This is a genomic window from Mesorhizobium sp. M8A.F.Ca.ET.202.01.1.1 (assembly GCF_004791595.1).
GTDB lineage: Bacteria > Pseudomonadota > Alphaproteobacteria > Rhizobiales > Rhizobiaceae > Mesorhizobium.
The window spans coordinates 1-55,590 of the sequence record NZ_SRUN01000020.1; the positions used below are offsets into that span (position 1 = coordinate 1).

At 64.1% G+C, this 55,590-nt stretch carries 52 protein-coding genes and 3 pseudogenes (1 of these 55 only partly in view); 23 read left to right on the forward strand and 32 right to left on the reverse strand.

The annotated features are described in order from the left end of the window. Positions 1-108, forward strand: a pseudogene (locus tag EN845_RS36270) (IS110 family transposase); the annotation flags it as partial. Positions 109-203: 95 nt separating this feature from the next. Here the strand turns inward: EN845_RS36270 and EN845_RS30790 are convergent. From EN845_RS30790 to EN845_RS30810, 4 genes and pseudogenes are all read right to left on the reverse strand, one after another. Continuing rightward, positions 204-643 (reverse strand): annotated as a pseudogene (locus EN845_RS30790) (cupin domain-containing protein). A gap of 350 nt (positions 644-993) precedes the next feature. Then, positions 994-1,539 carry a DUF4142 domain-containing protein gene (locus tag EN845_RS30800; RefSeq protein ID WP_127873448.1) on the reverse strand — a complete coding sequence of 182 codons (546 nt, stop codon included), beginning with the start codon at positions 1,537-1,539 and terminating at the stop codon, positions 994-996. A gap of 103 nt (positions 1,540-1,642) precedes the next feature. Further along, the gene (locus tag EN845_RS30805; protein WP_245511843.1) at positions 1,643-2,596 is read right to left on the reverse strand and encodes a YihY/virulence factor BrkB family protein; all 954 of its coding nucleotides are present in this window, start codon (positions 2,594-2,596) and stop codon (positions 1,643-1,645) included. A 148-nt stretch (positions 2,597-2,744) separates the two neighbouring features. Beyond that, complete coding sequence (locus EN845_RS30810; protein ID WP_127873450.1) at positions 2,745-3,488, reverse strand: DUF899 family protein; 744 nt, start codon at positions 3,486-3,488, stop codon at positions 2,745-2,747. A gap of 156 nt (positions 3,489-3,644) precedes the next feature. Here EN845_RS30810 and EN845_RS30815 point away from each other — a divergent pair, with 156 nt between their 5' ends. Beyond that, positions 3,645-3,983 carry a hypothetical protein gene (locus EN845_RS30815; protein ID WP_127873451.1) on the forward strand — a complete coding sequence of 113 codons (339 nt, stop codon included), beginning with the start codon at positions 3,645-3,647 and terminating at the stop codon, positions 3,981-3,983. Positions 3,984-3,999: 16 nt separating this feature from the next. Here EN845_RS30815 and EN845_RS30820 read toward each other — a convergent pair whose 3' ends face one another. The 5 genes from EN845_RS30820 to EN845_RS30840 form a co-directional block, all read right to left on the reverse strand. After that, the gene (locus EN845_RS30820) at positions 4,000-4,824 is read right to left on the reverse strand and encodes a carbohydrate ABC transporter permease (RefSeq protein WP_127873452.1); all 825 of its coding nucleotides are present in this window, start codon (positions 4,822-4,824) and stop codon (positions 4,000-4,002) included. 1 nt (position 4,825) lies between these two features. Continuing rightward, on the reverse strand, positions 4,826-5,740 hold the full coding sequence (locus EN845_RS30825; protein WP_127873491.1) for a sugar ABC transporter permease: 915 nt from the start codon (positions 5,738-5,740) through the stop codon (positions 4,826-4,828). 47 nt (positions 5,741-5,787) lie between these two features. Further along, on the reverse strand, positions 5,788-7,056 hold the full coding sequence (locus EN845_RS30830; protein WP_127873453.1) for an ABC transporter substrate-binding protein: 1,269 nt from the start codon (positions 7,054-7,056) through the stop codon (positions 5,788-5,790). Between the two features lie 153 nt (positions 7,057-7,209). Continuing rightward, entirely contained in the window at positions 7,210-7,698 is a 489-nt protein-coding gene (locus tag EN845_RS30835) for a GNAT family N-acetyltransferase (protein ID WP_127873454.1), read from the reverse strand. Between the two features lie 5 nt (positions 7,699-7,703). Next, positions 7,704-8,642 (reverse strand): lytic transglycosylase domain-containing protein, encoded by a 939-nt coding sequence (locus tag EN845_RS30840; RefSeq protein ID WP_127873455.1) that lies wholly within the window; start codon positions 8,640-8,642, stop codon positions 7,704-7,706. 182 nt (positions 8,643-8,824) lie between these two features. On the opposite strand from EN845_RS30840, the gene EN845_RS30845 reads away from it, so the two are divergent. Next, the gene (locus tag EN845_RS30845; protein WP_127873456.1) at positions 8,825-9,394 is read left to right on the forward strand and encodes a methylated-DNA--[protein]-cysteine S-methyltransferase; all 570 of its coding nucleotides are present in this window, start codon (positions 8,825-8,827) and stop codon (positions 9,392-9,394) included. A gap of 159 nt (positions 9,395-9,553) precedes the next feature. Here EN845_RS30845 and EN845_RS30850 read toward each other — a convergent pair whose 3' ends face one another. Then, positions 9,554-9,880 (reverse strand): hypothetical protein, encoded by a 327-nt coding sequence (locus EN845_RS30850; protein WP_127279108.1) that lies wholly within the window; start codon positions 9,878-9,880, stop codon positions 9,554-9,556. 275 nt (positions 9,881-10,155) lie between these two features. On the opposite strand from EN845_RS30850, the gene EN845_RS30855 reads away from it, so the two are divergent. Together EN845_RS30855 and EN845_RS30860 are read left to right on the forward strand one after the other, a co-directional pair. Beyond that, positions 10,156-10,368: a cold-shock protein gene (locus EN845_RS30855; protein WP_015316174.1), complete on the forward strand. Its 213-nt coding sequence runs from the start codon at positions 10,156-10,158 to the stop codon at positions 10,366-10,368. Between the two features lie 272 nt (positions 10,369-10,640). Continuing rightward, positions 10,641-10,841 (forward strand): hypothetical protein, encoded by a 201-nt coding sequence (locus EN845_RS30860; protein ID WP_127873492.1) that lies wholly within the window; start codon positions 10,641-10,643, stop codon positions 10,839-10,841. Positions 10,842-11,133: 292 nt separating this feature from the next. Here EN845_RS30860 and EN845_RS30870 read toward each other — a convergent pair whose 3' ends face one another. The 3 genes from EN845_RS30870 to EN845_RS30880 all read right to left on the reverse strand — a co-directional run bounded on the left by EN845_RS30870 (position 11,134) and on the right by EN845_RS30880 (position 13,573). Beyond that, positions 11,134-11,742: a glutathione S-transferase family protein gene (locus EN845_RS30870; RefSeq protein WP_127873457.1), complete on the reverse strand. Its 609-nt coding sequence runs from the start codon at positions 11,740-11,742 to the stop codon at positions 11,134-11,136. A gap of 83 nt (positions 11,743-11,825) precedes the next feature. Continuing rightward, positions 11,826-12,680, reverse strand: a complete 855-nt coding sequence (locus EN845_RS30875; protein ID WP_127873458.1) for an EAL domain-containing protein — start codon at positions 12,678-12,680, stop codon at positions 11,826-11,828. Beyond that, entirely contained in the window at positions 12,677-13,573 is an 897-nt protein-coding gene (locus EN845_RS30880) for an EAL domain-containing protein (RefSeq protein WP_127873459.1), read from the reverse strand. Before EN845_RS30880 ends, EN845_RS30875 begins: the two co-directional genes overlap by 4 nt. Before the next feature lie 216 nt (positions 13,574-13,789). Here EN845_RS30880 and EN845_RS30885 point away from each other — a divergent pair, with 216 nt between their 5' ends. Continuing rightward, the gene (locus EN845_RS30885; RefSeq protein ID WP_127279114.1) at positions 13,790-14,992 is read left to right on the forward strand and encodes a pyridoxal phosphate-dependent aminotransferase; all 1,203 of its coding nucleotides are present in this window, start codon (positions 13,790-13,792) and stop codon (positions 14,990-14,992) included. Positions 14,993-15,067: 75 nt separating this feature from the next. Here the strand turns inward: EN845_RS30885 and EN845_RS30890 are convergent, their stop codons facing one another. Next, positions 15,068-15,463 (reverse strand): cupin domain-containing protein, encoded by a 396-nt coding sequence (locus EN845_RS30890; RefSeq protein WP_127279112.1) that lies wholly within the window; start codon positions 15,461-15,463, stop codon positions 15,068-15,070. A 396-nt stretch (positions 15,464-15,859) separates the two neighbouring features. Here EN845_RS30890 and EN845_RS30895 point away from each other — a divergent pair, with 396 nt between their 5' ends. Both EN845_RS30895 and EN845_RS30900 read left to right on the forward strand, forming a co-directional pair. Continuing rightward, the gene (locus EN845_RS30895; protein WP_127873460.1) at positions 15,860-17,911 is read left to right on the forward strand and encodes an elongation factor G; all 2,052 of its coding nucleotides are present in this window, start codon (positions 15,860-15,862) and stop codon (positions 17,909-17,911) included. A gap of 726 nt (positions 17,912-18,637) precedes the next feature. Continuing rightward, a pseudogene (locus EN845_RS30900) lies at positions 18,638-19,134 on the forward strand (isoprenylcysteine carboxylmethyltransferase family protein). 21 nt (positions 19,135-19,155) lie between these two features. Here EN845_RS30900 and EN845_RS30905 read toward each other — a convergent pair. Continuing rightward, on the reverse strand, positions 19,156-20,052 hold the full coding sequence (locus EN845_RS30905; RefSeq protein WP_127873461.1) for a LysR family transcriptional regulator: 897 nt from the start codon (positions 20,050-20,052) through the stop codon (positions 19,156-19,158). A gap of 91 nt (positions 20,053-20,143) precedes the next feature. Then, positions 20,144-21,118 (reverse strand): thioredoxin-disulfide reductase, encoded by a 975-nt coding sequence (gene trxB / locus EN845_RS30910; protein WP_127873462.1) that lies wholly within the window; start codon positions 21,116-21,118, stop codon positions 20,144-20,146. A gap of 262 nt (positions 21,119-21,380) precedes the next feature. On the opposite strand from trxB, the gene EN845_RS30915 reads away from it, so the two are divergent. Together EN845_RS30915 and EN845_RS30920 are read left to right on the forward strand one after the other, a co-directional pair. Continuing rightward, on the forward strand, positions 21,381-21,860 hold the full coding sequence (locus EN845_RS30915) for an Lrp/AsnC family transcriptional regulator (RefSeq protein WP_127873463.1): 480 nt from the start codon (positions 21,381-21,383) through the stop codon (positions 21,858-21,860). A gap of 246 nt (positions 21,861-22,106) precedes the next feature. Continuing rightward, positions 22,107-22,901 (forward strand): glycosyltransferase family 2 protein, encoded by a 795-nt coding sequence (locus EN845_RS30920; protein ID WP_127873464.1) that lies wholly within the window; start codon positions 22,107-22,109, stop codon positions 22,899-22,901. On the opposite strand, the gene gmhB is transcribed toward EN845_RS30920, so the two are convergent. The 4 genes from gmhB to EN845_RS30940 form a co-directional block, all read right to left on the reverse strand. Next, the gene (gene gmhB, locus EN845_RS30925) at positions 22,898-23,560 is read right to left on the reverse strand and encodes a D-glycero-beta-D-manno-heptose 1,7-bisphosphate 7-phosphatase (RefSeq protein WP_127873465.1); all 663 of its coding nucleotides are present in this window, start codon (positions 23,558-23,560) and stop codon (positions 22,898-22,900) included. The two genes, EN845_RS30920 and gmhB, sit on opposite strands and share 4 nt — an antisense overlap. Next, positions 23,553-24,125, reverse strand: coding sequence for an SIS domain-containing protein (locus EN845_RS30930; protein WP_127873466.1), 573 nt, complete (start codon positions 24,123-24,125; stop codon positions 23,553-23,555). Before EN845_RS30930 ends, gmhB begins: the two co-directional genes overlap by 8 nt. Positions 24,126-24,133: 8 nt before the next feature. Next, entirely contained in the window at positions 24,134-25,627 is a 1,494-nt protein-coding gene (gene rfaE1 / locus EN845_RS30935) for a D-glycero-beta-D-manno-heptose-7-phosphate kinase (protein WP_127873467.1), read from the reverse strand. A 135-nt stretch (positions 25,628-25,762) separates the two neighbouring features. Continuing rightward, a complete protein-coding gene (locus tag EN845_RS30940; protein WP_127873468.1) occupies positions 25,763-26,395 on the reverse strand; it encodes a LysE family translocator in 633 nt (210 codons plus the stop codon). A 449-nt stretch (positions 26,396-26,844) separates the two neighbouring features. Between EN845_RS30940 and rfaD the strand changes: the two genes are divergently transcribed. The 3 genes from rfaD to waaC are packed head-to-tail and all read left to right on the forward strand — an operon-like array spanning position 26,845 to position 29,752. Further along, entirely contained in the window at positions 26,845-27,795 is a 951-nt protein-coding gene (rfaD, locus tag EN845_RS30950) for an ADP-glyceromanno-heptose 6-epimerase (protein WP_127873469.1), read from the forward strand. After that, positions 27,768-28,775, forward strand: coding sequence for a lipopolysaccharide heptosyltransferase II (gene waaF, locus EN845_RS30955; RefSeq protein ID WP_127873470.1), 1,008 nt, complete (start codon positions 27,768-27,770; stop codon positions 28,773-28,775). The genes rfaD and waaF overlap by 28 nt, the downstream gene beginning before the upstream one ends. Then, positions 28,772-29,752 carry a lipopolysaccharide heptosyltransferase I gene (gene waaC, locus EN845_RS30960; protein WP_127873471.1) on the forward strand — a complete coding sequence of 327 codons (981 nt, stop codon included), beginning with the start codon at positions 28,772-28,774 and terminating at the stop codon, positions 29,750-29,752. Before waaF ends, waaC begins: the two co-directional genes overlap by 4 nt. A gap of 56 nt (positions 29,753-29,808) precedes the next feature. Here the strand turns inward: waaC and greA are convergent, their stop codons facing one another. Together greA and EN845_RS30970 are read right to left on the reverse strand one after the other, a co-directional pair. Then, a complete protein-coding gene (gene greA / locus EN845_RS30965) occupies positions 29,809-30,282 on the reverse strand; it encodes a transcription elongation factor GreA (protein ID WP_127873472.1) in 474 nt (157 codons plus the stop codon). A 267-nt stretch (positions 30,283-30,549) separates the two neighbouring features. Continuing rightward, a complete protein-coding gene (locus tag EN845_RS30970; protein ID WP_127873473.1) occupies positions 30,550-31,086 on the reverse strand; it encodes a tetratricopeptide repeat protein in 537 nt (178 codons plus the stop codon). Between the two features lie 142 nt (positions 31,087-31,228). Here EN845_RS30970 and EN845_RS30975 point away from each other — a divergent pair, with 142 nt between their 5' ends. From EN845_RS30975 to EN845_RS30990, 4 genes are all read left to right on the forward strand, one after another. Further along, positions 31,229-31,654: a DUF3775 domain-containing protein gene (locus EN845_RS30975; RefSeq protein ID WP_127873474.1), complete on the forward strand. Its 426-nt coding sequence runs from the start codon at positions 31,229-31,231 to the stop codon at positions 31,652-31,654. A 199-nt stretch (positions 31,655-31,853) separates the two neighbouring features. Continuing rightward, positions 31,854-32,879, forward strand: coding sequence for an extensin family protein (locus EN845_RS30980; protein WP_167531542.1), 1,026 nt, complete (start codon positions 31,854-31,856; stop codon positions 32,877-32,879). A gap of 106 nt (positions 32,880-32,985) precedes the next feature. Then, on the forward strand, positions 32,986-33,789 hold the full coding sequence (locus EN845_RS30985) for an extensin family protein (protein ID WP_127873476.1): 804 nt from the start codon (positions 32,986-32,988) through the stop codon (positions 33,787-33,789). A 303-nt stretch (positions 33,790-34,092) separates the two neighbouring features. Further along, positions 34,093-34,800 carry an LssY C-terminal domain-containing protein gene (locus EN845_RS30990; RefSeq protein ID WP_127873477.1) on the forward strand — a complete coding sequence of 236 codons (708 nt, stop codon included), beginning with the start codon at positions 34,093-34,095 and terminating at the stop codon, positions 34,798-34,800. Positions 34,801-34,807: 7 nt separating this feature from the next. Here the strand turns inward: EN845_RS30990 and EN845_RS30995 are convergent, their stop codons facing one another. After that, on the reverse strand, positions 34,808-35,830 hold the full coding sequence (locus EN845_RS30995; protein ID WP_127873478.1) for an NAD(P)-dependent alcohol dehydrogenase: 1,023 nt from the start codon (positions 35,828-35,830) through the stop codon (positions 34,808-34,810). A 114-nt stretch (positions 35,831-35,944) separates the two neighbouring features. Between EN845_RS30995 and EN845_RS31000 the strand changes: the two genes are divergently transcribed. Next, entirely contained in the window at positions 35,945-36,859 is a 915-nt protein-coding gene (locus EN845_RS31000; protein ID WP_127873479.1) for a LysR family transcriptional regulator, read from the forward strand. A 79-nt stretch (positions 36,860-36,938) separates the two neighbouring features. Then, entirely contained in the window at positions 36,939-38,249 is a 1,311-nt protein-coding gene (locus tag EN845_RS31005; protein WP_127873480.1) for a hemolysin family protein, read from the forward strand. Positions 38,250-38,414: 165 nt separating this feature from the next. Here the strand turns inward: EN845_RS31005 and EN845_RS31010 are convergent, their stop codons facing one another. The 4 genes from EN845_RS31010 to EN845_RS31025 all read right to left on the reverse strand — a co-directional run bounded on the left by EN845_RS31010 (position 38,415) and on the right by EN845_RS31025 (position 43,671). Then, positions 38,415-39,734 (reverse strand): HlyD family type I secretion periplasmic adaptor subunit, encoded by a 1,320-nt coding sequence (locus tag EN845_RS31010; RefSeq protein WP_127873481.1) that lies wholly within the window; start codon positions 39,732-39,734, stop codon positions 38,415-38,417. 1 nt (position 39,735) lies between these two features. After that, positions 39,736-41,472 carry a type I secretion system permease/ATPase gene (locus EN845_RS31015; RefSeq protein ID WP_127873482.1) on the reverse strand — a complete coding sequence of 579 codons (1,737 nt, stop codon included), beginning with the start codon at positions 41,470-41,472 and terminating at the stop codon, positions 39,736-39,738. A 34-nt stretch (positions 41,473-41,506) separates the two neighbouring features. Then, the gene (locus EN845_RS31020; RefSeq protein ID WP_127873483.1) at positions 41,507-42,988 is read right to left on the reverse strand and encodes a family 16 glycosylhydrolase; all 1,482 of its coding nucleotides are present in this window, start codon (positions 42,986-42,988) and stop codon (positions 41,507-41,509) included. Positions 42,989-43,380: 392 nt separating this feature from the next. Next, positions 43,381-43,671 carry a hypothetical protein gene (locus EN845_RS31025; protein ID WP_127279450.1) on the reverse strand — a complete coding sequence of 97 codons (291 nt, stop codon included), beginning with the start codon at positions 43,669-43,671 and terminating at the stop codon, positions 43,381-43,383. Between the two features lie 367 nt (positions 43,672-44,038). Here EN845_RS31025 and EN845_RS31030 point away from each other — a divergent pair, with 367 nt between their 5' ends. Then, on the forward strand, positions 44,039-48,352 hold the full coding sequence (locus EN845_RS31030; RefSeq protein ID WP_135897782.1) for an autotransporter outer membrane beta-barrel domain-containing protein: 4,314 nt from the start codon (positions 44,039-44,041) through the stop codon (positions 48,350-48,352). A 70-nt stretch (positions 48,353-48,422) separates the two neighbouring features. On the opposite strand, the gene EN845_RS31035 is transcribed toward EN845_RS31030, so the two are convergent. Then, positions 48,423-49,349, reverse strand: a complete 927-nt coding sequence (locus EN845_RS31035) for a DMT family transporter (RefSeq protein ID WP_127280568.1) — start codon at positions 49,347-49,349, stop codon at positions 48,423-48,425. A gap of 176 nt (positions 49,350-49,525) precedes the next feature. Here EN845_RS31035 and EN845_RS31040 point away from each other — a divergent pair, with 176 nt between their 5' ends. Next, positions 49,526-49,930, forward strand: coding sequence for a YciI family protein (locus tag EN845_RS31040; RefSeq protein WP_127280567.1), 405 nt, complete (start codon positions 49,526-49,528; stop codon positions 49,928-49,930). Then, entirely contained in the window at positions 49,927-51,198 is a 1,272-nt protein-coding gene (locus EN845_RS31045; RefSeq protein WP_127873485.1) for an RNA polymerase sigma factor, read from the forward strand. The genes EN845_RS31040 and EN845_RS31045 overlap by 4 nt, the downstream gene beginning before the upstream one ends. On the opposite strand, the gene EN845_RS31050 is transcribed toward EN845_RS31045, so the two are convergent. From EN845_RS31050 to EN845_RS31065, 4 genes are all read right to left on the reverse strand, one after another. Continuing rightward, positions 51,164-52,726, reverse strand: a complete 1,563-nt coding sequence (locus EN845_RS31050; protein ID WP_127873486.1) for a DHA2 family efflux MFS transporter permease subunit — start codon at positions 52,724-52,726, stop codon at positions 51,164-51,166. The genes EN845_RS31045 and EN845_RS31050 overlap by 35 nt on opposite strands. 7 nt (positions 52,727-52,733) lie before the next feature. Beyond that, positions 52,734-53,837 carry an HlyD family secretion protein gene (locus tag EN845_RS31055; RefSeq protein ID WP_127873487.1) on the reverse strand — a complete coding sequence of 368 codons (1,104 nt, stop codon included), beginning with the start codon at positions 53,835-53,837 and terminating at the stop codon, positions 52,734-52,736. Further along, complete coding sequence (locus tag EN845_RS31060) at positions 53,834-54,388, reverse strand: helix-turn-helix domain-containing protein (protein ID WP_127873488.1); 555 nt, start codon at positions 54,386-54,388, stop codon at positions 53,834-53,836. The genes EN845_RS31055 and EN845_RS31060 overlap by 4 nt, the downstream gene beginning before the upstream one ends. A gap of 198 nt (positions 54,389-54,586) precedes the next feature. Further along, positions 54,587-55,192: an NADPH-dependent FMN reductase gene (locus tag EN845_RS31065; protein WP_127873489.1), complete on the reverse strand. Its 606-nt coding sequence runs from the start codon at positions 55,190-55,192 to the stop codon at positions 54,587-54,589. 90 nt (positions 55,193-55,282) lie between these two features. On the opposite strand from EN845_RS31065, the gene EN845_RS31070 reads away from it, so the two are divergent. Further along, positions 55,283-55,590 carry the 5' portion of a helix-turn-helix domain-containing protein gene (locus tag EN845_RS31070; RefSeq protein WP_127281183.1) on the forward strand. It continues 61 nt past the right edge of the window, so only the first 308 of its 369 coding nucleotides appear in the window; the start codon lies at positions 55,283-55,285; the stop codon falls past the right edge of the window.

Sequence of the window (55,590 nt, forward strand, 5' to 3'; positions counted from 1 at the left end):
AACGGTAAGCAACCAAAGGTCGCCATCGTCGCCGTGGCCCGAAAGATTATGACCATCCTCAGCGCCATGCTTCGACACAACCAACCCTGGTATCCAGACAAAGCCTGAAAACACAGTTGCTCATCCGTCTTGCCGCTTCGCGGCAATCCACCTTCTCCCACAAGGGGAGAAGGAAGGCCCGCGTCGCGCGCCGCCCCCGGGGTTCACCCCTGCCCCGGATACGGCGTTCCATCATTGTGCAAAAACCGCCCATCGGAACTCGGGCTCATCATGTCGATGTCGGAGCAGGTGATGACGTCGTCCGGATTGCGCGAGCCGACCTCGAGGTAAACAGCCGTCGTCGCCGAGCGGTTGATCATATGGTGGCCGTTGCCGCTGTTCTTGGCGAAGGTAGCACTGTCGCCGGCCCTGAGCAGCGTCTCGCCGCCATCCTCGACCAGCACCAGTTCGCCCTCCAGCACGTAGACGAGCTCGTCCTCATGGCTGTGCCAGTGGCGCTGGCTCGACCAGCCGCCGGGCGGCAGCGTGAGCCAGCCGGCATCGCCGAGGCGGCGGCGCGTGCGGGTCGCGCAAGGAGCATGAAGGGCGCGAGGTAGCCGGAGCCTTTGCGGACGGGCACGGATGCGAGATCGATCTTGGGCATAGTGGCTCCCGAGGGTCATGCCGGCAGTGTAGTTCATGGCGGGCGGAGGCAAAGGGCCAGGTTGGGTGTGGGGTTTGCCGCGGGGTAGAGCGCCTGACACCCCCACCTTCGTCATCCTAGGGCGAAGCAGCCGCGGAGCGGCGTCGCGGAGACCCTAGGATCCATGCCGCGACATCAATCGAGGACGCAGCGGAACAGAATTCCGCACTGTAGCGACGCTTTGAAGTCCCGGCATGGATCCTCGGGTCTGCGCCGCGTCGCTGCGCTCCTTGCTCCGCCCGTGGATGACGAAATGAAGGGGGCTCCACCAGCCGGAAGGATGGCCTGCACTCGAACAACTCGCCCAGCCCCTAATGCACCGCCGCCACATCCTTCAAATGCATCTCGTGCATCTTCAGCACCTCCAGCGTTTTCTTGGCGAATTCCTTCAAAGCCGGGTCGTCGCCGGAGCGGGCGTAGGTGGAAAACATCGCCACCGCCTGCTTGTGCGCCTCGGTCTGCAAGGTGATGTATCTGGCCTGGAAGGCCTCGCCATCCAGCGCCTTGAGCTGGTCGAGCATTGCCTGATCCTTCGGCAGCAACGGCGGCCCTTCGGGCTTGATGGATGCCGTGGTCTGGCTCTTTTCCAGCGCCGCCTTGAAATCCTGGCCGGCCTTGGTGTGGTCCTTGACCATCAACGCGGCGAAATCGGCCACATCAGCCGCAACGCCCTTTTTCTGCGCCAGCTTGCTGCTTTCGATCTCGAAGCGATTGGCGCTTGCCAGCGTCCTGGTGAAGGTGTCGGTGTCGACCTTGTCCTCCGACACCGCCGGCAAGGTGCTGACCGCCTGCTGGGAAAAGGCTGAAGGCGCGCCGGCCAGAAGGGCCAGCATGGCAATGGCAAGACGCGGTTTCATCGAAACGCTCCGTGAAGGGTGTCCTCGCAGACCCAACGCGGCAGATGCGGTGAGGTTGCCAGCCGCGTCCCTTCTCCTCGCGCGAGGAGCAGCGGCTCTCTCCCTACGGGCGACGAGGCCCCAGCAGAAAGGCCGTCATCACTGCGCTCACGCACGCCACCGCCAACAACGCCACGGCGCCCGAAGAGCTGGGCCTTCGGCGAATTGAAACAAGGTTTTGTGGAGCGGGAGCAGTTTGAACCCACCCGTCCAGGTCGGACCTGCTTCCATGTCGAACGGAATAGGCGCGGGTCAACTCGGCGCCGAGCAGAAAGATTTCCGATGAATAGTAGACCCAGAGCAGGATGACGAGCAGCCCTCCGGCCGCACCATAGGATGATGCGATCGCACTTGTGCCGATATACCAACCGATAAGCGACTTCCCCAATGTGAACAGAGCGGCGGTCACGACAGCACCGATCGCAACATCCCGCCATTCCAAGGCACGGTCCGGCAGGACCTTGTAGATCGCCGCAAACATCACCGAGATCAGGGAAAAGGAAATCAACGTGTTGATCGCGCTCAGAACAAATTCGCCGAACGGCAAATGAGCGCTGATCAAATTGCCCAGGGCTGAGATCGCCGCACTCGCCACCAAGGACACCAGCAACATAAAGCCGAGGGCGGCGACCAGGCCGAGACTCGCCGCACGCGCCCGCAAGAGACGCGACAGCGAACTCCCTTTCGCTTCAACCTTCCATATTGCATTCAGGGCCTGCTGCATCTCGCCAAACACCGCGGAGGCGGTGACGAGCAAAGTGGCCACGCCGATGATGGCCGCCAGGGTCCCCGATGATTTGCTGGATGCCCCTTCGAGTGCTGTCTGAAGGAGCGCCGCACTTTCTGCACCCATCAGCCCCGATATCTGGGCCGACAAAGCCAACTGTGCCGCGTCATGGCCAAATGCGATGCCAGCTATGGCGACGACAATTATCAGAACCGGGGCCAGCGACGTGGCGGCATAAAAGGCCATCGCCGCGCCATGACTAAGCGCATTGTCGTCGACAAAGCCAACCACGCTTTCTCGCACCAGGTCCCATACGTTTTTAAGTGTGGGTCGCACTTCGAATCCGTGAAAGGGGTCGCAAACCGTCTCCTATCAATGCAGCGGGTCTTCCGATGTTCCGGCCGACTTGAGCGAGAGTTTCAGCAAGAGCGCGCCTGCCTCAGTGACAGCACGCCTCGCCATATTGCAGCTGCTCGTTCCAGTCCGGCCGGCCTTCCGGGGTGAAATCCATCAGATTCCACAGGATCTCGCAGGTGCCGATGGCGCGCGGGTCCTGGCCGGGTTCGGTTGGCGCAAAGCCGAGTTCCGACGACCAGAAATGCCTGATGCCGTCACCATCCCTATGAAACACCGACAGCAGCGGGATCTGCGCACCGTCGGCCGACTCGGCGTTGTAGTCACGCTTGAAGCTGTTGTTGGCCGAAGACACCAGCCGCATGTTGCGCCAGCCGCGATCGCTGCCCAGCGTGACCAGGTTTTCCAGCGCCGTCATGGCCACGACGGCGAAGTTGAAGCCGGCCGCTTCGAGATGGCCGACCGCGCCGTCGAACTGGTCGAGCAGCGCGGTGCAGGACGGGCACGGCTGGTCGGGCCGCGCGAGCTTCGCCGTGCCGCCGCTGGTCGCCACGTCGCGCGTCTCCTGCGGGTGGCGCGGAAACATCATCTGGTAGAGGATCAGCGTGTCCTTGCCGGGCGCGAACAGCTCCGACAGTCTTATCTTCGCGGTCTTGCCGGCGATATCCAGCGCTTCGAACACATAGTCCTTCGGCACCAGCCCGCCCGGCGGCAGGATGCGCCGCGCCTCGGCCACGGCTTCCATGGCGCGGCGCAGCTCGATTTCCTTCTTCAGCAGCTTTTCGCGCGCGGTCCGGTATCTGGCGGATTCATTGGGAAAGGTGATCATCATCGGCTCCTTGGTTCCGCGCGCGGCGTCCCGGCGCGGTTGCTCTGCTCCCTAAGGACGTTTGGCCGTAACCGGTTCCGACATTCCTGCATCGGAACCGCTCCGGCTTTGCGACATTCCCTCCATCGGCTACAGCTTCCAGCACGGGGGGACGAAATGAGCGAGACCGACGAGATCGACCTGCGCTGTCCGCAAGTGGTGGCCGACAACGCCGCCAAGGGTTTGCGGCTACGCAAGCAGTTCGGGCGCGGCGGCACCGAGATCGGCGTCGCGCGGGCCACCGAACTGAAGAACCGCGAGAAGCTGGCGCCGTCCACCATCCGCCGCATGGTCAGCTACTTTGCCCGCCACGAGGTCGACAAGCGCGGCAAGAATTACGGCAATGAGGACAACCCCTCCGCCGGATACATCGCCTGGCTGCTGTGGGGCGGCGACGAGGGCCGCGCCTGGGCGCTGGAGCTCAAGCAGAAGATCGGCAACGCGCCGGATATCTGAGCGCAAGGTCCGCGCTTCACCCTTTCACCCCGCCGGCGGTGAGGCCGGAGACGATCTTGCGCTGGAAGATCAGCACCAGCACCACCAGCGGCACCGTGACGATCACCGAGGCCGCCATGATGTTGCCCCACGGGATTTCGAACTGCGAATTGCCCGAGAGCAGCGCGATCGCCACCGGCACGGTCCGCCGCGCATCGTTGGAGGTGAAGGTCAGGGCAAACAGGAACTCGTTCCACGCGCCGATGAAGGCCAGCAGTCCGGTGGTCGCCAGCGCCGGCCACATCAGCGGCAGGAAGATGCGGGTGATGATGATCCATGGCGTCGCGCCATCGAGGATCGCCGCCTCCTCGACCTCGACCGGCAGGTCGCGGACGAAAGCGGTGAGCACCCAGACGGTGAACGGCAAGGTGAAGATCATGTAGGAGAAGATCAGCGCGAAGAGCGAATTGTAGAGGCCGAACATCCGCACCAGTTCGAACAGCCCGGCCAGCACCGCCACTTGCGGAAACATCGAGACCGACAGGATGGCGAACAGCAATGCCGAGCGGCCGCGAAAACGGACACGCGCCAGTGCGTAGGCCGCGGTGACGCCGAGGAACAGCGAGAGCGCCACCACCGCGCCCGAAACGACCAGCGAATTCAGGAGATTGCGCATGAAGGCACCCTCGGCCAGCACGTTGCGATAATTGTCGAGGCTGGGTGCCTTCGGCCACGGATCGGCCTGGAACAGCTCGGTCCCCGATTTCAGGCTGGTGACAATGGCATAGTAGAACGGGAACACCGCGATGAGCACGATTGCCCCGACCAGCAGATAAAAGGCCGTGCGCTTCAGGACCCACATCTCAGCGTCCTCCTTCCAGGCTTATCCGGCCGATGCGGATGGTGAGGATGGTGAGCAAGGCGAGGATGAGGAAGAGCAGGGTCGAGGCGGCCGAGCCATAGGCGAACTTGTCGAACTCGAACAGGTTCTCGCGGGCGAATACCGACATCGACTTGGTGTGCGCATTGTTGGGCGTCAGCACATAGATCAGGTCGAAGATGCGAAGCGCATCGAGCGCCCGGAAGATCACCGCCACCATCACCGCCGGGCGGATCAGCGGCAAGGTCACCCGCCAGAAGATCTGCCAGGGATTGGCGCCGTCGAGCCTGGCGACCTCGATGATCTCGCGCGGCAGCATCTGCAGCGCGGCCAGGATCAGCAGCGCCATGAAGGGCGTCGTCTTCCAGATGTCGACGATCAGCACCGCCGCCATCGCGGTGTCGGCACTGGCTGTCCAGGCGATCTTGGTGTCGATCAGCCCCAGGTTGATCAGCACGACATTGATGATGCCGAACTGGTCGTTCAGCATCCACTGCCACATCTTGGCCGAGACGATGGTCGGGATCGCCCAGGGGATGAGGATCGCCGCCCTGACGATGCCGCGGCCGGGAAATTCGGCGTTGAGCACCAGGGCGACGACCATGCCGAGGATCGTCTCGCAGGTCACCGAAACCACCGCGAACCGCACTGTGTTCCACACGGCGCCCCACCAGACCGGGTCGAGAAGCAGCCCGTCGTGGATGACCCTGCCGCTCGGCATGCGCAGAACCGAGACATAGTTGGCGAGGCCGACCCATTGGCGGGCGTCGAGATCGGACAGCGAGGCATCGGTGAAGCTGAAATAGACCGTGCGGGCAAGCGGCCAGCCGGCAGCGGCGGCGAGCACCAGAAGCATCGGCGCCAGGAACAGCCACGCCGAGCGCACGCGCTGGCGCATCAGCCGCGAGCCCTGGCGCCGGTCGGCGGCATCAGACTGTCGCGCGCTCACCAGCCCTTGCCTTTCAGCCGGGTCAGCGTCGCCTCGAGGTCAGCCAGATTGTCGGCGGCGCTGCCCTCGCCGGACAAGGTCTTGTGGACGGCGTTCCAGAATTGGCTCGACGCCTCGTTGTACTTATTCCTGGTCACCGCCGAGGGCCGTGGCCCGGCATTGAGGAAGACATCCTTCCAGTGCGGTATGATCGGCTGCTGGCTGGCGATGTCGGCATCGTCATAGAGCGCCTGGATGGTCGGCAGGTTGGCGGTCTTCAGCGTGCGGTATTTCTGCATTGCCGGCGAGGCAATGAACTTGACCAGTTCGATCGCCGCATCCGGGTGCCTGGAATATTTCGAGACCGCGAGGTTCCAGCCGCCGAGCGTCGCCGCCGGGCGGGCGCCCTCGCCCGTGCCCGCCGGCAGCGGCGCGACGTCGAACCTGCCCTTGATCGGCGACCCCTGGCTGTTGCCCAGCGCATAGGCATAGGGCCAGTTGCGCATGAAGACCGCATTGCCCGTCTGCCAGACGCCACGCGATTCTTCTTCCTGGTAGGCGAGCACGCCCGGCGGCGCGATGGTGCCGATCCAGCCCTTGGCCATGTCGAGCGCGGCCGCCGCCTGGGCGTTGTTGATGGAAATCGCGCCATCCGGCTCGACGATATGGCCGCCGCCGTTCGACACGACCCATTCGAACGCGTCGCAGGTCAGCCCCTCATAGGCGTTGCCCTGGAAGACGAAGCCCCAGATATCCCTGTTGCCCGAGGCACGCTCCTTGTCCATCACCAGCCTGGCGGTGTCGCCCAGCTCCTTCCAGGTGGCCGGCACCTTGGCGCCGTATTTGTCGAGCAGATCCTTGCGGTAATAGAGCGCCGGTGCATCGGTGAAGATCGGCAGCGCCACCAGCCTGCCATCGACGGTCTGCGACTGGATGATCGACGGGAAATGCGTGGCCACGACATCCCTGGTCGCCTCGGTCAGGTCGACGAACTGGTTGGCGAGCTGCGGCGCCCAGATGACATCGGTCTGGTAGACGTCGACGTCGCTGTTGCCGGCGGCGAGCCACAGCCTGTACTGGCCGAACTGGTCGGTCCCGGACGACGGCATGGCGACGATGGTGACCTTGTCGCCGCTTACTTTCTCATAGTGGTCGAGGATCTCGCGCAGCACCTTGAGGCCGTTGCCGGTGTCGCCCGACACGATCGACAGCTCGACGGCCCGCGCCGGACCCGCAGCGAGCACGGCAGCGACGCTCAACGCCAGCAATGCGTGGAAAACCTTCATCGGTGGATCTCCTTGGCAGCCGGCGGCGCATAACACCGGCAGCCGGTCAGACCCCACCGTTCATTGAATGCGGAGCAGCGCTTTGGGTTCCGAACAGGCCATCACCGGTGGTCGAACAGGCCATGACGGTGACGGGTGGGTTAACGCCCCCGGTCAGCCTTCCCAGGCGACCGGCCGCATCCCCAGCCGCTCGTAGAGCCGCACGGCGGCCGCGTTCTCGAGCGTATTGGTCTTGAGATCGACACGGGCGGCACCCCGGTCGCGAAAAATGGCGAAGGCGTGCCACATCAGGGCCTCGCCGACACCCTTGCCGCGTGCCTCCGGATGAACGGCCAGGTCCTTGACGAATGCCGAGCTCCAGCACAGTGCGGCCGCGGCCAGCCGGCCCTTGGCATCGATGACGAGGAAACACAGCGCCGGGTCGAATTCGGGATCTTCGGATATGCGTGGCCACCATTCGTCGAAGGGGCCGTCTGTGCCATCGTCGAACACTTCGCCCAGCAGCGCATGCAGCGGCAGCGCGTCACCGCGCTCGAAGCTGCGCATGACAAAACCGTCAGGCCAGTGCGGCGCAACCAGCGTCTCGTCGAGGATCTTGCGCAGCCGGATGTCGTTTGGAGCCGGCGGACGCGGTTCGGGCATCGCGCTCAGGCGTCGGGCTGAAGACGTCCGCGCTTGCGGTCGACACCGAGGCCGGTCGCCTCCAGCAGGCCCTTGCGCTTGGCGTCGAAATAGAAGCCGGTCTGGTAGAGCCAGTCGGCCTTCTTGGCGTTGCCGTTCGACACCAGCCAGGCGCCGCGCAGATATTTGACCGCGTATTTGAGATTGGTCTCGGCGTCGAACAGGCCCTTGGCCGGCCCGTCATAGCCCATGCCGCGCGCCGTCGCGTGCTTGATCTGCATCAGTCCCCAATGGCCGTTATTGTAGGCCTTGGGATTGTAGGTGCTTTCGCGGTTGACGACATGGCGCACCAGATCCACCGGCACCTGGTAGAAGGCGGCGTATTTGACGATCAGGCGGTCGACGTCGCCGCGCACGCCGGTGGCGTGCGGCTCTTCCGCCGGCTCGACTGGCGCCGACGGAAACTGCACCAGGGCAGCCGGGTTCTGCGGCACGACATAGGCCACCTGCTGCACGCCGGGCATTTTCTGGCCGCCCTTGGCAACCGCCGGCACGATGAGCCCCGCGGTCGTGTAGGTCGCGGCGGCCTCGACCGGCTGACCGGCCTTGGACGGCGGCGGCGCCTGCCAGGCATTGGCGGTCATCACGGCGGGGACTGCCGGCGTTGTAGGCGTTGCCCCGGCAAAGGCGGCGGTCGCCGCGGCCGGCTGGGCGGCGGGATCGAGTGCCGGGGTGGCCAGGCCGGGGGTCAACTCGGCCGTCTGAACCGGCGTGATTCCAGAGGATTGAGGCAGCACCGAAACCGTGTCCGGCAGCGGCACGGTGAAGCCGGCATCGCTGCCTGCCATGGTCGCGGTTTCGGTCAGGGACGGCGCGGCCTTCATCTGCGAGGTCGAGGTGCAGCCGCTCATGCCGGCTGCCGCGACGATCACACCGATGGCGATAAGGGTTTGTTTTGCTGGCAAGCCGCGCTCGGAGTCCGGTTTGTCGGGTCGTTAAGATTTCCCTTACACCAGCGATTCTTGGGTAGCAATCGGGGCCATCTGGTGGTTTTCGGGTGGCGGGATGCAGGCAGCGGTGCCATATTGTTCCTGATATGTACCAGCAGGAATCCCGGATTCCGCCGCTTTGCGGAAAGGAGCACAGCATGGAAACGACCTCTTCGATCACAGCTGGCCACGCAGTGTTAGAAACAGTGATCGGTTTCATGGGCATCGCCTGGAGCGAAAAGGGCCTGATCCGGCTCTGCCTGCCCGAACGCAGCCGCGAAGCGGTGGAGCGGCGGCTGATGCGCTACGCCGGCGTTTCCGTCTCCACGGCCCAGCCGTCATGGGTGGTCGAGCTGATTGCCTCGATCAAGGCCTATGCCGCGGGCGAGGACGTCGATTTCACCGGCTTTCCCGTCGATCTCGACGGCATCGACGATTTCCGCCTCGCCATCTACGACGCCGCACGAAAACTCGGCTATGGCGAAACCACCACCTATGGCGAACTCGCCAAGCGCGCCGGCCATGCCGGCCTGCCGCGTGAAACCGGTGCCGCCCTTGGCGCCAATCCGGTGCCGCTGGTCATCCCGTGCCACCGCATCCTGGCCGCCGGCGGCAAGATCGGCGGCTTCTCGGCGCCCGGCGGCTCCGTCACCAAGGAAAAGATGCTGGCCATGGAAGGCGTGCGCGTCGGCCCGCCGCCGCCGGCGCAGGTGTCCTTCGGGTTTTGAGAGCAGTAAGCTGCTCCCGGGTGTGTTGAGATTCAGGTCAGGCCAAGCCGAAAACTGTGGCTTCCGAGAACCGGAGCGGAGCGTACTTGAAGTACGTGAGCACCGGAAGCGGAGGAAGCCACGGTTTGCAGGCCGGCATCACCTGAATATCGGCACACCCTAGTGGCGGCGTATGAAGCGATGCCTGAAACGCTCATTGTCCGGCCGCTTGCAGATATAGACCGGGCAGGACTTGGTGTCGGCGCTGGGCACATAGGCCCGCGTCCTCACCTCGCCCATGGTGCAGAACTGCTGGCTCTGCACGTAGCGGTCGTAGAGCGGCAGCCCCGGCACCCGTTTCGACTGATAGCGCAGGATGACCGCACCTTGGCGCGCGATCGTCGACTGAACCTTGCCGCAGCTCATGCGCGTCGGGTCGTAGCGCGAGATCGCCTGCGCCTGGGCGGCCACCAGCGTGAGGCAGGCGGCAAGCAGGATGGTTTTCATGGTCCTCTCCCCTCGATCCGCCGCCCGGGGACGGCGCGATCGTGCGTCACGGTTTCACCAGATTGGGGCGGCCGTTGGGCGGCCCCCGATCACGGCTTTTTCACGCAGTCTTGTTTTTTGTGCGAAAGCAGCCTATATCAGCCCCATTGATATTTCGGCCGATCGATCCGGGCCTCGCGATCTTCGCGTTTGCTGACGTCTATCTCCAAAATCTCGATGCACACCGGCTGGATTTCGGTCCGGTCATACCAAAGCAAATGTGAAGGACTATTTTTATGGCAACTGGAACGGTCAAGTGGTTCAACGCCACCAAGGGTTTCGGCTTCATCCAGCCTGACAGCGGCGGCGCGGACGTTTTCGTCCACATCTCGGCTGTCGAGCGCGCTGGCCTGTCGACCCTGGTCGAAGGCCAGAAGATCAACTTCGAGATCGAGCAGGACCGCCGCACTGGCAAGTCGTCCGCTGGTTCTCTGAGCAAGGCAGCCTGATTTTGAAAATGGCGCGCGCCGGACGAGAGTTCGGGGCGCGCGGCAAGTCACGGATGTACTGACGGTCGCGCGAGAAGCGCGCCGGAGTGGAAAGACCCGACAAGCTGGAACAGCAGATAGCTGCCAGCCCGGACCGGACGCTCCCGATCAGGCTACCGAAATGGGAAGGCGGGATTTATCCCGCCTTTTTATTTGCCTGGATTTTGGCCATCTAAGCCCGGCCTATGTCCCACCGGTGGCACCATATGGCCAACAATGGTACCATCCAGGTCATGACCAAGCTTGAACAAATCGAAAAATCCATCACCGAGTTGAGCCCGGAAGAACTGAAGGCGTTTGCCGCCTGGTTCGAGGCACTGCAGGCAGACATCTGGGATCGGCAGATTGAAGCCGATGTCAAGGCAGGCAGACTGGACAAATTGGTGGCCGAGGCTCGCGCTGAGATTGCCGCCGGTAAATTGCGCGACCTGTGAGACACCGCGCCACGGCAAGTTTTTGGACGAGGTATCGGTCCTTGCCGAAATCGGCTCGCCGTTTAGCCGACAAGAGCTTTACATTGTTGAGGGAAAACCCACGTCATCCCTCCCTCCATTTCAAGAAAGTCGGTGAGCTTTGGTCGGCGAGAATAGATAGCAACTATCGTGCCTTGGCTCTGGAAAGTGCTGACGGCTATAACTGGATATGGATCGGCAGCCACGCAGAATACGACCGCCTTACAAATAGCACACAGACCCCAACGCACAATTCGGAACGACCGAGACAGACCTACCCCACCCACTCGATCGGCACATGCCCCGGATCCGCCTCCACGCGGCCGAGCCAGGCCACCACCTCGGGATAGGCGTCGAGCTGGAAGCCGCCTTGCTCCGCCGTGTGCGTGTAGGCATAAAGCGCGATGTCGGCGATGCTGAAGGCGCCACCGGCGAAGAAAGCGTTGTTTTCGAGATATGTGTTCATGACGCCGAGCGCCTTGTTGCCGCGCTCCAGCGTCGTCGCCAGCCGCTCGGGCGTCGCGTCCGCGGCCCGTTCGGGAAAAGTCAGCAGCGCCTTGCGCACGGCTATGTAAGGCTCGTGGCTGTACTGCTCGAAGAACAGCCACTGATAGGCGAGCCCGCGCTCGTATCTGTCCGTCGGCAGCAAGCGCGTGCCTTCCGCGAGATAGAGCAGGATGGCGTTGGATTCGGCCAGCCGCCGGCCATCGTCCAGTTCCAGCAGCGGCACCATGGCGTTCGGATTCTTGGCGACGAAATCGGCTTTGCGCGTGTCGCCGGTATGCGAACTCACCTCGACGGTGGTGAAAGCGAGGCCGAGCTTGGCCATCAGCAGCCTGGGCTTGTAGCAATTGCCGCTGTCGATCATGCTGTAAAGTATCATTGCCGGTCCCCGGAGCGCTGCTTCTGCGGGCGGATTATCGCAGCGGCGGCATCCTCAACCAATGATTTGTTTTGGCGCGACCATCAGCGCCGCTTATGCAGCGGCACGACCTTGTTGTCGAAGCCCAGCAGCACATCGACCGCAAGCGGCTCTTCGTTGAAAATGGTGCCGGCAAGCGCCGGACGCCCGAGAAGAAAACCCTGCAGCAAATCGACCCCACCTTCGAGCGCGACGCGCAGGTGGGTGGGCTGCTCGATTCCCTCGACCAGCACCTTGGCGCCACGGTCGTGCAGGCTGGACACCAGCGGGCGGAAGAAGCGTTCCGCGGCGGCGTGGCGGCAGAATTCCGCGAACCAGCCGCCATCGATCTTGACGATGTCAGGCTGAAGCAGGCTCACCCGCTCCTCGGTCGAATGGCCGGTCCCGAAATCATCGATGGCGATGCGGATGCCGTCGCGCCGCATTTCACGCACCAGCCTGGCCAGCAGCGCATCGTCCGCCGCCTGTTCGGTGATTTCACAGACCAGCATGGCGGGCGCCAGGCCGAGTTCGTCGAGATGCCGGCTCATCAGCCGGATCTCGGCCAGCGCCCGGCCAGCATGGTCGTTGACCAGTGGATTGTAGTTGAAGAACAGGTCGAGCCTATCGACGCCGATATTGTGGAAATTCCTGAGATGCAGCATCCGGCACATGGTTTCGACGAACAGGCGGTCCGAGGCCGCGACGCTGTCGAAGAACATCCGCGGCGACCCCGGGCGGCCGGCCCGGTGCGGCTCGATCAGGCCTTCCACGGCCACTGGGTGCAAGCTGCCGCCGTGCGGGGCGTAGATCGGCTGGTAGGCGCTGCGCAGGCGGAAGTCGCCATGGATGCCATATTCGATGCCGATCTCATCGACGAAGATCGCATCGCCAATGGTGCGCCGGCGCTCGACACTCATGGCACGATCCTGCGCCCGAAAGCCTTTGCCCGCCGCCCCGTGCGCGGCGCAACCGCGGCGGGAGCGGTCGTATGGCTTGCGGCGGGGACAGGTTCGGGACTGCTCATCGCGAAAACACGGAAACTTGTCGGCGCGAGTTCTGGACGGGCCAGCACGTAGCCCTGGACCATCGAGGCGCCCGATCGCTCGGCCAGCTCCAGTTGCCAGCCTTCCTCGATGCCCTCGAACACGGTGCGGATGCCCTGGTCCTCGAAGCTCCTGACCATGGATGTCAGCAGCGCGAAACCAGCGCCCGATTCCATCAGTTGCGTGATCCAGTGCGCATCGAACTTGACGATGTCGGGGCGCAACTCCTTGACGCGGGTGATGTCGGAATCGTCGGCGCCATAGTCGTCGACGGCGATCCGGAAGCCGTTGGCTCTGAGCGCGGTGACGAAGCTGTGCAGGGTCTCCTGCGATGCCGATCTCTGCTCCGTCACCTCGCACACGACGCGGCCCGGATCGATACCGGCTTCGTGCAGGACTAGCCTCATGTCACGCAAGGCGTTGTCGACGATCGATCGCTCGGTGAACACCGAGGGATCGAAATTCACGAAGATCGATGCCTCCTGCGGCAGGCAGGCGCCGGCATTGAGCAGATGCAGTGTCCTGGTCAGCGCTTCGACATGCAGGCGGTCGGCCGCCGGACATGTCGAGAAGAAGGTCATCGGCGATTGCGGCTCGCCGTCGCGAAACGGGCGGATCAGCCCTTCGAACGCGGCGACCGACAGCTTGCCCTCGCTGAAGGCAAAGATCGGCTGGAAGGCGCTTTGCAGCGTATAAATGCCCCAGACACCGCTCGAGGTGCCGTCATCATGACGGATGATATGGGCAAGTCCGATGCTGCGTGACAAGGGTTCCTCGCTCCGCGACCTGGCGGAATTGAACCGCGATCCTGCCATGCAAGCCTCTACCGCCCGTTAATGAACTTTCTTTTGCCGATCACGCCTCATTGACCGCGCCACGCCACCTGGCCCAGCCGACAAGGCTTGCGCTGGGGGGAATGATGCGACATGAGAAGCGCCGCGGCCGCTCCTGGCCGCGCCTATCCTTTGGAGAGACAGAAGGTCATGGCCTTTCTTGCCGACACCCTTTCCCGCGTTAAGCCTTCCGCCACCATCGCGGTGACGCAGAAAGCCCGCGAGCTGAAAAATGCCGGCCGGGATATCATTGGCCTTGGCGCCGGCGAGCCCGATTTCGATACGCCCGACAACATCAAGAATGCGGCGATCGAAGCCATTCGCCGTGGCGAGACCAAGTATCCGCCGGTTTCGGGCATCGTGCCGCTGCGCGAGGCGATCGCGAAAAAGTTCAAGCGCGAGAACAATCTCGACTACAAGCCCGAGCAGACCATCGTCGGCACCGGCGGCAAGCAGATCCTGTTCAACGCCTTCATGGCGACACTGAACCCCGGCGACGAGGTCATCATCCCCCGCCCCTACTGGGTCAGCTATCCCGAAATGGTGGCGATCTGCGGCGGCACGTCGGTGTTTGCCGACACTTCGATCGACAACGGCTTCAAGCTGACCCCGGCGGTGCTGGAAAAGGCGATCACGCCGAAGACCAAATGGCTCTTGATGAACTCGCCGTCCAACCCGTCGGGCGCGGCCTATACCCACGCCGAACTGCGCGCGCTGGCCGATGTCCTCCTGAAGCATCCGCATGTCTGGACGCTGACCGACGACATGTACGAGCACCTGACCTATGGCGACTTCGTCTTCAAGACCATCGCCGAGGTCGAGCCGAAGCTCTACGACCGCACCCTGACCATGAACGGCGTCTCGAAAGCCTATGCCATGACCGGCTGGCGCATCGGCTACGCGGCCGGTCCGGTTCAGCTGATCAAGGCGATGGACATGATCCAGGGTCAGCAGACCTCGGGCGCCTGCACCATCGCGCAATGGGCTTCGGTCGAGGCGTTGAACGGCCCTCAGGACTTCATCGCCAAGAACAAGGCGATCTTTCAAGGCAGGCGCGACCTCGTCGTCTCGATGCTCAACCAGGCGCGCGGCATCACCTGCCCGTCGCCGGAAGGCGCCTTCTATGTCTATCCGTCCTGCGCCCAGCTGATTGGCAGAAAGACCAAGGCCGGCAAGGTGATCGACACCGACGAGACCTTCTGCTCGGAACTGCTCGAGGCCGAGGGCGTCGCGGTGGTGTTCGGCTCGGCCTTCGGCCTCGGCCCCAACTTCCGCATCTCCTACGCCACCTCGGAGACGCTGCTGGAGGAAGCCTGCACCCGCATCCAGCGCTTCACGGCATCCCTGACCTGATCTGGTAAGTCCAAAACAAAACCCGGCGTCAACGCTCAGGCGTTACCGCCGGGTTCGTCAATCCAGGCTCAGCACTCAGCCGCCATATTGCGCCGGCGTCACTGCTTCCAGCCAGTCGGCATGGATGCCGTCGAGCGCCTCCTGCATGGCGATATGCGTCATCGCCGATTTCGGCGCCGCGCCATGCCAATGCTTCTCGCCGGGCGCGAAGGAGATGACGTCACCGGCCCTGATCTCCCGGATTGGCCCGTCCCATGTCTGGGCCAGGCCGGCGCCCGCGGTGACATAAAGCGTCTGCCCAAGCGGATGCGTGTGCCAGTGGGTGCGCGCGCCGGGTTCGAAACTGACCAGCGTGGCCCTGAGCCGCGCCGGCGCCTCGGTCTCGATGATCGGCGTCTGCAGAACCCGGCCGGTGAAGTATTTGTCCGGCGCTATGATGGTCGGCACGCTGCCGCAAGCAATTATTTTCATCGTCTGTTCCTGGAACTGGTCGGAGCTGGCGAGGCGCCGGCCCCTTGAAGTCAAATGCATTCTCGGCCCGGATTGGCCCGGACGCAACCGGCCGGGTCGCCCGCTCGGCCTGATTTTTCTTGACTACGAACCTTGCCCGCATGGGACGGCCGCGCTGTTTGCCGGGCGCTCGGTCGAACCGCTCGCGCTCAGCGCCTGAGCCGGCCAGCCGCGCCGGCTTCCTATTTTTCTTGCCCTGCCGGCAAACAAGTGGGACGATGCATCAGGGCAGGTGGACATGAAAAGAACCCCGCCCGCGACGGTCGAACAGGCCGGCCGCCGCTCAGGACCGATTGACCACGCCTGAACCATGCATGCCAGTCGGTCCTACGGGAAACGCCTGAGTGGAGGTCAGCCATGGGTACTCGCGCCGGAGGACGACGCACGGGACCGAAATGCATTGCCATAGTCGGTCCCTTCGCAAGCGGTAAGACGACACTTCTCGAAGCCATATTGGCCCGTACGGGCGCCATCCCCCGCCAGAATCCGGTTTCATCGGGCAACACCGTTTCAGATCATTCGCTCGAGGCCCGCGCCCACGCCATGAGCGTCGAGGCGTCGATCGCCACCACAGAATTCATGGGCGAGCAATTCACCTTCGTCGACTGCCCCGGGTCGATCGAATTCTCCTTCGAGGCCGAACCGGTACTGGCCGCCTGCGATGTCGCGGTGGTCGTGGCCGAGGCCGACGAAAAAAAGATCCCAGCCCTGCAGCTCATCATGCGCAAGCTTGACGATCTCGGCGTGCCACGCATCCTGTTCCTCAACAAGGTCGACAAGGCGATCGCGGGCGTGCGCGACACGCTGAAGATGCTGCAGCCGGCAAGCGCGGCGCCGCTGCTTCTGCGCCAGATTCCGCTGCGCAAGGACGGCGTCGTCATCGGCTCGATCGATCTGGCGCTGGAGCGCGCCTACATCTACCGCGAGTACGCCGAGAGCGAGGTGGCCGAGATACCCGGCGACGACAAGGCGCGCGAACTGGAGGCGCGCTTCTCCATGCTGGAGACGCTGGCCGACCATGACGACCAGCTGATGGAGCAGTTGCTCGAGGAGATCGAGCCGCCCAGGGACGCGATCTTCGACGATCTCGCCGCCGATCTGCGCGACGGCGCGGTGACACCGGTGCTGATCGGCACCGCCGAGAAAGGCAATGGCGTGCTGCGCCTGTTGAAGACGATCCGCCACGACGCGCCCGACATCGAGGCGACCCGCAAGCGGCTCGGTGCCCCGGACGGCAACGCGACGGTGGTCCAGGTGATGAAGACCATCCACACGCCGCATGGCGGCAAGCTGTCGGTGTCACGCATTCTGTCGGGCCAGGTCGCCGACGGCTTGGAACTGTGGCTGCCCGGCGGCGACACCGCCAAGGTTTCCGGCATCTACAGGATGCTGGGCAAGGACCAGGTCAAGCTGACCGCCGCCAGAACCGGCGACACCGTGGCGCTCGGCAAGCTGGACGCGGTCAAGACGGGCCAGACGCTCAGCTCCGCCAAGGGAGGCATCAAACAGCTCTTCGATGTCGAGCCGCCGCAGCCGGTCTTCGCCTTCGCGCTGCGCCCCAAGGAGCGCAAGGACGAGGTCAAGATGTCGGCGGCCATCCAGCGCCTGGCCGAGGAAGACCCCTCGCTCAGCCTGCGCCACAACCAGGACTCGGCCGAGACCGTGCTGTCGGGTCACGGAGAGATGCATCTGCGCGTGGTGCGCGAGCGGCTGGAGGGCAAGAACCAGATACCGGTCGAAGGCCATGCGCCGGCGGTGCCCTATCGCGAGACGATCCGCAAACCGGTGCAGCAGCGCGGCCGTCACAAGAAACAGTCGGGCGGCCACGGCCAGTTCGGCGATGTGGTGATCGAGATCAAGCCGCTGCCGCGCGGCTCCGGCTTCCAGTTCACCGACACCATCACCGGCGGCGTCGTGCCCAAGACCTACATCCAGTCGGTCGAGACAGGCATACGCGACTATCTGAAGACCGGCCCGCTCGGCTTCCCCGTGGTTGACGTCGCGGTCAACCTGTCGGACGGCTCCTACCATGCGGTCGATTCCTCCGACATGGCGTTCCAGATGGCGGCAAAGCTCGCCATGAAGGAAGGCATGGCCGCCTGCTCGCCGGTGCTTCTGGAGCCGGTGATGAAGATCGAGATCGTCACGCCGTCGGACGCGACATCGAAGATCATCGCGCTGATCCCGCAGCGGCGCGGCCAGATCCTCGGCTATGACGCGCGGCCCGATTGGCCCGGATGGGATGTCGTCGAGGCGACCATGCCGCAGGCCGAGATCGGTGATCTGATCATCGAGCTGCGGTCGGCCACTTCAGGCGTTGCCAGCTACCGCGCCGCCTTCGACCATATGGCCGAGCTGACTGGCCGTCTCGCCGACGAGGCGATGAACGCCAACGGCAAGGCCGCCTGATTTCACTCGTTTCATGAGAAGCCCCCTCGAAGGATCGAGGGGGCAAAAACCAAAAACGGCGCCCGGGGGGCCGGACGCCGTTTTGTTGTGCGGACCGTTTTCTTGGGAGGAGAAACGGCAGGTCCGCCGCATGTAGGTCGCCGAACTTCGGCGGAAAAGGTTCGGACGCGGTAGCCGCCTGAGCCCGGGCCGTACGAGTGATGCCCCCATCTCCCGTCCGAACCACACCGCGTCCTAGCATCTACATAGCAGCGGAAGGCATCGTTGTCATGTTACCAGAGGTTACATGACACTGTTACGTGGCAATTCTGATGAAATTTTCGCTCGTCCCGCCCGGGTCCGGGCAACAAAAAAGCCGGATCAACGAAGATCCGGCTGAGTTTGATTGGAAGTGCCTGTTAAGGCTAACCTCCAGAGGGGAACACTCGAGGGCGCTAATGGGAGGAGAACGCGCCCAGGAGATGATCTATATATGTGCTCATCATGCCCAAGAAACAAGCATCTATTTTGCAACACACGCATGCAAAAAGGCACAGGCTGTGGTCCAACCCATTTAGGGAGCCAATAGGACCAGCAGAATCGTGAAAATGAAGCGTACTTTCGGGTCATTGTCGTCTCGAAAACGCCAATCCCAACCGATTTTGTTCCAAAATGCCGAAAAACACTGATGATGTGGAATGAGGCACCGGCGGTTCAATTCCAAGGCAGTCAAGCGGAGATCAACCAATGCGTAGGTTTTCGGCGATTGCCGGCAGCGGCATTTTCCTGATTGCTGCCCCCGGCGTGGTCGCCGGGCTGATTCCCTGGCTGCTCAGCGAGCGCTGGAGCCTGCCATGGTCGCCCCTGCCCGGCCTTGTCGTCGCCGGCGGCGTCCTCATTGTCGCCGCGGCCGCCGTGCTGCTACATGCCTTCGCCCGCTTCGCACTGGAGGGGCTGGGCACGCCGGCCCCCGTCGCACCAACCGAAAGACTGGTGATCGGCGGCATCTACCGCCATGTCCGCAATCCCATGTATGTCGCCGTGCTGTCGATCATTATCGGCCAGGCGCTGTTGTTCTCGAGCTGGTCGATCGCCACCTACGCGGCGATCGCGGCGGCTGCCATGGTGACCTTCGTCAAGCTCTATGAGGAGCCACGCTCGCCGGCCGCCATGGCGCCGAATACAAAGCCTACCGCCACAACGTACCGGGGTGCCTGCCGCGGATTACGCCCTGGAAAGGATAGGCTCGCGGAGCTGACCCTGGATCAGAAGGACCAGCTTCTGGCCTTGGCGATGATGAAGTCGCGGAACACGTGCAGCTTGGCCTGGTTCTTCATCGCGTCGGGATAGGCGAAATAGGTGTCGAAGGACGGCACCTCGGTTTCCGGCAAAAGCTGCACCAGGCCGGAATCCTTGCTGATCACATAGTCCGGCAGCATGGCGATGCCGGCGCCGCCCTGCACGGCGCGCTTGATCGACAGGATGTCGTTGATCTGCAGTGTCGGCACGCGCCGGCCGCTCTCGAAATCACCGACCGTCTCCAGCCAGTTCAACTCCGACAGATGCGACGGCACAGGCAGGCCGAAGGTGACGATGCGATGGCTTCTCAACTCTGCGATCGAGCCCGGCTTGCCGTATTTGGCGACATAGGACGGTGCCGCGTAGAGATGGAAATGCACGGTGAACAGGCGGCGCTGGATCAGGTCCGGCTGTTGCGGCTGGCGCAGCCGGATGGCGCAATCGGCCTGGCGCATGGTGAGGTCGAGCTCCTCGTTGGCGAGGATCAGCTGCAGGCTGATTTCGGGGTAGAGTTCGATGAACTCCTGCACCCGCTCGGTCAGCCAGCCGGCGCCGAGGCCGACGGTCGTCGTCACCCTGAGCACACCGGACGGGCGGTCCTTGGTCTCGGTCAGCCGCGACTTGATGGTTTCCAGCTTCATCAGCACGTCATGCGCCGTGCGGAACAGCATCTCCCCCTGTTCGGTCAGCACAAGGCCGCGTGCATGACGATTGAACAGCGGCACGCCGACATCATGTTCGAGCGCGCTCACCTGTCTCGATATCGCCGATTGCGACAGATGCAGCGTCTCGGCCGCATGCGTAAACGACCCCGCTTCCGCCGCAGCGTGAAACACGCGTAGCTTGTCCCAGTCCAACGCCATGATTTCCCCTCGTTCCGGTTGGCGTTTGAATGAAAAATCAGGCTTTTACACGGCGCTTCTAAGCCGTTTTTTTAACAGTTTTGCGAGCCGCCTATTCCGCCGCCTCGCGATGCACCTCGATGCCGGCCAGATACTTTTCCGCTTCGAGCGCGGCCATGCAGCCGAGCCCCGCCGCCGTCACCGCCTGGCGGTAGATATCGTCGGTCACGTCGCCGGCGGCGAACACGCCAGGCACGTCGGTGCGCGTCGAGTCCGGCGCTGTCCAGAGATAGCCGTTCGGCTTCTGCTTCAGCTTGCCGGCGAACAACTCGACCGCGGGCGCATGGCCGATGGCCACGAAGACGCCGTCGATCTTGAGGTGGCTCTCGGCACCGGTCACGGCATGCCTGAGCTTCAGCCCCTCGACCGAAGGCGGCAGCGGTGCCTTGCCGGGGCGGCCGGTGATCTCGTCGACGATCGTGTCCCAGATGACGCGGACATTGTCCTTCTTCAACAGCCGCTCGCGCAGGATGCGCTCGGCACGGAAGTCCGAGCGCCTGTGGATGACGGTGACACTCTTGGCGAGGTTGGACAGATAGAGCGCCTCCTCCACCGCCGAATTGCCGCCGCCGACCACCGCGACATCCTTGCCGCGATAGAAGAAGCCGTCGCAGGTGGCGCAGGCGGAAACGCCGAAGCCCATGAAGTCCTGCTCGGTGGGAATGCCCAGCCACTTGGCTTGCGCGCCGGTGGCGATGATCAGCGCGTCGGCCGTGTAGGTCGTGCCGGAATCGCCCTTGGCGCGGAACGGCCGCACATTGAGGTCGACCTCGGTGATGATGTCGTTGATGATGTCGGTGCCGACATGCTCGGCCTGCTTGAGCATCTGCTCCATCAGCCACGGCCCCTGGATCGGATCGGCGAAGCCGGGATAGTTTTCGACGTCCGTGGTAATCATCAGCTGGCCGCCCTGCTGCAGGCCGGCGACGAGCATCGGCTTCAACATGGCGCGCGCGGCATAGACCGCCGCCGTATAGCCGGCCGGACCGGAACCGATGATGAGAACGGGCGCATGCTTGGTGGTCATTTGGAGCCTCTACGGGGCGGACACGAGTGTGCCTTGGAAAAAAGACGTGGAATGTCGCGCTTAATGTAAGGGCTGCCAGCCACGCCAGCAAGACGAGCGGCCCGTCGTCCCCGGAAAGCTTCGGCCCATGTGGATATTCGCGCGAGGAGCGCTTTCGTTACCTGTCCAAAATCGCGTCGACGAGGGCTGGCTTCGACACAAAAGTCGTTTAATTACAAAATCGCGAAAGATTCTTGCGCCACACTGATCATCGAGAACCCTAATGCCCCTCAAGGCCGACCTTGACGCCATCGACTGGAAGATCCTGCGCGAGCTTCAGTCGGACGGGCGCATGACCAATGTCGAGCTCTCGAACCGCGTCGGCATTTCGGCCCCGCCCTGTCTGCGCCGGGTCAAGCGGCTGGAGGAAGCCGGTATCATCCGTGGCTACCGCGCGCTGCTCAACGCCCCGGCGCTCGGCCTCGATGTCGTCGCCTTTTGCCTGGTCGGGCTGCATCACCAGGCTGATGCTGAACTTCGCATCTTCGCCGACCGCACGCGCGGCTGGCCGATCGTGCGCGATGCCTGGATGGTGTCGGGCGAGTCCGATTTCCTGCTGCATTGCGTGGCAAGCGACCTCGGCAGCTTCCAGACCTTCGTCATCGAGGAACTGACCTCGACGCCGAACGTCGACACGGTACGCACCGCGCTCACCATTCGTCGCGTCAAGGATGAGGGTTTGGTGTCGTTCGAGCGACCCTGAGGCCAGGCGACGCCCGCGCGATAGGCGAATTCCTGACCTTCGCCACACCGGCGCCGCGTTGGTATTCGAAAGACGTTGATATACAAGGCTGAACGGCTCTGCCGGACTTCACTGCTTGACTGGGCGCTTGACTGGTTTCTCAAGCCATTCCAGAAAAAATGTGTAACGGTTTTCCGCCCGGGATTGCTTGAGAACAGATGGCGCGAGCAGCGTGAAATCCGGGAGAATCCGCATGGGAAGGGGACCATGACCCGTTTTGCAAGCCCGGTCTCGGCGCTCATCATCTGCGTGAACGAGGCCGACATGATCGGCCCGTGCCTGGAAAGCATCGATTTCTGCGCCGAGATCATCATCGTCGATTCCGGCTCGACGGACGGCACCGTCGAATGCGTGAAAAGCTATATCACCAAGGGCTATCCGATAACGCTGCTGCACAATGACTGGCCGGGGTTCCCCCGCCAGCGGCAGTTCGCGCTCGACCATGCCAACCAGCCGTGGTGCCTTTCGATCGACCCGGACGAGCGTGTCGACGACCGGCTGCGGCAGTCGATCGTGGCCATCACCCAGGCGGCCGGCGGCAAGGCCAGCGGATGGTACATGCGCCGCCGCGACTGGCTGAAGGGCTACGGCTATGCCCATCGCTGGGTCCTGCACAACAGGCTGCTCAGGCTTTTCCGCAGGGAAGGCGCCGCCATGGATCTCACGGCGCGGGTGCATGAATCCGTTCGCGTGCCGGGCGAGACCGACACGATCGAGGACGGTGTCTTGCTGCATCGCCGTGAAATATCGGTCGAGGAGGATCTTGCCCGGGCCAACGCCTATTCCAGCCTCAAGGCGGTGACGCTGGTCGAGAAAGGCAAGAAGCCCGGCCTGGCGCGGCTGGTGCTGTCACCGTTCGGCAACTTCCTGAAATTCTACCTGGCCAAGCGCTACTTCCTGTGCGGCCGCCACGGCTTCGTCTACTCGATGTCGGTGATGATCTATTCCTTCGCCACCGAGGCCAAGCTCTACGAAGCCTCGCAGCGCGACGATAAGGCCTAGGCCGACAGGCCGCGGTCCCGACCGAGCGTCTCCACGGCGGCGAGCAGACCGCCGAGATCGCGGTCGTCATGCAAGCGCCTGATGGCGAAGCCAGGCTGAAGTGCCGCCGCCTCACCGTCAACCAGCCAGCCCTGCGCCAGATCAGCGCGTTGGCCCGCCTGCATGTCGGCCAGCTTGTCGCCGACCATCAGGGAGCGCCGGAGATCGAGATCAAGGCGCCTGCCCGCCTCGATCAGCATGCCCGGATTGGGCTTGCGCATCGGATGATCGGCAACAGCGAGAGGCCCGATACCCGCCTCGTGATAGGCGCAGGCCAGCACCATGTCGACGAACACACCCTCTCTGTCCAGCAACTCGAGCACGCGGGCGTTCACCCTGGCGAAAATGTCCCAGCCGAAATAGCCGCGCGCGATGCCGGACTGGTTGGTGACGACGATCACCGGTATCCCCCTCCGGTTGGCGGCGGCGATCGCCGGCAGCATCCGGGGCCTGAGCTCGATCTCGGCCGGATCGCTGGGATAGTCGGTGTCGACATTGATGGTGCCGTCGCGGTCGAGAAACAGCGCCGGCAGGTGTGCCGGGAAAACCCGGCCGCCGATCCGTTCCACCCACAAGCCCGGTTCGGTCAGCGGGTGCGGCGTCCCGATCCTGTCAGCCATTCGACAGGCGCGCTTCGACCACCTCGCACAGATAGTGATAGAGGCACAGATGCCCCTGCTGGATGATCGGCGTCGAGGTCGACGGTACGTTGAGCAGGATGTCGGTGAGCGGCTTGAGCTTGCCGCCGGTATCCCCGGTCAGGCTGATGACTGTCATGTCCATCATCCGCGCCTGTTCGGCGGCGGCAAGGATGCTCGGCGAATTGCCGCTTGTCGAGATCGCCAGAAGCACGCCGCCCGCAGCGCCATGTGCCTCGACCTGGCGCGAAAACACCGTATCGAAGCCGTAGTCATTGCCCCAGGCGGTCAGCATCCCGGCATTGGCCGGCAGCGCAATCACATTGTAGGCCTTGCGCTCCTTCAGGAAGCGGCCGACCAGTTCGGTGGCGATATGGATGGCGTCGCTGGCCGAGCCGCCATTGCCGCAGACCAGCAAAGCCTTTCCGGAGGAAAGCGCCGACACGACGGCACTCGCCGCACGTTCCATCTCGCTGCTCAGGTCGCGCTCGACCGTGGCAGTGATGGCGGCCGCCGAGCGGACCAGATAGTCGTTCAATTCGGACATGAGATCCCTCAGTTGGTGGCGCCGCCGGCGCGCAATTTGCCGATCGTGCCGGTGGTGCTCTTGCCGGCGACGAGGTCGACCAGCACGACGCGGCCGCCCGCCTTCTGCACCACATCGGCGCCGACCACGGTGTCGATCGTGTAGTCGGCGCCCTTGACCAGTATGTCGGGCAGAAGCGCTTCGATCAGTGCCAGCGGCGTATCCTCCTCGAACACCACCACGGCATCGACTGAAGCGAGCGCGGCGAGCACGCAGGCGCGGTCATGCTGGTCGTTGACCGGGCGGCCCGGCCCTTTCAGCCGCCGCACGGAAGCATCGCTGTTGAGGCCGAGCACCAGCCGGTCGCACTGGCTGCGCGCCGCGTGCAGCAGGCTGACATGGCCGGCATGCAGGATGTCGAAGCAGCCATTGGTGAAGCCGACGCTCAGCCCCTCCGCCTTCCATGCCGCCACCATGCGCGCGGCCGAGGCGGCGTCCAGGATGGCGTCCTTGTGGGCGGTCGGTCCGTGCGAGCGGAAGAGCGCGCCGGTGAGTTCCTCGACGCTCAGCCGCGCGGTGCCGCGCTTGCCGACCACGACGCCGCCGGCGGCGTTGGCGATGGAGGCCGCGGCGACGGGGTCGGCGCCGGCGGCAAGCGCCAGCGCGAAGGTCGCGATCACCGTATCGCCGGCGCCCGAGACGTCGAACACCTCGCGCGCCTGGGTGGCGATGTGGCGCGCCTCCTCGGGGCCGACCACGCTCATGCCCTTTTCGCTGCGCGTGGCGACGACGAAGTCGAAGCCGTGCGCCGAAATCAGCTCGCGTGCTGCCGCCACGATCTCGTCATCGGCGAACACCGCATGGCCGACGGCCTCGCCGAGCTCCTTGCGGTTGGGGGTGATGGCGGTCGCGCCGGCATAGCGCGCATAGTCGCGGCCCTTCGGGTCGACCAGCACCGGCTTGCCCGCCTCCCGGCAGATGGCGATCAGTTCGGCGGCGACGCCATCCAGCAATATGCCCTTGCCGTAATCGGACAGGATGACGATGTCCGCCTGTTGCAGCGCGTCCCGGAAACGGCGGATCAGCTCCGCCCGTTCCGCCTCGCCGAGCGGCCTGATCTCTTCTTCGTCGAAGCGCAGCACCTGCTGGTTGAGCGCGCTGAAGCGGCTCTTCGACGAGGTCATGCGGCCGCGCTGCTGTGAAAGGCCCACTGTCTCGGCGCCAAGCTCGCCCAGCATCCGCGCCAGACTGTCGCCGGCGGGATCAGTGCCGATCACGGAGACCGGAATGGCGCGCGCGCCAAGCGAGACGATGTTGGCCACGACATTGCCGGCGCCACCCATGGCCGAGCTTTCGCCTCGCCCGTGCAGCACCGGGATCGGCGCTTCCGGCGAAATCCGCTCGATGACGCCATTGACGAAGCGGTCGAGGATGAAGTCGCCGACCACCAGCACGGCGATGTCGCCGAAGCGCGCGATGGCGCGGTGCAGGGGTTCGGGAGAAGGCGGATTGTGCTTGATCATGTCATCTGCCACGCGCGGGAAACGCCGATCTCAGATAGGTCGAAACACCAGATTTGCGAGGCCGGTCGGTCATGCCTGCCGATATACCGCAATTCGGCGCAGCGCAACGCCGGGGCGGAGGCAAACCCGGACAGGTCAGGTTTTCTGCAGGGCGACGTGGACGCCGAGCCCGACCAGCACCGCACCACCGGCCCGCTGCATCAGCCGCTGCGCCCGGCTCGAACGCCGCAGCCGGCCGATCACCATTCCGGCCAGGAAGACGCAGACGATGTCGGCCGAGGAGAACATCAGGTTGACGATGGTGCCCAGCACGACGAATTGCAGCCAGACCGGGAAGGCCGCGGAGGCGTCGATGAACTGCGGCAGGAACGCCATGAAGAAGATCGCGGTCTTGGGATTGAGCACCTCGACGGTGATGCTCTCGAAAAACGCCCGGCGCGCCGATTTGCGCTCGATCGCCGGCAGCGCCACGTCGCCCTCCACGCGCTTGCGAAACAGCGAGATGCCGAGCCAGACAAGGTAAAGCGCGCCGACCAGCTTGACCGCCATGTAGAGCGGCGGCACGGCATGGAACAGCACCGACAGGCCGGCGGCGGCGGCAAAGACATGGACATAGCCGCCGAGATGAATGCCGAGTGCCGCCGTCAGCCCCGACCAGCGCCCGCGCGCCATGGTCTGCGCGGCGGCGTAGAGCATGGCCGGACCCGGAATATAGGCGAAGATCGCCGTGGTGGCGAAAAACGCGATCAGCAGTTCGGTCGACGGCATTTTTTGTTCCTTTGTCGTTGGGTCTATGACAGGCAGCGCTTACTAACTTCAGTCCTTCGTCTCCGTTTTGGCGATACCACAAATGTTGGGTGTCTTCGAATTCGACCTATGACCTTTTTCTGGCGTTGGCGCTGCCCCTCACCTGCCTGCCGGCATCCTCTCCCCGTATAGAGACGGGGAGAGGGACGCTGTCATCGATGGTTTCGCCAATTTTCAACGTTGCAAGAGAAGGCGGCGAGGTTGCGTCCAGTTTCTTCTCCCCGTCACTATACGGGGAGAAGGTGCCGGCAGGCGGATGAGGGGCGGCGCTGCCCTGACGTGATTGTCAGCAAGAAGCCTATGGCGACTCGCTAGACAGCAGCTTTGGGCCTAATCACGGATCCTGCTTTGTCGACAGCCCGGCCAGCCTCCCTTATAAGGACCGGAATCGCACGCAACCAGAGGCCTTCATGATCATCGTCACGGGCGGCGCCGGCATGATCGGCTCCAACATCGTCGCCGCGCTCAATGCGGAAGGCCATGACGACATCCTGGTCGTCGACGACCTCACCGATGGCCACAAGATCGCCAACCTGGCCGATTTGGCGATAGCCGACTATCTCGACAAGGACGACTTCCTGGCCCGCATGGAAGCCGGCTCGCTCGGCCGCATCGAGGCAGTCTTTCATCAGGGGGCTTGCTCGACCACCACCGAATGGAACGGCAAGTTCATGATGGACGTGAACTACGCCTATTCGAAACAGCTGCTGCATGCCTGCCAGGCGCTGCGCGTGCCCTTTCTCTACGCCTCCTCGGCTTCGGTCTATGGCGGCGGATCCGAATTTCGTGAGGAGCCGGCGTTTGAACGGCCACTCAACGTCTATGCCTATTCCAAGAAACTCTTCGACGACTATGTCAGGCGCACCGTGTTCGACAGCGATCATTCGCAGGTCGCGGGGCTGCGCTACTTCAATGTCTATGGCCCGCGCGAGGCGCATAAGGGCGCCATGGCCTCCGTCGCCTTCCATCTGTTCAACCAGGTCGAGCGCGGCGAAAATCCGAAGCTGTTCGGCGCCCATGACGGCTTCGGACCGGGCGAGCAAAGCCGCGATTTCATCCATGTCGGCGATGTCGCCGACGTCAATCTGTGGCTATGGAAGCGTGGCGCGAGCGGCATCTTCAACTGCGGCACCGGCCGCGCCCAGCCGTTCCGCGCCATCGCCGAAACGGTCATCGACACGCTGGGCAAGGGCGAGATCGAGTTCATAGAATTCCCCGACCATCTCAAGGGCAGCTACCAGAGTTTTACCCAGGCTGATATGTCCCGCTTGCGCGCGGCCGGCTATAACGGGCAATTCCGCACAGTAGAAACCGGCGTCAGAGACTATGTCGAATGGCTGAAAGCCCAACGATCCTCGTGATCGGCCCACGCTGGGTGGGCGATATGGTGATGGCGCAGTGCCTGTTCTCGGCGCTGAAGGAGCTCCATCCCAGCGCCGCGATCGATGTGTTGGCGCCCGCCTGGGCGGCACCTCTGGTCAAGCGCATGCCGGAGGTCCGCCAGCAGATCGACTTTCCGCTGACGCCAGGCGCGCTCGAATTCAGCCATCGCCGCCGCTTCGGTCGCCTGCTGCGCGGCCGCTACGACATGGCCTATGTTCTGCCAGGCAGTTGGAAGTCGGCGCTGATCCCGTTCTTTGCCCGCATTCCGCGCCGTTTCGGCAATCTGCGCGAAATGCGCTATGGCCTTTTGACCGACATCGTACCATTGCCCGACGCCGTGAAACGGCGCACCGCGCAGGCCTATTTCGGCCTCGCCCAGGGCGGCAGTTTCCGCGCACCCCGGCTGACCGTAGACGTGAAAAACCAGGCCGCCCTGCTCGACCGCTTCGGTCTGGCGCCGCAAAAATTCGTGGCCCTGATGCCCGGTGCCGAGTTCGGCCCGGCCAAGCGCTGGCCAAGCGAAAGCTATGCCGGCCTTGCCCGCGAGTTCATGGGCAAGGGACTGAAGGCCGCCCTGTTCGGCTCGAAAAACGACCGCGACGTGACGGCCGAAATCGCCGCATTGGCCCCCGGCGTCGTCGACCTCGCCGGCCAGACGCGGCTGGAGGACGCCATCGACCTGATCGCGGCCGCCCGGCTCGCGGTCTCCAACGACAGCGGGCTCATGCATGTCGCGGCCGCCGTCGGCACGCCGATCGTTGCCGTCTACGGCTCGACCTCGCCTGAAAATACGCCGCCACTGGCGGAGCGACGCGAACTGGTCTGGCTCGGCCTGTCCTGCTCGCCTTGCCACCAGAAAATCTGTCCGCTCGGCCACCTCAACTGCCTCAAGACACTGGAAGTCGGGCAGGTCGCCGCGGCGGCGGATCGGCTGCTGGAAGTTCCGGCCGCGGCATGAAGGTGCTGATCGTCAAGACATCGTCGATGGGCGATGTCATCCACACCTTTCCGGCACTCGAGGATGCCTGCCGCGCGCGGCCCGATATCGCTTTCGACTGGTGCGTGGAGGAGGCGTTTGCGGGCATCGTCGCGCTGCATCCGGCGATTGGCACCATCCACACGGTGGCGATACGGCGCTGGCGAAAGAGCCTCTTCGACACAAACACCTGGCGCCAGGCGGCGGCCTTCCGCCGTGCCTTGCGCGCCTGCCGATATGATCTCGTCATCGATGCGCAAGGCCTGCTGAAATCGGCCCTGGTGGCACGCCAGGCGCGTGCGCCGATCGCCGGCTTCGACCGGTCGAGCGCGCGCGAACCCTCGGCGACGCTGTTCTACGACATCCCCTACGCCGTGCCGCGCGGCCTGCACGCCATCGAGCGGACAAGGCGGCTGTTCGGGCTGGCGCTCGGCTACCGGCCCGATCTTTCGACGCTCGACTCCGGCATCGTCGCGCCGATGGGCACGATCGCCGCCATCGACGGAAAAGCGGCCTTCCTGCTGCACGGCACCAGCCGCGAGGACAAGAAATGGCCTGCCAAGGACTGGATCGGAACCGCCCGCCTGCTGGTCGAGCGCGGCATGACGCCAGTCACCACCTGGTCGAACGAACGGGAGAAGGCGGTGGCCGAAGCGATCGCCGAGGCCGTGCCGTCCACGGTGGTGCTGCCCAAATCGCCGCTGGCCGACATCGCAGCCATTCTCGGCCGCTCGACCCTGGTCATCGGCGCCGATACGGGATTGACCCACCTCGCCAGCGCCTTCGGCCTGCCGACGGTGGCGGTATTTTTGGCAACGGAACCGGGTTTGACCGGGCCGCGTGGGCCGTACGCATCGACGCTTCTGGCAGCGCCCGGCACGCGCGTGACGCCGTCGCAGGTGGTGGCGGAAGCGGAACGACTTTTAGAGCTTAGCCGGGCAAATACCCGGAAATACTGACTTTTCGACCGAACGATTGGAAAAGTCAGCGCGGAGCCGCACCCAGCCGACGCCTCTCAGATAAACTGCACCTGGACGATTTCGTACCCGCGTGCGCCACCAGGCGCGTTGACCTCGACCGCGTCGCCGACTTCCTTGCCGATCAGCGCGCGCGCGATCGGCGAGGAGATCGAGATGCGGCCGGACTTCACGTCGGCTTCCTGGTCACCGACGATCTGGTAGGTCTTCTTTTCCTCGGTGTCCTCGTCGACCAGCACCACGGTGGCGCCGAACTTGACCTTGTCGCCGCTGAGCTTGGTGACGTCGATCACCTCGGCGCGCGCGATATAATCCTCGAGTTCGTTGACGCGGCCCTCATTGAGGCTCTGCGCCTCTTTCGCGGCATGGTATTCGGCATTTTCGGACAGGTCGCCATGCGAGCGCGCCTCGGAGATCGCCTCGATGATGCGGGGCCGCTCTTCCTGCTGGCGCCAACGCAGTTCTTCCTTCAATGACGCGAACCCCTCGCCTGTCATCGGGACCTTGTTCATAGTGCCTGACCTTTCCTGCCGCCGCCCCCGCGTTTCGGGGGAAGCCTTGTCGTAGGGTACAAAAAGAAAACGGTCCGGCAGCCTCGGGCTAACGGAACCGTTTCACCGCAATTTCCCTGAATATAGCAATCTTTTGCGGCTTTTCACGCTCAAAAATCGGTTTTGCAAAAATCATCCCTTCTTTTGTCAGCGAAGGTGGCTGTGGAATGGAGCAAACAGAAACGGCCGCGATCGCTCGCGGCCGCTTGGAGAAACCATGGAGCCCGATCAGCTCCTCATGAAATGTTCGATCTGCTCGGACAGCATGCCGTATTCGCGCGAACCCTTGCCGGTGCGCTTTTCGATCTCTGTCAGTTGCTGCTGGGCGCCGGCCAGGTCGCCGATCTGCAGATGTGCCTCGCCGAGATATTCGCGCACCAGCGTGTAATTCGGGTCGATGCGCAGCGCTTCCTCGTAATAGCCCAGGCCGACGGTGACGCGGCCGGAATGGCGGTGCGAGTAGCCGAGATAGTTGAGGATGCGCGGATCCTGCTTGTTGGCGGCCAGAACGAGAACCGAGATCGCCTCGTCGTAGCGGCCGGCCATCGCCAGCGCATGGCCCGCATCATAGATGCTGTCGTCGTCCAGCATGCCTTCCTTGGGCGGCACGCATTTCTGCTTCTTCTTATCCCAGACCTCGCCCTTTTTGCATTGGGTGACAGTCTGGTCGCTGCCACCGCTGCTGCCGGCGGCAAACGCCGGAACGGCGAGGAACTGCAGAGCGACAAGCGCGCTCGCCGCCTGGATAAGCACTCTTTTATGCATGGAAACCTCCTGAGGGCGTGACAATGCCACACTAACGCCGAGCGGTCCGCGTTTCATCCCGGAAAAAAGCCCGCCTGGAGAACATGAGGTGACGGATGCCGCAAATCCGCTATCATCCGGCAAACGACTGACGGAGAGGCCCGTGCAGCGGCGGCTTGAAAAGGACTGGGATCTGACGATCGGACCCGACACCGTGCGGCTGTTCATTCTCAAGGCCAAGGCGCTGAGCGCGGCCGTCAACGAGGACTATGCCGACGGCGCCGAACACGAGGTCGAGTTCGACGGCGACAGGCATGACAACCACCACCATGACGGCCTTGCCGAGGAAAGTTCGGAAAACCTCACCGAGGAAGAGCTGCGCGAGCTGATCAACGACCTCAATATCGACGAGGCCGCCGAGCTGATCGCGCTGGCCTGGGTCGGCCGCGGCGACTACGACGCCTCGGAATGGGCCGAAGCCGTGGCGGCGGCGCGAGAGCGGGCCAACAAACGCACGGCGAAATACCTGCTCGGCATGCCGCTGCTCGCCGACTTGCTGGAAGAGGGACTGGAAGCGATCGGCGCGTAACGCGGAGGTAACCGATTGTGATCGGGTCGAAGCGCCTGTCCAGGCAACTTCAGCCGACCGGCGCCGTTTCCGAGCGATGGCAACGCTGAGCTTTTCCCGATTTTGCACTCTGGCGCTGCTTTTGGCGGCGGCGGTTCTGCTGGTGACGCCGGCCGACGCCAGACATCGTCACAAACACCACGGGCCGCTAAGCCCGCGCGTGGATCAGCCGCTGACACAGCGGGCCGACCAGCCGCTGCGGCCAAGAGGCAAGCGGCAGTCGAGAGCGCGGGTCAGGCAGCATATCGCGCCAAATCCGGCACCGCAAAAAACGCAGGATGCCCAGCCGTCCGCCGATGTTCCGGTGCCCGAGCCACGTCCGACGGACGCTTCAAGGGTGGACGCTCCAAAGACACAGGACCGGAAGACCGAAGGTCCAAAGAGCGGCGGGGCGTCCGATCCGCTCAAGGACGAAGAGTCCCATCAGAAAAGCCAGACACCGCCCGAACCACCAGCCGAAACGGAAAGCGAGCCGGAGCCGCCAGCCGTGGTGCCAACACCGACGCCAAAGCCCGACACCACGACGCCCGAGCCTCAGCCGCCGGCCGTCGCCCCCCAGCCGACGCCAAAACCGACGGATGCGGGCGACGAGGAGAAGATGCTGCCCGATCCGCGCTCGGCCGATCTCCCCGCCGACAAGATGCCGGCTGACGAAGTCGCCTGCCGCGAGCGCCTGAAGACGCTCGGCGTAGAATTCGAGGACCACAAAGCCGAGAGCAATCCCGAAATCGGCTGCTCGATCCCCTACCCGATCGTGCTGATGTCGCTCGGCAAGTCGATCGCGATTGCCCCCGGCACCGAACTCAACTGCCCAATGGCGGAGGCGGCCGCGCGTTTTGCCGCCGACGTCATCCAGCCGGCGGCGAAGGCCGAATTCGGCGCGGACCTGAAATCGATCAGCCAGGCGTCGGCCTTCGTCTGCCGGCCGCGCAACGGCACACGCAAACTGTCGGAACACGCTTTCGGCAACGCGCTCGACATTGCCAGCTTTACGCTGTCCGACGGCAAGACGATCGAGGTTGGCCCGGCGCCGCCGGAAAAGGACGGCAAATTCCTCGACGCCGTGCGCAAGGCCGCCTGCGGGCCGTTCAAGACCGTGCTCGGCCCTGGTGCCGACGCCGATCACGCCTTGCATTTCCATTTTGATCTCGAGCCACGCCGTCACGGCGGTACGTTTTGCCAGTGAGCGGAACCTCCGCCGCATTTCAGCCGCAGGCGTGAACGCGAACGCTGAGCTTTCCTTTACCCTTGATCGTTAAAATGCCGGATATCTGGGAATAGGGATTCCGCCGATGGCCGGCATATTCCGCGCCGCCGCGATGGTCGCGCGCCGATCGAAACCTGCAGTGATAGTCGCCGCCGGCCTTGCATTGGCAGCGGTTTCGGCCTGCAATACCGGCAGCGTGCTGTCGTTGCAGCCCGCCGTCGATGTCGGCTCGCAGACCGCGGCCGTGCCGCAATACACGGGCATGCAGAGGCTTGTCCCGTCCAATCCCTACATGACGCAGGCCGCCTATCCACGCATGGACGAGCCGATGTCGCCGGTGGAGCAGATCCCAGCCAGCGAAACCGATTGCCGCCAGCAGCTGAAACGGCTCGATGTCGCCTACACCGACCTGGCGCCGATCCACGAAGGCCAGTGCGGCATCGACTATCCGGTCAAGGTCACCGCCATCGGAAGCATCCAGATGAAACCCGCGGCGACGCTGACCTGCGACATGGCCGCCACCTTCGCCGCCTGGACGAAGAACGAACTCGTTCCCTCCGCCCGCTGGCGCTATTTCTCCGGCGTCAGGACCATCCACCAGGGCTCGAGCTATTCCTGCCGCAACATTGCCGGCGAAGGCGTGCTGTCCGAGCACGGCAAGGGCAATGCGCTCGACGTCATGAGCATCGAACTCAACAATGGCGACGACATCGACGTGCGCAAGCCCGGCCTGTTCGCCTTCCGCACCCGGGGCTTCCTCAACAATGTGCGCGCCGACGGCTGCCAGTATTTCACCACCGTGCTCGGCCCGGGCTACAATTACGACCACCGCAACCATTTCCACTTCGACATCAAGAACCGCAAGAGCGGTTATCGCGCCTGCCGGTAGAGCACCGCAATCAAGGACGATGGAATTTAGCCGGAGCCGGCACTTCGTCATCCTAGGGTGGAGCAGTCGCGAAGCGACGTCGCGGAGACCCTAGGATCCATGCCGTGACCCCTGAGCAGGTGCGACGGTGAGATGCTATCAGAAGAACGTGTGTCCACTCTCAGGCAGTTCCGCTCATTCTGAACCGCTGTATTCTTCGGCCGTTGTCGTGGCATGGATCCTAGGGTCTGCGCTGCGTCGCTTCGCTCCTTGCTCCGCCCTAGGATGACGAAGGCATGGTGGCAGCAACGAGACAGTGAGTAGATGATCCACGGAAGCCTTCGACGACGCGTAACGATCTGGCTGGTGGCAGGTCTGGCCGCCTATGTGGCGCTCGCCTATGTCGCCGCGCCGGAATTCTGGACATTCCGCGATCGCGGCTTTCGCAACCAGCGCTTCGAAATGGTCACCCACACGCCGCAAGGCATTCCCGGCGACCCGATCAATGTCGGCCTGGTCGGTACGGAGAAGGAGTTGGTGCACGCTTTCGCCGTCGCCGGCTGGGACACCGCCGACGCCGTCACCTTGAGGACCGCCATCGATATCGGCGAGAGTGTCCTGTTTTCCCGCCCCTATCCCGATGCCCCGGTGAGCCGCCTGCTGTTCGAGGGCCGCGCCCAGGAACTCGCTTTCGAAAAGCCGGTCGGCGACAGTGCCGACCGGCGCCACCACATCCGCTTTTGGCGGACGGATACAGTCGGCGACGATGGCAGGCCGCTCTGGCTGGGCGCCGCCAGCTTCGATCGCGGCGTCGGCTTGAGCCACGACACGGGCGCCATCACCCATCATATCGGTCCCGACATCGATGCCGAACGCGACTTTGTGATCGGCGATCTCAATGCCGCCGGCCTGTTGTCCTCGACCAGCGACCTGGCGGGTATCGGCGCCACCAAAACCGGCCGCAATGGCGGCGGCGACCCCTATTTTACCGATGGCAAGGCGATCGTCGGCGTGCTGAAGCAGTTGCAGTGACCACAGGTCAGGCCGTGGCGATGACGATCTTGCCGAACGGCCCCTTCTCCAGATGCTCGAAGGCCCGTGGCACCTCGTCGAAACCAAAGACCTTGTCGATGACCGGCTTGATCGCCAGCGCCTCGATCGCCTGGTTCATCCGCTCGAAGGCGCGGCGGTGGCCGATCGAAATGCCTTGCACGACAATCCGGTTGCGCAGGAAGGGCACGATCGGGAAGCTGAGCTCCATGCCGCCCAGCAGGCCGATGATCGACAGCCGCCCATCGGCGGCCAGTGCGTCGAGCGATCGCCGCGCATTGTCGCCGCCGACCATTTCGAGGATATGATTGACGCCGGCGCCACCCGTCAGTTCCCGCGCCACCTCGTCCCATGCCGGTTTGGCGCGATAGTTGATCACCTGCCAGGCGCCGAGCGTCTTTGCCTGATCGAGCTTGGCGTCGCTGCTTGACGTGACGATGGCGCGCAGGCCGAAGGCGTGGGCGAATTGCAGCGCAAACAGGGAAACGCCACCGGTGCCCTGGATCAGGATGGTCTGGCCGGGCACCGGTCTTGTCGCCTCGGCCATGGCGAACCAGGCCGTCAGCGCCGCGATCGGCAGCGTCGAGGCCTCAGCATCGCTGAGCGACGGCGGCGCCAACACGGCGGCATCCTCATGCAGGACGAGATAGTCGCTCAACGTGCCGGGCAGCGACGACCCCAGCGTGTGCTGGTGCAGCACCGGCGGCGCATCGCCATCCGGCCAGTCGGCAATCACCTGCCCCAGCACGCGCTGGCCGGTCCGGAAACGGCTGACACCGCCGCCGATCGCTACCACTTCGCCGACGGCATCCGAGGTCGGCACGAACGGGAAGGCAAGGTCGGGGATCAGCACGCCATCGACGATCATCCTGTCCTTGTAGTTCAGCGATATGGCCTTGATCCGCACCAGCAGCTCATGCGGCCCGGGCTCGGGGATGCTTGCCTCGGCCAATTCCAGCCTGGGCAGGCCGAAACCGGTCATCCGCCAGGATCTGTTGATGTCGCTCTTCATTGCGTCTGCTCCCGATTGCGTGGTTGGCAGGACGTCTACTATGGAAATTTGCGCTCCCCTACGGCATAATTAGCAACAAATTGGCGACTGGAAATCTACAATAGGAGTGTTCCGATGGACTCCACCGATCTGCAAGGCATTGTCGCCTTCGTCCAAACGATTGAGGCCGGAAGCTTCACCGGCGCCGGCGAGCGGCTGCGTGTGACGAAATCGGCGGTCGGCAAATCGGTCGCGCAGCTGGAACAGAGGCTTGGCATCCGCTTGCTCAACCGCACCACGCGCAGCCTCAGCCCGACCAGCGAAGGCCTATGCTATTATGAAGCCTGCGTCAGGGCGCTGTCCGAGATCGAAGCGGCCCAGGCGCTGCTCGCCTCGCGCCGGCAGGTGCCCTCGGGCCGGCTTCGGGTAGACCTGCCCTCGGCCTTCGGCCACCGCTGCGTGGCGCCCGTGCTGTTCGACATTTCCAGGCGATTTCCCGACCTGGCCATGGAGATTTCCTTCAACGACCGCCGCGTCGACCTCATCGAGGAAGGCATCGACCTTGCGGTCCGCATGGGCGACCTCGACGATAGCCTGTCGCTCGCGGCACGGCGGCTCTATACCCAGCGCTCGGCCATATGTGCCGCCCCCGCCTATCTCGACGCAAACGGCAGGCCGCGGACGATCGAGGATCTCGCCGGCCATGACCTGATCGGCTACACCCGCAACGGCGTCGCCCACGCCTGGAGCATCAGGCAAGCCGATGGCCATGTCGCGAAATTCACGCCGCGGGCAAGGCTGGTGCTCGACAATGGCGAGCCGATGCTGGGCGCGGTCCTTGCCGGCTGCGGCATCACCTTCCTGCCGACCTGGCTGGTGGCGGACAGCCTCAGGAGCGGCGCGCTGGAAATGGTGCTGGTGGACACGCTGGTCGAAAACATTTCCGTCCATGCCATCTGGCCGGTGACACGAGCCTTGACGCCCAAGGTGCGGGTCGTCGTCGACGCGCTGGTCGCGCACTTCTCGTCGCCACCCTGGGATGCCGCCTGATCGGCCCGTATCGCCGTCATCTTTTTAAAATGGTCGCCGACTATTTTCGAAAGCCGTGCGGCAATGCTATTGACCCCTCATGTTATACGTTGAAATCGCCACCGTGGTCGTCCTCATCTGCGTGAACGGCCTTCTGTCGATGTCCGAACTCGCCATCGTCTCGTCGCGGCCGGCTCGCCTGAAGGCGATGATCGACCGCAACGTCAAGGGTGCCGGCCGCGCTCTGGCGCTTGGCTCCAATCCGGGCAAATTCCTGTCCTCCGTGCAGATCGGCATCACGCTGGTCGGCGTGCTGTCGGGCGCCTTTTCCGGTGCCACGCTCGGCCAGAGGCTGGCGCAATATCTGGCCTCGACAGGCATCCGCGAGACCATCGCCGACCCGCTCGGCGTCGGCATCGTCGTGGCCATCATCACCTACGCCTCGCTGATCATCGGCGAACTCGTGCCCAAGCAGATCGCGCTGCGCGATCCCGAGCGCGTTGCCGTGAGAGCCGCGCCGGCGATGACCATCCTCGCCACCATCTCGGCGCCTCTGGTCTTCCTGCTCGATATTTCGGGCCGTGCCGTGCTCTGGCTGCTCGGCCAGCGCGGCGAAAGCGAGGAAAAGGTCACCGACGAGGAGATCAAGATGCTGGTCGCCGAGGCCGAGCATCACGGCACCATCGAATCCGACGAGCGGCGCATGATCGCCGGTGTCATGCGGCTCGGCGACCGCGCCGTGCGCGCCGTCATGTCGCCGCGCACCGATGTCGACTGGATCAACCTGCAGTCCGATGAACCCACCATCCGCAAGCTGCTGATGGACACCCAGCATTCGCGCCTGCCCGCCGGCGACGGCGGGGTGGACGCCATGATCGGCGTCATCCAGACGCGCGACGTGCTGGCAGCACTGCTCGGCGGCCGCGCGCTCGACCCCCGCAAATACGTGCGCGCGGCACCCATCGTGCACGACCAGGCCGACGCCCTTGACGTGCTGCAGAAGCTGAAGGAGAGCGACGTGCCGATGGCGCTTGTGCATGACGAATACGGCCACTTCGAAGGCATCGTCACGCCCGCCGACATTCTGGAAGCCATCACCGGCGTCTTCCGCTCGGACCTCGAGGCCGGCGAGGAAGAAAGCGCCGTCCAGCGCGACGACGGCTCATGGCTGCTCGCCGGTTATATGCAGGCCGACGAGATGGCCGAAGTGCTGGGCATCGACCTGCCGGAGAACCGCGATTACGAAACCGTCGCCGGCTATGTGCTGTCGCACATGCACCATCTGCCGGCGACCGGCGAATGCGTCGACGCCCAGGGCTGGCGCTTTGAGGTGGTCGATCTCGACGGCCGCCGCATCGACAAGCTGATCGCCACCCGCCTGCCCAGCGGCCACCGCGAAGTGGCGCGCTGACCGTTCAAATGTCCAAGGCCGACGGCGGTTATTAGAGCAATTCCAGGAAAAGAGTGAAACGGCTTCCGTTCGGAATTGCGTAAAAACAAAGAGTTGGAGCCGTTCGCGATTCCGTGAAACGCGGAACGGCTCTAGCGGCGCGCCGGTTCACTGCCGGTCGGCGGTCTACTGCTCAGCGAAAGCCCGCGCGAATGAATCGAGCAGCGGCCGCGCGAGATACTCCAGGAAAGTGCGATCGCCGGTGCTGATGAACGCCTCGACCGGCGTCCCGGGGTAAAGCTGCTCGCGCCTCACGCCGGGCGGCAGGTCGGCGGCAATCGTCAGCTTGGCGCGGAAATAGGGTTCACGCGTGGCTGGATCGATGAGCCGATCCGCCGAAATCTGTGTCACGGTGGCTGAGACCTCTGGCGTGAGCCGCGCGTTCAAGGCGGATAGTCGCAGTTTCGCCGGCTGGCCGACACGGACCTGATCGATGTCCTTCGGCCGCAGCTTCGCATCGACGACCAGGCCAGACGCGGTGGGCAGGATTTCCATGATCTTTTCGCCCGGAGCAATCACGCTGCCCTTGGAATTGTAGGTCGACGACACCACGATGCCTGCCGCCGGCGCCTTGATCGTCGTTCGCCGCAGCACCGCCTCCGCCGTCCTGATCTGTTCCTCGACATCGGCCAGGTTGGAGCGAACGTCGTCGAGTTTCGTCAGCGCCTCCTCGACGCGTTGCGTGGTCAGGCGCTCGGTCTGCTCCTGGGCCTCCACGATCTGGGTATTGGCCGTCGCCAGATTGGCCTCCAGCATCCCGGCTTGCCCGACGAGATCGGCCTCGCTGCGCAAAAGCTGGGAGTATTCGGTACGGTTGGTGAGGCCCCTGTCGAGCAGGCTGGTCTTGATGCCGAGTTCTTTCTTGACGACTTCGGCTTGTTGCTGAATGGCCTGTTTCTGGGCCTGCAATCCCACCACCGACTGCCGGTGCATGGCGACCCGTTGTGCCAGGATCGATTGTTCCGACCGGAACCGGGCGAGCCTGGCGTCGAATTCCTTTTGCTGTTCTCGAATCAGGATCTCGAAATCCGGCTGGAAAGGTTCCGGCGCCGCTTTGGCGATTGGCGCCAGCCTGTCCAACCCGTCGCGTTCCGCCTCCAGCCGCGCCGCACTTGCCCTGAGCGCGATCGACTGTCGCGTCAGCCGGTTGAGCTCGGCCTGCGCGGCCGTTGGATCCAGCACGACCAGATCCTGGGCCAGTTGCACGCGATCGCCTTCATGGACCAGCAGTGCCTGGACGATACCGCCCTCGCGATGCTGGATCTGGATGTTTCCGCCGGTTGCCGAGATCGTGCCTTGGGTGATCACCGCGCCCGACAAGGGGGCGCTGACGGCCCAGTAGCCGAAGCCGCCCGCCAGCAGCGCCATGGCTGCATAACCGGTAAGCGCCACGCGTCTTATGTCGGTGCGTGGCTGGCCGTCCAAGGCGATGCTCTGTGTCGTCATCTCACGATCCGAAACTGCCACCCGCGCGGATCGTCGGGACGAACGACCCGGTCACCACCGTGCACTGCTGGACGCCCTTGCCGATGACCGAGCGCCGCAGCATCTCGCTGCTTGGGCCGAAGGCTTCGATCATGCCGCCGCGCAAAAGCATCACGCGATCGCAAGCAGCCGCGATCGAAGGCTGATGGGTGATCACGATGACCGTGACGCCCGCCGTCCGCGCGGCCGAAAGCGCCGCCTCTAGCGCGGCCTCGCCGCTACCATCGAGATGGGAACTGGGCTCGTCGAGCACCAGGAGCCGCGGATTGCCGTAGAAGGCGCGCGCCAACCCGATCCGCTGGCGCTCGCCGCCCGACAACGCCCTGTCCGACGGGCCGATCATGGTCTGGTAGCCGTCGCGCTGCGCCAGGATCAGCTCATGCACCTGGGCGCGCCTTGCCGCGTCCACGATGGCGGCATCGTGCGCCTCCGGGTCGAAGCGGGCGACGTTCTGCGCGATCGATCCCGGAAAGAGCTCGACCTCCTGCGCGAGGTAGCCGACATGCTTTCCGAGCTGGCTTTCGTCCCAGGTCCCGAGGTCGGCGCCGTCGATCCTGATTGAGCCGCCGGTCGGCCAGGCGGCACCCACGAGCAGCCGCGCCAGCGTCGATTTGCCGGCGCCGCTTGGGCCGACGATGGCCAACGCCTCGCCCGCGCCGATCGCGAAATTCAGCCGCTTGAGGATGGGCTCGGTGCCGGGCCGGGCATTCGGCGCCATGAAGAAAACATCCTGCGCGGAAATCGCGCCTGCCGGATCGGGCAGGATCAGTTTTCGCGGCTCGGCCGGACGCGCCGCAAGCGCCTTCTCCAGCCGCGTCCACGCGCGCCGGGCGTCGGCGATCTGCCGCCAGGCGCCGATCAGCTGGTCGAGCGGCTGCAGCGCGCGCGACGAGACCAGCGACGAGGCGAAGATCATGCCGGCCGTCATCTGCCCTTGAAGCACCAGCCATGCGCCGGCGCCGAGGATCGCCAGTTGCAGCATCATGCGCAACGCCCGCGAGGCGCCGCTGAAGATTGCATTGGCGCTCGAGGAGCGGTCATGGAAGGCGAGCGCCGCCGCTACGTGCCGTCCCCAGACCCGCGAGGCATTTTCCACCATGCCCATGGCGCGCAGCGTCTCGGCATTGCGGGCAAAGGCCTGTTCCGCCTGGCTGGCCAGAGCCGAGCGCTCCGTGGACAAGGCGTCGTTGCGGCCGATGGCGAGCTGGTTGGCCACGACCAGGAAAATCAGAAGCACCGCGCCGGCGACCGTCACCCAGAACAGCACCGGATGGATGAGATAGAGCAACGCAAGGAAGACAGGGGCAAAGGGCAGGTCGAACAGCACCGCCACGCCGCGCGACCTGATGAAGGCGCAGACCGAGGCGAGGTCGCGCAGCGGCGAAAGAACGCCGGCATATTTTGCGCCAAGCGAAACGGCGAAGGTGCTGGCACCCAGCTTGCGGTCGACGGTCGCCGCGACGCGCTGCGTGTAAACCGCCCGGATCGCGTCCAGCAGCCCGAGGAAGGCGAGCGCGAGAACCGCGATGCCCGAAAGATAGACAAGCGTCTCGACGCTGGAGGACGGCAGCACGCGGTCATAAACCTGCAGCAGGTAGAGTGGAATCACCAGCAGCAGGATGTTGATCAACAGCGAGAAGACGCCGACATCGGCGATGGCACGTATGAACACTGGGCGCAGGCCGGACGGTCCGGTCATTTGCGCATTTCCCGCCGCTGCATGACCCGGGACCTTACACGTGGCCCCCGAATTCGGAACCGCCGTGCAGCGTGCTGCTGGCGATGCTGTGCGTGGCGGTGCTGCTGGTGAGGTGCAGGGCGCTCGCCGGCGCATTGTCCAGCGTATAGGCGCGGATGTAGTCGATCTTCATCTCTGCAGGCGTCGCCAGATGATCGGGAGGCGCGCCGGCAAAGCCGCCGACCGCGAGATCGGCCAGCATGTACATGGGCTTGTTCATGTCGGACGGCGTCGCCGCTTCCGCAACCTGCACACCGTCATAGGTCCAGACGAGCTTGTCCGGTGTCCAGAGCAGGCCATAGGTGTGGAAGCCGGCGGTATCCATGGTATTCACCGTCGACGAGACCTTGGTGTGCGTTCCCGTTTCATTCGAGTGCGCCGTCATGATCAACGAGTTCGGGTCCTGCCCGCGCGTTTCCACGACATCCAGCTCCGGCGGCCACGAACCGTCTTCCGGCAGCAGCCAGAAGGCTGGCCAGGCGCCGGCGTTCTCGGGCAGGTCGGCCCGCATTTCGAAATAGCCGTAGGTTTGGGAGAAGGTGTCATGCGTGGTGATGATGCCTGACGTGTATTCGTAGTTGTTGATCAGCGGCTTGATGTCGGCCGGCGCCTGCGCGGCGGTGATGGTCAGCACGCCGTTGTTCACGCTGAACGGGTGGACGGAGCTCGTCGGCGCGTAATTGGCGTCGATGTACCATTGCAACTCGCCATTGTTGGTCAACGTGCTGCCGTTGGGCGCTCCCCACGAGAAATTGGTATCCCATGTGCCGCCCTGGTCGTTGTGAAGATTGAGCGAGTTGAACTCGTCGCTGAACGACAGCTTCATTGCCGACATGTCGATCGGCAGTTCGAACTGGCCGGGCTGCATCTTGTCGATGGTCGTGTCCTTGAACTCGAGAATCTCACCGGATCCCAAATTCAACAGCACGTTCGATCCCGCCTGGATCATGTTGGAATGGATGACGTCGAACGACGTGAACCCATAGCCATTGAGGCGGACCGTGTCGGTGGCGGCAAAATTCGCGATCAGGTCGCTTCCATTGCCCTTCGAGACGATGAACGTGTCGTAACCGCCGCCGCCGTCGATCAGCACATCGTTTCCCGCGCCGCCGTCCAGGGTCTGGTGTCCGACCGTGGCGGTGATGATGTTGTCCAACCCATTTCCGAAGGCATAGTTGTTGGCGTGTGTGACGATGAGGTTCTCGACATTGTCGGGGAGCTTGTAGCTCATCCATGTGCTGATCGTGTCGATGCCTGCGCCAGCCGCCTCCGCCACCTTGTTGCCGGCCCCATAGAGGTAATAGATGTCGTCACCCGTGCCACCATGCATGGTGACGTTGACATTGCCTGCGCCATAGAAGGAGTCATTTCCGGTGCTGCCGTACAAGTCCGGCCCGGATCCCGCCGCCGAGTACCAATGGTTGGAAGCGCCGCTATAGGGAAGAGGAACGCCCACGGCGTTGACGAAGAAGCTCATCGGATAAACCCTTCTCGTGATGCCTGGCCAGTTCGCATCGTTCGATTCCCGCAGGCCGCATCCGGACCAACGTTGCCTTGCACGATATCGTTCCAGGAATTTGCCACATAGTCTGTCATAGCATCGACCATTCGGTGACATTTTCTGAGCGGACAGCACAACAGACCAACATAAAGTCTATGGACCGTAATCACGCGGGCGAAATATTTAATAAAAATTTCATGATGTGCAGAAGTCTACTTGCGGCCCGCCTGATTCAGGTCCGCGGATGAAGCTCTGCTTTTTGGCGAGCCCATACAATTGCCGCTCCGGGAACGAGGTCGAGCAAGGCTGGCGCTTCCACGTCGCCGATCTCGGCGACCGCCGCATCGATGGCGAACCACGCTTTTTGATTACCCGACTATCTCGGCATACTCGTCGATGACGAGAAACGCCTTGTGGACCCTCTCGGGATCCAGGCGCTCATCGACGACCAGATAATGGAAATCCCTGAAGATGCCGATGATGCTTTGCGCGCCGCGAATCTGGCGGCGTGCCTCGAAGGCCGCGCCGCCCGTGCTGGCATATCCCGCCGACCAGTCGACCTGGCCCTCGCCGACGATGAGGCCGACGGCGACGTGGCCACGCGTCGGGGACTGATCGTCCCATCCGCTCCAAGCTATCAACGCTTCATGCGCCTTCATGTCATCGCCTCGCGGCATAAGCATAGGACGCTGGCTTGATGGCTTCAAACGCAAATGAGGGATTTGCAAATTTCAGGCTGAGCACTGCCGGGAGCGGTCCACCGCCGGTCCTGGAAACCATGCCGCGCCCGTTGCGCCCGGCAGTTTCGCCGCCATCCACACAAGGAATTACTTATATATACTGATTATATGCAGAAAATCTAATGTTGCGTTGAAGTAACGGCAGAAAAAAATCAGTAACGAACGCATCAACTGCGAGACAGGAATCAAACCCGGAGTTAACCTATTGCCGGTTTGGTTCGGCGCGAGCCACCCGAACCGCGACATTCGGCATGGCAGGCAGCAGAGTTTCGAGCGGGGCAGACTGATGAAGGCGAACGGCGGCGCGCTTCGGCGCATTTGGGACGGCACGCTCCTTGCGGGTGTGAACGGCGCGGCGGTCGCCTGCCTGTTTCCAGGGATGGCATCGGCGGCGCAATACGACGTCGCCAGCCTGGGCGAACTCAACAATGCCCTGGCCACGATCACTTCGACGGGTGACCCAACGCCCGTTATCGTCCTGAGGTCCGACATCACGACCAGCATCAACGTCCTGACTTCGACCAGCCCGCTGACGATCGACACGAATGGATACACGCTGACGGCTCCTCAATTCAGCGGTGGACAAGCGGTGATCGTGACCGGAACCGGCAATGTTGTCGGACTGAGTAACGTGGCCGGGCTTGTGGTTAATAATGGGGCTAACGTCACCAATGAGGTATCGGTTGAAGGCGCCTCATTCAGCACTCCGGGCACCACCGGACAAATTGGCGCGAGCGTCATGAACAATTCGACGCTTGCCAACAGCGGCAGCATCGTAGGCGGCAACGGCACCACGGCTGGCGGTCCAGGTGTGCAAGTGAGCTCCGGTGGCCAGTTGATAAACAACGCGGGCGGCACCATTCAGGGAGGTAGCGGTAGCCAAGGACCGGGAGGCATCGGCGTTGCGATTGGGAGTCCCGCCGGCGCGCAGACAAAGCTCACCAACAACGGTACCATCCTGGGTGGCGAGGGTACGACCAGCGGTGGCATCGGCGTAGTGGTGCGCACCAGTAATGTCGGGACGATTATCAACACCGGCAAAATCCAGGGCGGCACCGGGGCGGCCGCAATCATGACCAACAGCGTCGCGGGGTCGCTCAGCATCGTCAACAGCGGCACCGTTAGCGGCGGCGCGGGCGCCAATGCCATTTCTCTTATCGCAGGCTCGACAGGGAGCCTTAAGCTTGAACTTCAGGCCGGTTCGGTGATCGTCGGCAATGTCGTGGGCGGAAGTGGAGCCAATGACGTCCTCACCCTCGGCGGCGACAACTCCGCGGTCCTCGACGGCATGATCGGCGATACCGGCCAGTACCGGAACTTCGACGTACTCGAAAAGACCGGCGCCGGCACCTGGGCGCTGACCGCAGACAACACCGCCACGCAAGCCTGGACGATCTCGCAGGGAACGCTTCAGATCGGCAATGGCGGTACGACCGGCAGCATTCTTGGCAATGTCACCAACAACGGCACGCTGGCCTTCGACCGCTCCGACACCTACACCTATGCCGGCGTCATCTCCGGCAGCGGCGCGGTGAGCCAGATCGGCACCGGCACGACGGTGCTCACCGGTGCCAACACCTATAGCGGTGGAACCACGATCTCCGCCGGCACGCTCTCGGTCTCCGCCGACAACAATCTCGGCGATGCTTCCGGCGGCCTGACCTTCAATGGCGGCGTGCTGCAGGTGACCGGAACCGCCTTCACCGGCACCGACCGCACCATCACCTTGGGGTTGCTGGGCGGCAGCTTCGACATCGCCGACGCCGGTAACGCTTTCACCGCCAGCCAGGCGGTCACCGGCAGCGGCGCGCTGACCAAGCTTGGCGCCGGCACGCTGATCCTGACCGGCGACAGCAACTACGGCGGCGGCACGACGATCTCGGCCGGCACGCTGCAGCTCGGCAATGGCGGCACATCAGGTTCAATCACCGGCAACGTCGCCAACAATGGAACCTTGGCCTTCGACCGCTCGGACACCTATACCTTTGCCGGCACGATTTCAGGCAACGGCGCAGCGATCCAGCAGGGTTCGGGCACAACGATCCTGACGGCCGACAGCAACTACACCGGCGGCACGACGATCTCCGCCGGCACGCTGCAGCTCGGCAATGGCGGCCTGTCGGGTTCGATAACTGGCAACATCACCAACAACGGCACCCTCGTCTTCGACCGCTCCAACGGCTTGGTTCTTGCCGGCGTCATCTCGGGCAGCGGCGGCGTGATCCAACAGGGTTCGAGCACCACCGCCCTGACCGGCGACAACACGTACAACGGCGGCACGACGATCTCGGCCGGCACCTTGCAACTCGGCAATCGCGGCACATCCGGTTCGATAACAGGCGACGTCACCAACAACGGCACGCTCGCCTTCTACCGCACGGATAGCTATACCTTTGCCGGCACCATTTCCGGCAGCGGAGCGGTGAACCAGTTGGGGTCCGGCACCACGATCCTGACCGCCGACAACACCTATGCCGGCGTCACGACGATCTCGGCCGGCACGCTGCAGCTCGGCAATGGCGGCACGTCAGGCTCGATAGCAGGTAATGTCATCGACAACGGGACGCTTGCCTTCGATCGTTCCGATGCAGTGACCTTTGCCGGCGTCATCTCCGGCAGCGGCGCGGTGAGCCAGATCGGCACCGGCACCACGATCCTGACCGCCGACAACACCTATGCCGGCGTGACGACGATCGCGGCCGGCACGCTGCAGCTTGGCAATGGCGGCACGTCAGGCTCGATAGCAGGCAACGTGACCAACAACGGCACCCTCATCATCGACCGCTCCAACGGCGTGACCCTCGCCGGCGCGATATCCGGCAGCGGCTCAGTTGTGCAGCAGGGCGCCGGCAGCACGACGCTCGCCGGTACGAACAGCTACGGCGGCGGCACGACGATCTCCGCCGGCACGCTGATCGGCCAGGCAACGAGCTTCGGCACCGGCAACATCCTGAACGACGCCGCGCTCGTCTTCGACCAGCCGGCGAACGCCACCTTTGCCTCCATCATCGAAGGCAGCGGCACGCTCACCAAGCGGGGCGCCGGCAATCTCGATCTCACCGGCATCAATACGCTGAACGGCGCGACCACGATCGAGGCCGGCAAGCTCTCGGTCAATGGCTCCCTTGCCAACTCGGCCGTCACCATTCTCGGGGGCGGAGCGCTTGGCGGTAACGGCACCGTGGGATCGACGACACTCCAGGCCGGCGGCGTCATCGCGCCCGGCAATTCCATCGGCCTGCTGACCATCCAGGGCAATTTCGTCGGCGCGGGCGGCACGGTCGAGATCGAGGCTATTCTCGATGGCGACGCCTCTTCCACCGACAAGCTCGTCATCACCGGCAACACCTCGGGCACCGCCAACGTCAAGGTGATTGGCCTCGGCGGTGGTGGCGCGCAGACCGTCGACGGCATCAAGATCATCGATGTCGGCGGCACGTCGGCCGGTACCTTCAACCTTTTGGGCGATTACGTCTTCCAGGGCGACCAGGCCGTGGTGGCCGGCGCCTATGCCTACCGCATGTATCAGAACGGCATTTCCACGCCGGCCGACGGCGACTGGTACCTGCGCTCCGCGCTGATCAATCCCGTCGATCCCGGCGGCCCGACGTCGCCGCTCTACGCTCCCAGCGTGCCGGTCTACGAGGCCTATGCCGGCGTGCTGCAGAGTTTCAACCAGCTCGGAACGCTGCAGCAGCGCGCAGGCAACCGCTCATGGACCGGAGCGGCGCAACCCGATGCGGACGACCGCGTCGAGGGTGGCAGTCCGATCTGGGGCCGCATCGAAGCCGCCCACAAAAAGTTCGACCCCGGCACGTCCACGACCGGCACCGACTACGACGCGGATCTGTGGAGAGTGCAGGCGGGCCTCGACGGCCAGCTCGCGCAAATGGCCTCCGGCGTCCTGATCGGTGGCGTGACCGTTCATTACGGTACGGTGAAGTCGGATATCTCCTCGGCTTTCGGCCTCGGCTCGATCGACACGACAGGCTACGGCTTCGGCGGCACGCTGACTTGGTACGGCAACAGCGGCTTCTATGTCGACGCGCAGGCCGAACTGACCTGGTTCGACAGCGACCTGTCCTCCGCCACGCTCGGCAAAAGGCTGGTCAAGGGTAATAACGGCTTCGGCTATGGCCTCGGTATCGAAGCCGGGCAGAAGATCGGTCTCCAGGGCAACTGGTCGCTGACGCCGCAGGCGCAGCTCAGCTATTCCTCGGTCGATTTCGACAGCTTTACCGACCCCTACGGCGCCGTCGTCGCCAATGGCGGCAGCGACAGCCTGATCGGCAGGCTCGGCCTGTCGGCGGACTATGAAAGCCGATGGAAGGACAAGACGGGCAAAACGAGCCGCTCGCATGTCTACGGCATCGGCAATCTTTATTACGACTTCCTCGACGGCTCCGATGTCGATGTCTCGGGCACCGTGTTCAGCAGCAAGTCGCGGCAGCTGTCGGGCGGGCTCGGTCTCGGCGGCTCGCTGAGCTGGGCCGATGACCGTTATTCCGTCAATGGCGAGGTCTTGGCACGCACCAGCCTGGAAGACTTCGGCGACAGCCGCTCCATCGGCGGCACGGTCGGCTTCAAGGTCAAGTGGTAAGTCGAGCCAGGCGCGCTTTCCCCGGGAGACGGGCAGCGCGCCTGGTGTGAGCCCGGCGGCAAACCTGCCCTCAGACCGCGGCTTCGATCGGCTCGGCAAGCCTTGGATTGGAACGCGCCGCGATCAGGCAACTGGCCACGATGAGGCCCGCTCCCGCCAGCGTGGTCCAGGTCACCGCCTCGTCGAAGAAGAACCAGCCAAGCGCGATCGCCCAGATGAAGGCCGAGTACTCCGTCGGGATCAGATATTGCGCTTCGGCACGCGCGTAGGCCCAGCTCATCAGGAACTGGCCGGCGAGCGACAGCGCCGTCACCCCGGCGAGCGGAAGCCAGAGCTCGCCCGGCAGGGCAATGGCGAGCCAGGGCGCCGCGAGACCGAGCATGACCGCCACGCACAGGTTCTGGAACAGCATGATCTCGATCGGCTTGGCCACCAGCGCCTGCTGCCGCGCAAGGATCAGATTGTAGGCGTAGAACACCGTCGATACCAGCACCGCCGCCGTGCCGAGCAAGGCATCCCTGGCATGGTTCGCCTGCCCGAACTGGCCGCTCACGATGATCGCGACGCCCGCTATGCCGGCCAGCGAGGCCCAGATCGCCTGCCGCTGTATGCGCTCGCCGAGCAGCAAGGCGGCAAGCAGCAAGGCAAACAGCGGCGCGACGAAACTGAGCCCGATCGCCTCCGCCAGTGGCAGGCGGGCGAGCCCCCAGAAGAAGGAGAGCAAGACAAAGCCGACGACCGCGGCACGCAGCGCATGCAGCCTGAGCACGGGAAGCGCGGGCAGCCTGCGTGGCCCCATCGACCAGCCTGTGCCCGCAACCACGGTTGCCAGCATGCTGCGCCACAGCACCGTGTTGTAGACGCCTACCGCGATGACCAGGACCTTCATGGCCGCGTCCATCCCCGACAGCAGGAAGATGCCTAGAGCGCAGACAAGCACCGGGACCATGGGAGAAACGGCGCCTGCCAGGCTAGATGACTTCACGAGGCCCCTCATGTGATGGATCGCAGCCGGATATATCAGGGCGGACCGGCGGGGCCAGATGGCAGCCTCGCCGATATGGCGGTCCAACACGCGTTCGAGATCCGGGATTCGAAGTTTCTCCCGCGCCTGTCGATTTCACCATGGCCCGTTCGTCATATGATTGAACCAACCCAACCAAGGAGAAGACCATGCGGTTCATGATGCTGATGATCCCCGGCGGCTACGCGGAGGCGGCGCCCGATGTCATGCCCAGCGCCGAGGCGGTGGAAGGGATGATGAAGTACAATCACGAGCTGAAGAAAGCCGGCGTGCTTCTGACGCTCGACGGCCTGCATCCGCCGTCCGCCGGGGCGCGGGTCAGCTACAAGGGTGGCAAGCCTCTGGTCGTCGACGGCCCCTTCGCCGAGGTCAAGGAAGTGCTGGGCGGCTATTGGGTGATCGACGTGCGCTCACGCGACGAGGCCATCGAATGGGCCCGCCGCTGCCCCGCTGGAGAAAATGACGTGATCGAAATCCGCCAGGTCTTTGAAATGAGCGAATTTCCCGAGGACGTCCAGAAGGTGGCGGATCGTCTCGGCAGGATCAAGGATTGATCGCCAACAGAACCATCGAGGCCGTCTGGCGGATCGAGCAGCCGAAGCTCACCGCCAGATTGGCACGCACCCTCAGGGATGTCGGGCTGGCCGAGGAAATCGCGCAGGACGCCTTCGTGCTGGCGCTGGAGCGCTGGCCTCGCGACGGCATCCCGCGCAATCCGGCCGCCTGGTTGACGCAGGTCGCCAGGAACCGGGCGCTCGACCGGCTGCGCCGCACCACCATGATCGACGGCAAGCATCGCACGCTCGCCATCGACCTCGCCGAGCTGGAGCGCGAGATGCCCGACATCGAGACGGCGCTCGACGAGGATATCGACGACGACCTCTTGCGGCTGATATTCACCGCTTGCCATCCCGTCCTGCCCGCCGAGCAGCGCGCCGCGCTGGCGCTGCGACTCCTTGGCGGGCTGTCGACGCCGGAGATCGCCCGCGCCTTCCTGGTGCCCGAAGCCACCGCTGCCCAGCGCATCGTGCGCGCCAAGCGAACCCTTCGCGATGCCGCCATCCCGTTCGAGACGCCGCGCGCGGAAGAGCGCCGCGAGCGCCTCGCCGCAGTGCTGGAGGTGGTCTATCTCATCTTCAACGAGGGCTATGTGGCGACCGCCGGACCGGACTGGCTGCGCGCCGATCTCTGCGCCGAGGCGCTGCGCCTCGGCCGCTCGCTGGCGGCGCTGATGCCCGACGAGCCCGAGGTGCGGGGGCTGGTGTCGCTGATGGAGCTCAACGCCTCCCGCTTCGCGGCCCGCACCGGCAAAGCGGGCGATCCGATCCTGCTGCTCGACCAGGACCGCGGCCGCTGGGACTGGTCGCTCATCCGGAGCGGCCTCGACGGCCTGAATCGCGCCATGGTCCTGACCTCGGCGCCCGGCCCCTATCTGCTGCAGGCGATGATCGCGGCCTGCCACGCCCGCGCGGTCACCGCCGCCGACACCGACTGGATCGCGATATCGGCCTATTACCAGGCGCTTGCCTTGGCGGCCCCCTCGCCCATCGTCGAGATCAACCGGGCCGTGGCCGTCGGCATGGCGTTCGGTCCGGCGCAAGGCCTCGCCATCGTCGAGGCGCTGAAGGACGAGCCGCGCCTGAAGGACTCGCATCTCCTGCCCACGGTGCGCGGCGATTTCCTGGAGAAGCTCGGCCATCGGGCGGAAGCCAGCGCCGCGTTCCGCCACGCCGCCCAATTGACCGGCAATGACAGAGAGCGCGCGCTGTTGCTGGCCCGTGCCACCCTCAATGAGCGTCCGGCGGCGGCGCCTTCGGCGTGACATTGCGCAGGAACGGAACCAGCGCCGTCGCGATGACGAAGGCGGCCATGATCGCCAGGAAGGCGTCGGCGTAGGCCATGGTGGATGCCTCGCGATAGGCGAGCGCCCATAGCTGCTTCAGCGAAGCGGTGTGACCGTCGGCGACGGCACCGGGCAACTGCCCGTAACGCAGCGCGACGTTGTCGACCAGACGCATCGCGGCTTCGTTCTGCGGCGTCAGATGCGAAGCGATCGTCAGGAAATGGAAATTGGTGCGGTCGTTGAGGATCGCGCCGCAAATGGCGATGCCGACCGCGCCGCCGAGATTGCGCATCGTGTTGAACAGGCCGCTGGCATATTTCAGCCGTTCGGGCGGCAGGCTGCCAAGGCCGAGATTGACGCTCGGCGCGACGGCGAACACCTGCGGGAAACCGCGAAACAGTTGCGGAATGAGCAGCTCGGCCGCACCCCACTGGCTGGTGATGGCGCTGAAACTCCACATCGAGGCGCCGAAGGAGGCCAGCCCGAACATCATCAGCCAGCGCGTGTCGAAGCGCTTGGCGAGGAAGATGTAGACGGGAACGCCGACCATCGAGGCGACGCCGGTGGAGAACACAGCGAGCCCGGTCTGCAAGGCGTCGTAGCCCCTGACATAGCCGAGGAACAGCGGCGTCAGATAGATCGTGGCGAAGATGCCGATACCGGTGACGAAGGAGAGAAAACAGCCGATGGCGAAATTGCGGTTGCCGAAGGCACGGAAATCGACCACCGGCTGCGTAAAGGTCAGGCTGCGGATGACGAACAGAACCATGGTGATCCCGGCGACGATGGCGCCATTGCGGATCGTGGCATCGTCGAACCAGTTCCAGCGCGAGCCTTCCTCAAGGACGTATTCCGCCGTGCCCAGGCTGACCGCCATCAGCACCATCCCGATATAGTCGGCCCCCCTGAGCAGCGACGGATCGGCCTTGTCGATCTTGACCAGCAGCGCAACGAGGATGGTGATGATGGTGCCCGGAATGACGTTGACATAGAACAGCCAGTGCCAGTTCAGCGTGTCGGTGATCCAGCCGCCGATGACAGGCCCGAGCGTCGGCGCAATCGAGGCGATGCTGCCGACCACCGCTGCGGCATAGACCCGCCTTGGCCCCTGGAAATAATGGAACGACGAGGTGAACACCGTCGGGATCATCGACGCGCCGAGCAGCCCCTGCAGCGCGCGGAACACGATCATGCTTTCGATGCTCCAGGCGAAGCCGCACAGCATGCTGGCGAGCGTGAAACCGGCCGCCGAAATGGTGAACAGCCAGCGTGTCGAGAACACCCGCGTGAGCCAGCCCGACAGCGGGATGACGATAATTTCCGCCACCAGATAGGATGTCTGCACCCAACCGATCTGGTCCTGCGCGGCCGACAGGCCGCCGCCGATGTCCTGCAGCGACGACGCCACGATCTGGATGTCGAGAAGCGCGATGAACATCCCGACGCACATCACCATGAATGGCAGAATGCTGGCGATGAAGGATTGCGGGACGGCGCGCTCAGACATGGCGTCCTCAGTGCGCGCCAGTATCGACCATGACCGTGGTCGACAAGCCTGGCCGCAACGCGACCTTTTGCGCCTGGTCCTGGTCGATGGCGATGCGAACGGGCACGCGCTGGACGATCTTGGTGAAATTGCCGGTCGCGTTCTGTGGCGGGATCACGCTGAAGATCGCTCCCGTCGCCGGCCCAAGGCTGGTGACATGACCCTTGAGCGGCGCGTCCGGCGCGATGTCGGTATAGACCGTCGCCGCCTGCCCGTCGGTCATGTCGCGCAACTGGTCTTCCTTGAAATTGGCATCGACCCACAGGCCTGAAGCCGGAACGATGGTCAGGAGATAACTGCCCGGCGACACATAGGTGCCGACCTGCGCCAGCCTGTTGCCGACGATACCGTCGATGGGCGAGCGGACCTCGGTAAAGCCGAGATCGAGCTGCGCTGTATCGACATCGGCCCTGGCGGCCGCGAGCGCGGCGGTCGCTTCCGAGATCTGGGTGTTGAGCACATCGAGCCGTTGCGTGGCGGCCGCGAGCCCGGCGCGGGAGGCGGTCACCGACGCCCTGGCCTGGCCATCGGCGGCAAGGCTTCTCTGCGCGTCCTGCTGCGTGCCGGCTTTGGTGCTGGCCAGCGCCTCATAGCGTTTGGCGTCCTGGGCGGTGAAGACGGCCGCCACGTTCTTGGCCTCGAGATCGGCTTGCGCCTGCTCGATCAGCGAATTCTGCAGCGAGACCTGGGCGCGAAGATTATCGAGGGCCGATTGCTGCTGCTGGACGGCGGCCCGCGCACGGTCCAACGCCGCCATGAACGGCCGGTCGTCGATGCGGATGACGAGCTGGCCCGCCGTGACATGCTGGTTGTCCTCGACGAGGATCTCGTCGATGTGCCCGGCAACGCGTGGCGCCAGCGGCGTGACGTTGCCGCCGACATAGGCATCGTCGGTCGAGACGAGGAAACGGCCTGCCTGCCACCATTGGAGGCCATACCATCCGGCGACGCTGACAGCGACCAGGGCGCCCAATACCAGCAACGGCTTGCGGCGCTTCCTTGCCGGCGCGGGAATTTCAACGGTCGAGGGCTGCACTGGCTGCAACTCGGCAGCGGAGAGAACCTTGTTCATTTGCTCCGCGCCTCTTCACGGCTTTGATCAACCAGCGCGTTGTCGACAAGCGGCAGGCCGGAGCCGTTGCTGGTGAAGCGATATCGCTGGCGCATGCGGTCGGTGGCCATCGGCCCCGTGGCCATGGTGAAATCATCGCTGTCGAGCTGCCTGCCGCTCTGGCGATCCACCAGAACCGGCTCGGCCCAGCGACCATCAGTCTTGTCCACGACCACCAGGCTCGGGCCCTCGGGCGCCAGATGCTTGTTTCCCCAGGCGAGCAAGGAAAGCAGGACCGGGCGGAAATCGCGCGCCTTGGCGGTCAGCACATATTCGTGACGAAGCGGCCGTTCGCAATAGACGCGCTTTTCGAACAGCCCGCGCTCGACCAGGCTGTTCAGCCGCCGCGTCAGGATGTTGGGCGCGATCGCCAGGCTCTTTTGAAACTGGTCGAAGCGCGTCAGCCCCTGGAATGCGTCCCGCAGAAGCAGGATGCTCCACCACTCGCCGACATCGTCGAGGCTGCGCGCGATCGGGCACGGGCGTGTTTCGAAGCTTGTTTTCGCAACCATGATCGACAGCCTCTTTCAAGATGAAAGTGACTTGTAGCCAAGTTAGTTGCATTATGCAAGTCACTCGGTCGTGATCATGCGAGTGGGCGCGAGAGACGCAATTGACTGCGGGCGCAGCCGCAACTTCTTTGCAAGAACCCCAATGAAAAAGGGCGGCGCAAGCGCCGCCCTTCGGGAGGATGATGATCTGCTACGAGATCAGGCCGCCTGGGCTTCCCCAACGACGGCATCGGCGGCACGAGCGGCTTTCAGTACCTTGGCCCACCAGGCGACGTCGTTGACCAGCGCGGTGGCGGCCTGGTTCAGGTGCTCGAGATCTTCGAGCTTCTTCTCGCCCTGGCGCACGGCAAGGAAATCGCCCCAGGCGATATGGACGGCGGACTTGACCGGCGCCATCTGCAATTCGACGGCGTGCAGACGAAGCTGCTCGACGGCGCGCGAGCCGCCGACACTGCCATAGCCGACAAAGCCTGCCGGCTTCTTGTTCCACTCGTTGGCGGCGTAGTCGATGGCGTTCTTCAGCACGGCCGTCGGGCCGTGATTATATTCGGCGGCGGTGAAGATGAAGCCGTCGAATCCGGCGACCTTCTTCTGCCAGCGCTGTGCGACTTCGTTCTGCGACGGCGCCCAGGCCGAAGACGCTACCTCATCGAAGAAGGGCAGCGGAAAGTCGCGCAGATCGACAATTTCGACATCGATATCGGCATGTGCCTTGGCGATCTTGGCGATCCACTGCGTCGGCACGTCGGCGAAGCGGGCGGCGCGCGTCGAACCGATGACAATGGCGATTTTGGGCTTGGACATAAGGGGCTCTCCTTGCGGGAATTTTTGGTATCGTTTGGATACCGGCGCTATATGTGATACTGACAAACAGGCGCGCAAGGAGGCACGTTTTTGTTACTGAGGCACCCGCATAACACCGAGGACTGCCGGGCCGTGTCGGAGATCCTGCAGCGCGTCGGCGACAAATGGACCGTGCTCGTGGTCGGCAAACTGGGCGGCGGACCGCTGCGTTTCAACGAGCTGCGCGCGGCCGTCGGCGGCATCTCGCAGAAGATGCTGACGACCACCTTGCGCGGCCTGGAGCGCGACGGCTTCGTCACGCGCAAGGTGTTTCCGACCATTCCGCCGCGCGTCGATTACGAGCTGACCGAACTCGGCCATGAGTTGCTGGTACCGGTCGGCGCGCTTGGCGAATGGGC

What these genes read in the sequence shown, in the direction of transcription:
- EN845_RS30915 (WP_127873463.1), top strand. Translation starts at nt 21,381, where the DNA reads ATGCCCCTCAAGGCCGACCTTGACGCCATCGACTGGAAGATCCTGCGC.
- EN845_RS30855 (WP_015316174.1), top strand. Translation starts at nt 10,156, where the DNA reads ATGGCAACTGGAACGGTCAAGTGGTTCAACGCCACCAAGGGTTTCGGC.
- rfaD (WP_127873469.1), top strand. Translation starts at nt 26,845, where the DNA reads ATGATCATCGTCACGGGCGGCGCCGGCATGATCGGCTCCAACATCGTC.
- EN845_RS31040 (WP_127280567.1), top strand. Translation starts at nt 49,526, where the DNA reads ATGCGGTTCATGATGCTGATGATCCCCGGCGGCTACGCGGAGGCGGCG.
- EN845_RS30985 (WP_127873476.1), top strand. Translation starts at nt 32,986, where the DNA reads ATGGCCGGCATATTCCGCGCCGCCGCGATGGTCGCGCGCCGATCGAAA.
- EN845_RS30870 (WP_127873457.1), bottom strand. Translation starts at nt 11,742, where the DNA reads ATGATACTTTACAGCATGATCGACAGCGGCAATTGCTACAAGCCCAGG.
- EN845_RS30895 (WP_127873460.1), top strand. Translation starts at nt 15,860, where the DNA reads ATGGGTACTCGCGCCGGAGGACGACGCACGGGACCGAAATGCATTGCC.
- EN845_RS30920 (WP_127873464.1), top strand. Translation starts at nt 22,107, where the DNA reads ATGACCCGTTTTGCAAGCCCGGTCTCGGCGCTCATCATCTGCGTGAAC.
- EN845_RS30930 (WP_127873466.1), bottom strand. Translation starts at nt 24,125, where the DNA reads ATGTCCGAATTGAACGACTATCTGGTCCGCTCGGCGGCCGCCATCACT.
- EN845_RS30860 (WP_127873492.1), top strand. Translation starts at nt 10,641, where the DNA reads ATGACCAAGCTTGAACAAATCGAAAAATCCATCACCGAGTTGAGCCCG.
- trxB (WP_127873462.1), bottom strand. Translation starts at nt 21,118, where the DNA reads ATGACCACCAAGCATGCGCCCGTTCTCATCATCGGTTCCGGTCCGGCC.
- EN845_RS31005 (WP_127873480.1), top strand. Translation starts at nt 36,939, where the DNA reads ATGTTATACGTTGAAATCGCCACCGTGGTCGTCCTCATCTGCGTGAAC.
- EN845_RS31020 (WP_127873483.1), bottom strand. Translation starts at nt 42,988, where the DNA reads ATGAGCTTCTTCGTCAACGCCGTGGGCGTTCCTCTTCCCTATAGCGGC.
- EN845_RS31010 (WP_127873481.1), bottom strand. Translation starts at nt 39,734, where the DNA reads ATGACGACACAGAGCATCGCCTTGGACGGCCAGCCACGCACCGACATA.
- EN845_RS30830 (WP_127873453.1), bottom strand. Translation starts at nt 7,056, where the DNA reads ATGAAGGTTTTCCACGCATTGCTGGCGTTGAGCGTCGCTGCCGTGCTC.
- EN845_RS30850 (WP_127279108.1), bottom strand. Translation starts at nt 9,880, where the DNA reads ATGAAAACCATCCTGCTTGCCGCCTGCCTCACGCTGGTGGCCGCCCAG.
- EN845_RS30995 (WP_127873478.1), bottom strand. Translation starts at nt 35,830, where the DNA reads ATGAAGAGCGACATCAACAGATCCTGGCGGATGACCGGTTTCGGCCTG.
- gmhB (WP_127873465.1), bottom strand. Translation starts at nt 23,560, where the DNA reads ATGGCTGACAGGATCGGGACGCCGCACCCGCTGACCGAACCGGGCTTG.
- EN845_RS30875 (WP_127873458.1), bottom strand. Translation starts at nt 12,680, where the DNA reads ATGAGTGTCGAGCGCCGGCGCACCATTGGCGATGCGATCTTCGTCGAT.
- rfaE1 (WP_127873467.1), bottom strand. Translation starts at nt 25,627, where the DNA reads ATGATCAAGCACAATCCGCCTTCTCCCGAACCCCTGCACCGCGCCATC.
- EN845_RS30990 (WP_127873477.1), top strand. Translation starts at nt 34,093, where the DNA reads ATGATCCACGGAAGCCTTCGACGACGCGTAACGATCTGGCTGGTGGCA.
- EN845_RS30800 (WP_127873448.1), bottom strand. Translation starts at nt 1,539, where the DNA reads ATGAAACCGCGTCTTGCCATTGCCATGCTGGCCCTTCTGGCCGGCGCG.
- EN845_RS31035 (WP_127280568.1), bottom strand. Translation starts at nt 49,349, where the DNA reads ATGAGGGGCCTCGTGAAGTCATCTAGCCTGGCAGGCGCCGTTTCTCCC.
- EN845_RS31000 (WP_127873479.1), top strand. Translation starts at nt 35,945, where the DNA reads ATGGACTCCACCGATCTGCAAGGCATTGTCGCCTTCGTCCAAACGATT.
- EN845_RS31055 (WP_127873487.1), bottom strand. Translation starts at nt 53,837, where the DNA reads ATGAACAAGGTTCTCTCCGCTGCCGAGTTGCAGCCAGTGCAGCCCTCG.
- EN845_RS30845 (WP_127873456.1), top strand. Translation starts at nt 8,825, where the DNA reads ATGGAAACGACCTCTTCGATCACAGCTGGCCACGCAGTGTTAGAAACA.
- EN845_RS31065 (WP_127873489.1), bottom strand. Translation starts at nt 55,192, where the DNA reads ATGTCCAAGCCCAAAATCGCCATTGTCATCGGTTCGACGCGCGCCGCC.
- waaC (WP_127873471.1), top strand. Translation starts at nt 28,772, where the DNA reads ATGAAGGTGCTGATCGTCAAGACATCGTCGATGGGCGATGTCATCCAC.
- EN845_RS31030 (WP_135897782.1), top strand. Translation starts at nt 44,039, where the DNA reads ATGAAGGCGAACGGCGGCGCGCTTCGGCGCATTTGGGACGGCACGCTC.
- EN845_RS30815 (WP_127873451.1), top strand. Translation starts at nt 3,645, where the DNA reads ATGAGCGAGACCGACGAGATCGACCTGCGCTGTCCGCAAGTGGTGGCC.
- EN845_RS30810 (WP_127873450.1), bottom strand. Translation starts at nt 3,488, where the DNA reads ATGATCACCTTTCCCAATGAATCCGCCAGATACCGGACCGCGCGCGAA.
- EN845_RS30940 (WP_127873468.1), bottom strand. Translation starts at nt 26,395, where the DNA reads ATGCCGTCGACCGAACTGCTGATCGCGTTTTTCGCCACCACGGCGATC.
- EN845_RS30835 (WP_127873454.1), bottom strand. Translation starts at nt 7,698, where the DNA reads ATGCCCGAACCGCGTCCGCCGGCTCCAAACGACATCCGGCTGCGCAAG.
- greA (WP_127873472.1), bottom strand. Translation starts at nt 30,282, where the DNA reads ATGAACAAGGTCCCGATGACAGGCGAGGGGTTCGCGTCATTGAAGGAA.
- waaF (WP_127873470.1), top strand. Translation starts at nt 27,768, where the DNA reads ATGGCTGAAAGCCCAACGATCCTCGTGATCGGCCCACGCTGGGTGGGC.
- EN845_RS31050 (WP_127873486.1), bottom strand. Translation starts at nt 52,726, where the DNA reads ATGTCTGAGCGCGCCGTCCCGCAATCCTTCATCGCCAGCATTCTGCCA.
- EN845_RS30905 (WP_127873461.1), bottom strand. Translation starts at nt 20,052, where the DNA reads ATGGCGTTGGACTGGGACAAGCTACGCGTGTTTCACGCTGCGGCGGAA.
- EN845_RS31015 (WP_127873482.1), bottom strand. Translation starts at nt 41,472, where the DNA reads ATGACCGGACCGTCCGGCCTGCGCCCAGTGTTCATACGTGCCATCGCC.
- EN845_RS31025 (WP_127279450.1), bottom strand. Translation starts at nt 43,671, where the DNA reads ATGAAGGCGCATGAAGCGTTGATAGCTTGGAGCGGATGGGACGATCAG.
- EN845_RS30885 (WP_127279114.1), top strand. Translation starts at nt 13,790, where the DNA reads ATGGCCTTTCTTGCCGACACCCTTTCCCGCGTTAAGCCTTCCGCCACC.
- EN845_RS31060 (WP_127873488.1), bottom strand. Translation starts at nt 54,388, where the DNA reads ATGGTTGCGAAAACAAGCTTCGAAACACGCCCGTGCCCGATCGCGCGC.
- EN845_RS30820 (WP_127873452.1), bottom strand. Translation starts at nt 4,824, where the DNA reads ATGTGGGTCCTGAAGCGCACGGCCTTTTATCTGCTGGTCGGGGCAATC.
- EN845_RS30825 (WP_127873491.1), bottom strand. Translation starts at nt 5,740, where the DNA reads ATGCGCCAGCGCGTGCGCTCGGCGTGGCTGTTCCTGGCGCCGATGCTT.
- EN845_RS30970 (WP_127873473.1), bottom strand. Translation starts at nt 31,086, where the DNA reads ATGCATAAAAGAGTGCTTATCCAGGCGGCGAGCGCGCTTGTCGCTCTG.
- EN845_RS30890 (WP_127279112.1), bottom strand. Translation starts at nt 15,463, where the DNA reads ATGAAAATAATTGCTTGCGGCAGCGTGCCGACCATCATAGCGCCGGAC.